We start from the raw sequence: 53,466 nt of genomic DNA on the forward strand, positions 1-53,466 counted from the left end.
TCCGCCCCGACCCACTCGGATTTTCATTCGGCAAGAAGGGAGCAGTACCTACTCGGCATCTCGCCGTTGAACGATATTGTGTGAACGGATGCTCAACACTGGGTCATCGCCATCATCAACGTATACACGTCTGTCGAGCGTTACATATCCACGGTCGTCGCGGCTCTCCGACTGGCTCGTCTCAACCACCTCAATCTCCAGTGAAAGGGTGTCGCCAGGTGTGACCGGCGCGTGCCAGCGGAGGTTGTCCATTCCTAAACCGCCCATGTTCGCGAGGCCATCATCTGGGTTCACGAATTGCGTGACGAACAGCCGGACCGACAGACACAGCGTATGGAGCCCACTGGCGACGAGCTCGCCGAACATTGAGTCCCGGGCGGCTACCTCGTCGGTGTGGAACGGTTGCGGGTCGAACTGCTCAGCAAATTCTATTATTTCGTCTTTCGTGACGGTGTAGCTACCCGCCTCGAACGTATCTCCGACCGCGAGGTCTTCGAAGTAAAGTGGCATGTGTCCAGCTACGGCGGCTGACACATCTGCGTATCGGTGCCAAGCGCGCGTTCAGTTTCTGAAGCAGGGGGAACAACTTATCACTCCGGCAACGGCCATAAGATACAAGATGGGTCCCTTGGGGGAGGCACAGGAGACGACCGGCGACATCGACCCGCTGGCAGCCGGTGACACCGCTCTGCTGCTGTCGGCGGCAATGCAGCGTCCCCCGATACCCGCGTGTACCCCACTTCCCGACACTCTTGAAGCGGCAAACGTGCTCGCAGTGAGTCTTGACGGCGCCCCACAGGAGACCGTGCGAGCGTGGCGATAACACCCGTCCAGGGTGCCGTCGCGGCTGGCGGTAGTCGGTGTCGACGAGCAACAGCGGGGTAAGGCTGGCGTAGGTGGCGTAGGGGCCAAGGAAGGGAACGCCGATATCTCGATAGCGCCGGTGTCCTCGCCCGGTGACCTGACCGGGCTCGGCATCAAGTTGAGCCAGTGTCTCTCCGCATGGGAGTCGGCCACCCAACCCACTATTGTGGCGGTGGACTCGCTAACGACGCTGCTTCAGTTTGCCGACCTTGAACGAGTGTTCCGGTTCGTCCACGTGCTGGCCGGTCGAGTCGCCAACGCGGACGCGGTAGGCTACTTTCATCTCGACCCCGCCGCCCACGACGAGCGGGCCGCGGCGACGCTCCAAGGGCCTCTCGATGTCGTTTACGAACACGGTAACGGTGGTTGGCAGCAGCGCTGACCGCCGGCGGGCAAACATACATACTCGCGCCGCCCCAATGAAATGCATGGTGCAGGCCATTCCAGAACCGCCCGAAGCGGGCGTGGTGAACGCGCTTCGGTTCGGCTCTGACACGTTCCGTTTCCTCGAGGCGATTCAGGCCCGGTACTCCGATGCGGCGCAACTCTCCGTCCCCGGTCGTCCACCCATCGTCCTCCTGACGAACCCCCAACTGATGCGCGAGATGCTCGACCGTCCAGAGACGTTCGGCCGGGTTCCGGCCCAAGACTCAGCGGCGCTTATCGCCGAGCAGGGGCTAGTCCAAAGCGACGGGGAACTGTGGCGGCAACAGCGATCGGTGATGCAACCAGCGTTCGCCGGCCGACAGGTAGCCGCCTATGCGGATACCACCGGCCGGCGCGTCGAGCAGCTGGCGACCGACTGGGGTGCCCGCGGTGAGCGCGGGGTGAATCTCCACCGCGAGATGACATCGCTTACTGTTCGTGTCGCCTCCGAAATCCTGCTGGGAGAGGACATCGGCCGCGAGCGAGCCGCCGAGTTCCACGAGTGGATGGCGACAGCGGGCCGCGAGTTCGAGTTCGGGCTGGATGTGGCGACGCCAGACTGGCTACCCGACCGCATCTCGCCGGAGTTCGAGACCGCCGCGGCGAACATCCGCGGACTGGCTGAAGAGCTCATCGAAGGGCGACGCGCGGCGCTCGCGGCCGGTGACCACGACGGCCCGCCAGACATGCTGACCATGCTCATCCGCGCGGAGGAAGATCCTGAGGTGAACTACCCAGAGAACCAGATACGTGACGAGGTAGCGACCTTCCTCATCGCCGGCCATGAGACGACAGCACTGTCGCTGTCGTATACGTTGAGCCTCCTGTCACAGTATCCCGACGAGCGCGAGCGGGTACGGGCGGAGGCGCGCAGCGTCGTCGGCGACGGCCCACTCACCCACGAGGATGTCGAGTCGCTGCCGGCCACCAAGCGGGCCTATCGCGAGGCGCTCCGACTCTACCCGCCTGCATGGGCCGTCTTCCGGCGAGCCAACACAGACGCACAGCTCGGGGACTACCGTCTCGAAGAGGGTGCCGCAGTCATTGCACCGCTATGGTCGCTCCACCGGGATAGCCGACATTTCGAAGCCCCCGAGCAGTTCGATCCATCGCGATGGGAGCGGCGCAATCCCGGCGCAGTGGACGCGTATATGCCGTTTTCCGTCGGGCCACACGCCTGTATCGGGCAGGCGTTCGCGCTCCAAGGAGCGACGCTCACGCTAGCGCGGCTGGTGAGTGAGTTCGATGTGGATGTGGCACCGGGTGAACTCGACGACCTGCGAGTAACGCCGACCTTACGCCCGCAAAACGGCGTGCGGGCGACGGTCCGTCCGGCTGACCGTTAGAGGAACTCCTCGATGTGGTCAGCGACCTGTCCGGGTGTGTCGCCGACAGGGACGCCCGCGTCGTTGAGCGCCTGAATCTTCGACTCGGCAGTACCGGTGCCGCTACCGGAGACGATGGCGCCTGCGTGGCCCATCCGTTTACCCGGCGGGGCCGTCCGGCCGGCGACGAAGCCCGCAACCGGGGTGTCCATGTGTTCGGCGATGAAACGGGCTGCCTCCTCTTCGTCTTCGCCGCCAATCTCGCCGCACATCGCAACGGCCTCCGTGTCGGGGTCGTTCTCGAAGTGCTCGAGTGCGTCGACGAAGTCCGTGCCGATGATGGGGTCGCCCCCGATGCCGATGGCCGTCGTCTGCCCAATGCCTCGCTGCGTGAGGTTATCGACTACCTGGTAGGTGAGTGTCCCGGAGCGGGAGACAAGACCGACGTCACCCTCCGCGAAGATGTTGCCAGGAAGGATGCCCAACTTTGCCTCGCCGGGCGTAATGATACCCGGACAGTTCGGCCCGATGAGCGTCGTGTCCGACTCTGAAAGCTGACCGTACACCGTCGCCATATCCTGCTGTGGGATACCTTCAGTAATAGCGACCGCGAGGTCGACTGGCGAGTCCAAGGCCTCGAGGATGGCGTCGGCAGCGAACGCCGGAGGGACGAAGATGACCGATGCGTTCGCGTCCTCCTCGCGAGCGGCACGCTCGACCGTGTCGTAGACGGGGACGCCGTCGACGTCTTGACCGCCGCGACCGGGGACGGCCCCGGCGACGACGTTCGTGCCGTACTCTATCATCTGGCCGGTGTGGAACCGTCCCTCACCGCCCGTGATGCCCTGTACCACGACTCGGGTGTTGTCGTCGACTAGTACGCTCATTCGTTGTCCTCCGCGTAGCTGACCGCGCGCTCAACCGCGTCCTCAAGCGTCTTTTCCACGGTCACGAGGTCGGTGTTCAGAATCTCCATCCCCTCCGCGGCGTTCGTACCCGCCAACCGGACGACGACCGGCTTGGGTATCTCGTCGAACGCCTCAAGCGCCTCATTTATTCCCTTTGCCACCTCGTCGCCGCGGGTAATACCGCCGAAGATATTGAACACAACGCTGTCGACGTTCTCGTCGGAAAAGACCATGTCCAGCGCGTTCGTGACGCGTTCTGCCTTCGCACCGCCGCCGATATCGAGGAAGTTCGCCGGCTGGCCGCCGAAGTAGTCGACCAGGTCAAGCGTCGCCATCACCAACCCCGCACCGTTGCCGATAATGCCGACGTTACCCGACAGCCGGACGTAGTCAAAGCCGTACTCGTTGGCCTTCGCTTCGAGTTCGTCGCCGGCCGCCTCCTCCTCCATCTCAGCGAGGTCTGGGTGACGGAACAGCGCGTCGTCGTCGATATTCATCACCGCGTCGGCACACACCACCTCGCCGTCGCCGGTCACCATCACCGGGTTCACCTCAATCTCGGTGGCGTCTTTCTCTGCCCATAGGTCGTACAGCGTCGTGAGTACCCGAGAGACATCTGTCGCCACTTCGCGGTCAACGCCCGCATCGAACACGACACGGCGAGCTTCGTACGGCTGGAGCCCCAATGCCGGGTCGACGTGCTCGCGGGCGATGGCCTCGGGCGTCTCCGCGGCTACCTCCTCGATGTTGACGCCACCCTGCGTAGAGACCATTGCCACCGGCTCACCCTCCGTGCGGTCCATCGTCACGCCGACGTACAGCTCGTTGACGAAGTCGACAGCTTCCTCAACGAGGACACGGTCCACGTGGAGCCCCTTGAGGTCCATCCCAAGAATAGACTCAGCGGCTGCTCGTGCCTCTTCAGCGTTGTCGACCAGCTCAATGCCGCCGGCCTTGCCACGGCCACCGACCTGCACCTGCGCCTTTACCGCGACCGGGTAACCGACGGCGTCGGCCGCCTCAACCGTCTCCTCAACGGTCGAGGCCAGCCGCGAGTCTGGGACCGGCAGCCCGGCGTCGGCAAAGATACCCTTCGCTTGGTACTCATGTAGCTTCATCAGTCGACCCGAACTTTCGGCGACCGCGAGTTAGTAGTGTCGAATCGGCCGTCGCTCAGGGCTCGGCGCCAGCCCGCGGGGTGAGCACTCGGTCTGCCACCAGCCCGTCGGCGCCGTAGTTGGCAATCCGGGCTGCCGTCTCGGCAGAGTCGACTCCCCAAGCGTTCACACAAAAGCCAGCCTCGTGGGCTGCGCGCACGAGTGACTCATCACAGATCCCGACACAGGGATGAAGGTATGAGCAATCCGTCTCGCGGGCGAAGCCCAGTCCAGTTTCGGAATCACCGTCGAATCGATAGGCGCGGGGCACCGACGGATCAACCCCACGACACCCCTCCAGCTCGTTGGCGATACCGGACGAAACAGTCACCTGTGTGTCGGCACGGTCGGCGAGTCGGAGCGCGTCCGCGGCGAGTCCGACCTCGCGCAATTCGAGAGTGACGCCTACCGCAGGCGGGACGGCCGCCAGCACCTCTCGAAGCGTCGGCACCCGTTCGTCGGTGCCCAGCACCGATAGCGACCGGAGTTCTGCAAGCGTGTGACGACACACTGCTCCCGATCCATCTGTCACCCGGTCCAGTGTCGGGTCGCGGACTGTCACCAGTTCCCCTGAGTCACACCGGCGCACATCGACGGCTACCTCGTCGGCCCGCCGGACAGCCGCCTCAACCGCCGCGAGCGTGTTCTCTGGGTAGAGACCCGCGAACCCACGGTCGGCGATGAGCCGCATCCTATCGGAACTCCCACACCCGGGCATACAAAGGGGTGTCGCCTGGCTGCCGCGACCGCACGGATTGATACCCCTCGGTGCTGAGACATCGGTATGCGCGCAGTCCGCTACCACGACCATGGAGGACCAGAGGTACTGACATTAGAAGAAGCCGACCGACCAGACCCGGACGGGGACGAATTACTCGTCCGGGTGACGGCCGCAGGCATCAATCCCGTCGATACTTACTTCCGTGAGGGGGGGTATCCGGTGCCGGCACTGCCCTGGATACCCGGCTGTGACGCCGCCGGCGAGGTGGCAGCCGTCGGTGAGGACGTGACTGACTTTGCAGTCGGAGACCGTGTATACGCGACCGGGCTCGGTCGCGACCAGCCAGGCACCTGCGCGGAGTACGCAGCGGTCCCGACGTCCGTCGCCGCCCCACTACCGGACGCGGTCGACGACGCCGAGGCGGCCGCGCTCGCGCTTGTCGGCACCACAGCCTGGCAGGCGTTCGTCGCCCACGGGAATATCTCGCCAGGCGACGAGGTGCTCGTCCACGGCGGCAACGGCGGCGTGGGCCATATTGCTGTCCAACTGGCTCGGGCAGCCGGCGCGACCGTGACCGCCACTGCGGCCCCGGAGTACCACGACCGGCTCCACGAGCTCGGCGCCGACCATGTCGTCGACTACGCGAGCGATGACTTGACGGCCGCCCTTGAGACCGTGACGACGCCTGATATCGTGCTCGGGACTGTCGCGAACCAGACCATCGAGGTCGATGCCGAAGTGGCCGCCCACGGCGCCCGCATCGTTGCCATCGGCAACACAGAGCCGACGGTGGCCGTCCCGATGGGGCCAGCGAAATTCAAAGATCTCCGCCTCCAAGGGATGTCAATGTTCAACACACCCGACACGAGCGCCGTTCTCGGGAAGCTTGCAGGGCTGGTAGCCCGCGGGGATATCGACCCTGTTATCGCCCGCCGGTTCGACCTCTCAGAAGTCCAGGAAGCTCACCAGACCGTCTCCGAGGAGTCGTTCCTTGGAAAGCTGGTTGTCGACGTTCAGTCGACGTAGGAGCCGTCTTCGCGTCGCTTCGCGTCGCCTGGTGTCGGTGCATCCTCAGCCACCGTCGCAGGGTCGTCGGGTTCGAAAGCCGCCAGCGCGTAGTACTCGGCCCCCTCAGGGACGTACACAGTCAAGTCGAGTTCGCGCGTCTCGCCAGCCATGACGGCAAACTCGCGTGACTCAACCTTCCAGACCGCACGATCGGTTTCGTCATAAAAGGCGAGCGACACCATCGCGTCCGTCGCCTCGCCGTTGTTGATGAGTGTCCCGCGGAGCTGTGCCTCGCCGGCCAACGCGAGTGGATTATCATCCTCTCGCTCAAGCCGCCCATTGGAGACATGAAGTGTCCGCGAGGAGCCGCGGCGGGCGTGCCGATAGTTCGCGAAGCGATTCTGTATCGTCTTCGCCCACAGTGCCGCGTCGTCGTCGACGTGAGTCAACAGGGAGTCGACGAGATGCTCGAGCGTCTGCACCTGTGACTCGCGAGCCTCTGGTGGACGCGCCGCCAGTTCCTCCAACCCATCGCGTATCTCCTGAATGTAACCGGTCGCCTCTGGGTCGTCCGTGGCGGCCGCGACGCGGTCAAGGGCGTCACCGATGTCGATGATTGGGGGGAGCCGTCGCTGACTGCTCACGTCTCACGCACGGCCGCCATCGGCAAAAAGCCGGGTGGCAGGTGGCCGCGTCCCGGAAACCCTTTCTCACCGGCCTCCCCAGCCTCCTCCACTATGACCATGGACGACAAACGGGAGGAACTCCGCGAGCGGAAGGCGGAGGCCCGCAAGGGTGGCGGCGAGGAGCGCATCGAGAAACAACACGAGAAAGGGAAGATGACCGCCCGCGAACGCATCGACTACTTTCTTGACGACGGCACATTCCAGGAGTTCGACATGCTCCGCGAGCACCGATCAACGAACTTCGACATGGAGGAGAAGACGTTCCCTGGCGATGGTGTCGTGACCGGGTACGGCGAAGTGGACGGTCGGACGGTGTTCGTTTTTGCGCACGACTTCACGGTGCTGGGTGGGTCGCTCGGCGAGACGTTCGCCGAGAAGATGACGAAGATGATGGACCGGGCAATCGAGACAGGCGCGCCAATCATCGGTCTGAATGACTCGGCTGGGGCTCGTATCCAAGAAGGGATCGATTCGCTGGCCGGCTTCGCTGAGGTGTTCCACCGCAACCAGCAAGCGTCGGGCGTCGTTCCACAGATCTCCGCCATCATGGGCCCGTGTGCGGGCGGGGCTGTCTACTCACCAGCCATCACGGACTTCATCCTGATGGTGGAGGAGACGAGCCACATGATGATAACGGGGCCGGATGTCATCGAGACAGTCACCGGAGAGGAGGTCACATTCGAGGAACTCGGCGGGGCAAACGTCCATACCACGGAATCAGGCGTCGCCGACTTCGCGGCCGTCGACGAGGAAGCTGGCCTCGACACGGTTCGGCAGTTGCTATCGTATCTCCCACAGAACAATATGGAGGATCCCCCCCGCGTTGAGCCGTGGGACGATCCTGACCGGGACGCGGATGTGACCGGCGTTGTTCCCGCAGAGCCACAGAAACCGTACGACGTAGTAGATGTCATCGAGGGGACTGTCGATGAGGGGAGCTACTTCGAGGTTGCCGAGGGATTTGCCCGCAACCTCACCACAGGGTTCGCTCGGCTCGACGGTCGATCTGTCGGGGTCGTCGCCAACCAGCCGCGATTCAACGCCGGCACGCTCGATATCGATGCCTCTCAGAAGGGCGCGCGGTTCGTCCGCTTCTGTGACGCATTCAATATTCCCATCCTGACGTTCGTCGATGTCCCGGGCTTCATGCCTGGCAAAGATCAAGAACACGGGGGCATCATCCGCCACGGTGCGAAGTTGCTGTACGCTTACTCTGAGGCAACAGTGCCGTTAATGACTGTTATTACGCGGAAGGCATACGGCGGCGCCTACGACGTGATGGCTTCAAAACATCTTGAGGCGGACGTCAACTACGCGTGGCCGACGGCCGAAATCGCTGTAATGGGGCCACAAGGCGCGGTGAATGTGCTCTATCGCGACGAACTCGCAGACGCCGACGACGTCGAGGCGCGCCGTCAGGAACTCATCGACGAGTACCGCGACGCCTTCGCCAACCCATACACGGCGGCCAAACGCGGCTATGTCGACGACGTACTTGAGCCGGAGGAGACGCGGCGGCGGCTCATCTCCGATTTAGAGATGCTGGCGTCCAAGCGCAAGTCTAACCCCGATCGCAAGCACGGCAACATCCCCCTATGATGGACCGCAATATCGCTCCCCCTGACGCGGATGAGGAGGAGACGGCCGCAATCATTGCCGCCGTGTCGGCGTATCTCGCCGAGGAGCGCGCAGAGACAGACACGGAGCAGACTGAGACGTGGACCGGCAAGCGGTGGGCCTTTGCTGGTCGGAGCGAGGCCGTCCTCGGACGGTCCGTCCGGGTCCGCGACGGCACGCCCACAGATGCTTGGACCGCCGCCGGCCGTGCAGACCGGCTTTAGAGCAGGTCGGCAGCCGTCTCCGCGATTGCGTATGTCGGCGCGTTCGTGTTACCGCCCGTCAGCGTCGGCATCACCGAGGCGTCAACTACGCGGAGGTTCCTGACGCCGCGCACCCGGAGCTGACCGTCGACGACCGACGATTCGTCGGTCCCCATCCGGCATGTGCCAACCGGATGGTACACCGTCTCGGCACCTTCTCGGATTGCCGTCTCCAAGGCTGCATCACTCTGCGCGTCCGGACCAGGGCGTATCTCGCCGGCCGACAGCGACGCCAGCGGCTCCTCCGCGACGATGTCTCGTGCCATCCGGAGTCCCTCAATGAGCGCCTCGATGTCGGCATCCGCGTCGAGGTAATTCGGGTCAATCTCCGGCGGGGCGAACGGGTCCCGCGAGGCGAGTCGCACCTCGCCACGGCTCTCAGGCCGCAGTTGCGTGATACCGATGGTGAACGCATTGTCGACGGGCGACTCCTCGAACCCGTGAGTGAAGAAGTAACTCGGCGTGAAGTGGAACTGTAGGTCTGGCGCGGGGAGATCCGGGTCTGTACGAACAAAGCCGCCGGCTTCGGCAACGTTCGAGGTGAGTGGTCCAGTGTCGAACAGGTACCACCGCGCGAGATTCAGGAGCGAGTCAGCATCATCAAGCGTGTTGTCTGTTGTCGTCTCGTGGACAAGGAAGGCGAAGAGGTGGTCTTGGAGGTTCTGGCCGACGGCAGGTAACGGATGGACGACGTCGATACCATTGGCCGCGAGATGATCAGGGTCGCCAATTCCAGATAGCATCAGGAGTTTCGGCGAGTCGACAGCCCCCGCGGACAGCACCACCTCGCCGCTTGCGTCCGCGTGCAGGCGGCGGCCGTCCTGCTCGTACTCGACACCAATGGCCCGGTCGTCGTCGAACCGGACCCGAGTAACATGCGCGCCCGTCTCGGCGGTGAGGTTCGGCCGGTCGAGGACTGGCTTCAGGTAGGCGTCGGCAGCACTGTGGCGTTCCCCGTCTCGCTGGGTGACATGGTAGGCGCCAACCCCCGCCTGTCGCGGTCCGTTGAAGTCCTCAGTTCGCCGGTGACCGGCGGCGACGCCACTCTCGACAAATGCCGACGACAGCGGTCGTGGGGAGGCGACATCGGTTACGTGCAACTCGCCGTCCGTACTATGATATTCCGAGGCGAGGCGGTCGCTGTCGGCCTGTTCGCCTCGCTCGAAGCGCGGACGCATTGCATCGTAGCGCCAGTGGTCGCCTGCCTGCTCGGCCCACGTGTCGTAGTCGTGGGGGTGTCCGCGGATGTATATCATCGCATTAAGCGAACTCGAGCCGCCGAGCGTCCTGCCGCGGGGCCAGTAGAGTTCCCTGTCCGCCAGCCCTGGTTGTGGCGTCGTCGAGTACGCCCAGTCGTGCTCACTGTGGAATAGCTCTGAGAACGCCGCAGGGACGTGCATCTCACGAGCGTCGTCGGGACCGCCGGCTTCCAGCAAGAGGACGGTCGTTTCCCGATCTGCGGACAGTCTGTTGGCGAGCAGACAGCCAGCCGAGCCGGCGCCGACGATGACGTAATCAAACGTTGCCGTGCGGGTTGCCATCACGCCGCGTGCGTCGGGCGGGCACGTATGTGTTGTCCCTCGCCGCAAGCCTGGCGTTGATTACGGTGCGGCCGGCGACCCCGGGTATGCGCGCCGACGAACCACACCCGGATGTACAGGATATTCTCGCTCGCGTCGAAGCTGCCGATGTGATGCCGCTAGCGCGGTACGAGGACGCAGACACCGCCCGCGAGGTAGCCGCCCGCATGCGGGCAGACGCCGATGGCCCCTCGCTGGAGGCCGTCGAAGACCGCACAGTCCCTGGGCCGGCTGACGATGTGCCTGTGCGGGTATACCGGCCGACCGAGGGGTTGACCCCGACCGTCTGTTACTTTCACGGTGGGGGCTGGGTTATCGGCAATCTCGAGAGTCACGACCTCGCATGTAAGCACCTCGCGGCCAAGAGTGGTTGTACGGTCGTCGCGGTCGACTACCGACGCGCGCCAGAGCACCCGTACCCTGCGGCGCTGGAGGACTGTTACGCCGTGACTGAGTGGGTCGCAGCTAATCCTGAACTGGTAGGTGGGGACGGCCAGCTGGCAGTGGCAGGCGACAGCGCAGGTGGCAACCTCGCGGCATCGGTCTGTCTCCGTGCCCGTGACGAGGACGGTCCCATGGTCAATTATCAGGCGCTCGTCTACCCGTCGGTATCGCCAAGCGACGACTGGGACTCTCGTCGAGAAAACGGCGAGGGATACTATTTGACAGAGCCGGATATGGAGTGGTTCGGCAGCTGTTACTTTGGCGACCACGCTGACGAGACAGACGCGTATGCGTTCCCGCTGGTTGCCGACTCCCACGCTAATCTCCCACCGGCGACGGTGGTGACGGCCGGGTTTGACCCGATTCGCGATGAGGGCATTGCGTACGCCGATGCGCTCCGCGAGGCGGGCGTCTCCGTCACCCATCACCACTACCCTGCGATGATACACGCCTTCTTTACGATGCTTGCCGAACCGGCCGATCTTGAGGCCGGCCACGATGCCGTTGCACAGGTGGCGGCGGACCTGCGGGCGGCCCTGCGGGCCGACTGACTACTCCAGCTTATACTTCTGTATCTTCCCGCTCGCGGTGCGTGGGAGCTCATCGATGAACTCCACCTCACGTGGATGCTTGTAGGCCGCAAGGTTGTCGAGAGCGAATTCACGGATCTCGTCAGCGGTCACGCCCGGGTCCGCGGGGTCGCCGCTCGCCGGCACGACGTACGCTTTCACAGTCTCGTTGCGCCGCTCGTCGGGGACGCCCACGACGGCTGCTTCCCGAACCGCCTCGTGTTCCGCCAGCAGATCTTCCACCTCACTGGGGTAGACGTTGTAGCCCGCCGTGACGATGACGTGTTTCTTCCGGTCGACGATTTCGTAGTAGCTTGCCTCGTCGCGCCGGGCGATGTCGCCGGTACGGAAGAAGCCCGCCTCCGTGAACGCTGCCTCGGTCGCCTCTGGCCGGTCGTGGTAGCCGGCCATCACGACGGGTCCGCGCACGAGCAGTTCCCCCGTCTCGCCGGGCGCCACCTCCGCGCCGTCGTCGTCGACGATTCGACAGTCCGTGTGCCGAAGCGGCTGGCCGACCGTCCCGTGGCGTGTCCCATGGCTCGAACCCACCTGCGAGTGGGTCGCGCCCGTCGTCTCCGTCAGCCCGTACCCCTCGTAGACATCCACCTCCGCCGTTGCTTCGAACGCCTCCTGGACCGCGGGGGTGAGCTTCGCACCCCCCTCGGCGGCCTGCACGAGACTCGTCAGGTCGTAGTCGCCGAAGGCGTCGCTATCGACCATGTCGGCGTACATCGCGGTGACGCCGACGAACTCCGTTATCTCTTCAGTCTCGATGAGTTGCATTGCCGCCTCGGCGTCCCAGTCGGCGGCCGACCGGACATGGAGCCGGCCGCCCCGCACGAGCGGCTGGAGCGCCGTGTGGACAAAGCCGGTAATGTGGTACAGTGGAAGCCAGACGAGACTCGCCACGTCGTCGGGTGTCAGGTCGTCGCTGCGGGTGGCAACAGTTGTGAGCAGCTGCGCGCGGAGATTGTCGTGGGTGAGCCGCACTCCCTTCGGCTTCCCGGTCGTCCCGGAGGTGTAGGGCAGCGACGCGACGGCCCCGCCGTCGAGTTCGACAGTCTTCTCCTCGTTGGCCACCTCAGCGAAGGGTACGTCACTCTGGGGAACGGTCTCGCGGGGGCCGACCGTCACCACCAGTGGATCGGCCTCAACATCGGCAAGCGCCTCTGACAGGTGCTCACGGAGTGCGGCGTGGGTGACTACGGCCTGCGCGCCGGTGTCGGACAGCTGGTGGACCAACTCGCGGGCGCGGTATTGGGGGTTCACAGGCGAGACGGGCGTGCCCGCACGCAGGCCACCGATAGCCGTCGTGAGGAACTGCAGACAGTTCGGCAGGTACAGCAGGACGGGGTCACCGGGCTCGAGACCCCGCTCGTGGAGCCCACCCGCGAATGCCCGAGTGCGCTGGCGGAACTCACGGTGCGAGAGGCTTGTCTCTGGCGTCTCGATGGCTGGGGCATCGCCCCGGGCGTCAGCCGTCGTGTCGAACAGCCGCGCGACGTTGCCGCCGTCGACGGCGTCGCCAAAGTCGTCGATCTCGAGTCGCATACCGCGTCACGTGCGTGGCGTCGTGGTAAACCTTGGCGCTGGCAGGCCGGCGATGGGTCGGGGAACCGATAGAGTAAGGTGTAACGCGGGGACACACCCGCGCATGTTCGAGAAGGTGCTCGTCGCCAACCGGGGCGAGATCGCAGTGCGCGTGATGCGCGCCTGCGAGGAACTCGGCGTTGCGACGGTCGCAGTTTACAGCGAGGCGGACAAGCAGGGTGGCCACGTCCGCTTCGCAGACGAGGCGTACAATATCGGCCCGGCGCGTGCGGCCGACTCATATCTCGACCATGAGGCGGTCATCGAGGCCGCACAGAAAGCCGGCGCCGACGCCATCCACCCGGGCTACGGCTTCCTCGCGGAGAACGCTGAATTCGCCCGTAAAGTCGAGGCGACCGACGGTATCACGTGGGTGGGACCGACGGGCAACTCGATGGAGCAGCTGGGCGAGAAGACACAGGCCCGCTCGCTGATGGCCGCGGCGGATGTCCCAATCGTCCCTGGGACGACGGATCCCGTGACTAATCCCGAAGAGGTGACCGAGTTCGGCGACGAGTACGGCTACCCAGTTGCCATCAAGGCCGAGGGGGGCGGTGGCGGCCGCGGTATGAAGGTAGTCCACGAAGAGAGCGAGGCGGCCGACCAGCTTGAGTCGGCAAAGCGAGAGGGAGAAGCGTACTTCGACAACGACTCTGTCTACCTCGAGCGCTATCTCGAGAACCCACGGCACATTGAGGTACAGGTGCTTGCCGACGAACACGGCAACGTCCGTCACCTCGGCGAGCGGGACTGCTCGCTCCAGCGGCGCCACCAGAAGGTCATCGAGGAAGGCCCCTCGCCGGCGCTCACGGACGAACTCCGCGAGCAAATCGGCGAGGCCGCCCGTCGCGGTGTCGCCGAGTCAGACTACGTCAACGCCGGCACCGTCGAGTTCCTCGTTGAGGAGGATCCCGAACGTGACCCCGACGAACTGCTGGGCCCGGAGGCGAACTTCTACTTCCTCGAGGTGAACACGCGTATCCAGGTCGAACACACTGTCACGGAGGAGCTAACCGACATCGATATCGTAAAGTGGCAGTTGCGGGTCGCGGCCGGCGAGGAGATAACCTTCTCGCAGGCGGATGTCGAGCTCGAAGGCCACGCGATGGAGTTCCGCATCAACGCGGAGGACGCCACCGACGACTTCGCACCCGCGCAGGGTGGACAACTCGAGACGTATGACACGCCCGGCGGCATCGGTGTCAGGCTCGATGACGCGCTCCGACAGGGGGACGACCTCGTGACGGAGTACGACTCGATGATAGCGAAACTCATCGTCCACGGTGGGGACCGCGCGGAGTGTATTGCCCGTTCGAAGCGGGCGCTCCGCGAGTACGAACTCGAAGGAATCGTCACCATCCGTCCATTTCACCTCGCGATGCTCGAAGATGAGGAGTTCGTCGGGGGCACCCATACGACGAAGTACCTCGATGAACAGGTCGATCGGTCGGTGTTCGCGGAGTTCCAAGAGCGGTATGGAACCGGTACCGGGACAGGTGGCGGCGACGAGGAGACGGTCACCCGCGAATTCACGGTTGAGGTGAACGGCAAGCGGTTCGAGGTCGACCTCGAAGAGACGAGCGTCCCTCAACAGACGAGCCGTCCGGGACCCACCGGCGGCCCGAGCAGCGGGGGCGGCGACAGTGGCGATGGCGGCGAGACGCGCGAGGCCCCAAGCGTCTCCGCCGAGGGTGAGGTGGTCACTGCCGAGATGCAGGGGACCGTCATCGACATCAACGTGACAGAGGGAGACGAGGTGGCTGCCGGGGATGTCCTGCTCGTGCTCGAGGCAATGAAGATGGAGAACGACATCGTCGCAGAGTTCGGGGGCACGGTTACCGAGGTGGCCGTCGAGGAGGACCAGTCGGTCAATCAGGGCGACGCGCTTGTCGTACTCGACTGAGTGTCCACGTTCGTGTACACTTTTGGGCGAGCTCGCGCCGGCGACTGGGCACAACCACGAACTTTTTGCCCCGCCGGCGACCACCGGTAGGTATGACCGGGGAGCCTGCGGGGCCACGGGAGAAGTGCGGGGTCGTCGGGGTGTCGCTCGACGACCGGGCGGCGGCACGACCGCTCTACTACGCGCTGTACGCGCTTCAGCATCGCGGCCAAGAGTCAGCAGGCATCGTCACCCATGACGGGTTCCAGCAACATGACCACGTCGAGATGGGGCTCGTCGGCGATGCTTTTGAGGCGCGTGACCTCGACGGCCTCGCGGGTCAGGTGGGCATCGGCCATGTCCGCTACCCGACAGCGGGCAGTGTTGACGCCTCCTGTGCCCAGCCGTTCTCTGTCTCATTCAAGTCCGGATCGCTTGGCCTGTCGCACAACGGTAATCTCGTCAACGCCGACGAGATTCGCGCAGAACTGGCCAGCGAGGGCCACGCGTTCACAAGCGACGGCGACACTGAGGTCATCGCCCATGATCTCGCGCGCAACCTGCTGCAGTCCGACCTCGTGCGGGCCGTCCGCCAGACGATGGAGCGAATCCATGGCTCGTACGCGCTCACCATCGTTCACGACGACACCGTGCTCGGCGTCCGCGATCCGGAGGGGAACCGCCCGTTATGTATTGGTCGTATCGACGACGGCTATATCCTCGCCTCGGAGTCGGCCGCCATCGACGTGCTCGATGGCGAACTTGTCCGAGATGTCCGCCCCGGCGAACTGGTCGTGCTTGACGACGACGGTGCCGGCTTTGAGTCATACCAATTGGTTGAGCGGGACCGCACCGGCCACTGCTTCTTTGAACACGTCTATTTCGCGCGGCCGGATTCCCGCATCGACGGGAGCCTCGTCTACGACGTCCGTCGCGAGTTAGGCCGGAAGCTGTGGAGCGAGTCTGGTGTCGACTCTGATGTTGTGATGCCGGTCCCCGACTCCGGACGGGCGTTCGCCTCCGGCTACGCCGAGGCCGCACAGGAGGATGGCGCTGGTGTCGAGTTCGCTGAGGGCCTGATGAAGAACCGCTATGTCGGTCGGACGTTTATCATGCCGACGCAGGACGCCCGGGAGCGGGCCGTCCGACTGAAGCTCAACCCCATCCGCGACGTCGTCGAAGGAAAGACGGTGACCGTCATAGACGACTCTATCGTCCGCGGAACTACCTCCCGACAGCTCGTCGGGCTGCTCCGAGATGTGGGGGCCGAAGCAGTTCACTTCAGAGTTGGCGCACCGGCTATCATCGCGCCATGTTACATGGGTATCGACATGGCGACCCGCGAGGAGCTCATCGCAGCCGACGCGTCCGTTGAGGAGATTCGCGGAGAGATCGGTGCCGACTCGCTCTCATATCTGTCCGTCGAGGCGGTGGCAGCGGCACTCGACGCGAGCGAAGCGGACCTCTGTCTCGGCTGTGTCACCGGTGAATACCCGTACGACATTGATGGCGAGGCGGCCGACCGCCCTGTCGACCGCCCCGAGGTCGGCGCGCCGCCGGCTGATGATTAGTAGACGAGATACAGTAGCACGTAGACGGCGTTGCCAAGAATGAACGAGACGAGCCAGAGCGACGCTGCTACCCGACCCACTAGCCGGTGGTGCGTCGCGAAGACCTCTCGAATCGGTCGGGTCGCTGCGAGTAGGAGGACATAGTAGAGCAGCGGGATACAAACGATGGCGAGCAGGATGTGGACCGCCAAGAGTGGCAGATACAGGTACGTCTCAACGAACGCGGGGCCAGTGAACTCTGCAGGCCCCTGCACAGACACCTTGTAGAGATACAGTGCGAGAAACAGAGCAAACAGTGTGAGCGAGGCGAGCATCAGCGCGCGGTGGCGGCGGTACTCGCCGCGGCGGGCGAACGTCACACCTGCGAGAATAGTCCCAACCGCTAGCGTCGACACGACGGCGTTGACGTGTGGGATAGCGGTGACCACCTCGGCAGGAGCCGACGGTAGCAGCGACGGTGGAATCACCTGCAAGGCAGCTCCGAACACCAGTCCCAGCGAGAGGACGGTCAACAGAACCGTCAGTTCCGGTACCCGTTCGCGCGTAACCCCCTGCATACCAGTGGCTACGTGGGGGTGGCTAAAAACTCATGGCACGCGCTCGTCGTGTGTTCTGTAAGGATGATGCGTGGGTGCTGTCCCGAGGACAGGCACCTGCACTCAGGTGAGTGCGTGGGACCGGATTTGAACCGGCGGACCTCTACAGGACAGCGCCCTCAACGCTGCGCCGTTGGCCTAGCTTGGCTACCCACGCACGTTGTGCGTTCTACGGTACCGCGGTGGGGTACAAAAGCCGAACGGTTCACCACCGCGGACATGTAGCATCCGCCGCGATGGACCAGGGCTTGAAGTGGGCGCGCCGCCCAGTTTAGCCATGGCGAAGTACTCCACCGGCGGGGTGGGCTCCGAGGACGCCGACAGCTGTGAGCTGTGTGGCGCCGACGACCGTTCCCTGCGGGAGACGACCGTGGCGGGCGCGACGCTTCAGGTGTGTGGGGAGTGCGTCCAGCACGGCGACGATGACAGCAGCGGCGACGACGGCGATCGCAGCGACGAGCAGGAGCGACGGCGCGAGGCTGCACGCAACACCGCGCGGCTCGCCGATGCGACCAGCCCGGACGCGACCCGCTGGGAGGAAGGAACCGACTACGAGGACGATCCACTCCCGTACCTCGTCTCGGGATACGGCGACCGAATGGCTGAAGCCAGACAGGAGGCGGGCCTCCAAGCTGCGGAATTGGCTGGCGAACTCGGCGTCACCGAGGCGGACATTGTCGCGATAGAGCAGGGGCGCGCAAACCGCGCGAATATTCCTGGCTCGCTCATCGAGGCCATCGAGGAGCGGCTTAACGTCCAACTATCTGAGGATTAACCAACCGAGAGCGGTCGGTTTTTTGGCCGCGCCGGTTGTGTGAGACACATGACCGCGAGCCGAGCACCGGCAGAGCCGGAGACGCTGACATTCGAGACTACAGTCGAGGAGGGTGGGCGCGAGGTGACGCTTGCGGAGACGTATTTTTACCCCGAAGGCGGGGGACAGCCGGCCGACCGCGGCCGCGTCGGCGGTCATGAGGTGCTTGATGTGCAAGAGCGCGACGGTGCGGTAGTCCATTTCCTCGACGGAAATCTTTCCGCCGGTGAGACAGTGACTGCCCGCGTCGACCCGGAGTTCCGCCGGTACTGCCGCCGGGCCCACACCGCAAGCCACGCGCTATACGGGGCAGGGCGCCGTCTGCTCGACGACCTCGGCTACGGCGGTTTCGGTATCACCGATGAGCGGGTACGCGTCGACCTGACAACGAGCACCGACATCGACGACGCAACACTCGTCGAATTAGAGCGACTGGTCAACCGTGTCGTCTGGGAATCCCGCGAAGTGACGTGGGCAGAGCGGTCCCGCGAGGAGGCGCTCTCGGACGAATCGGTTGCCTTCAATACGAAGACCGAGGAGGGTATCGAGGGGAAGACGGTCCGGGTGGTCACTATCGACGGCTGGGACGAAGCAGCCTGCGGCGGCACTCACGTTCGAAACACACGACAAATAGGCCCCGTGACGGTGCTTTCGCGGTCGAATCCCGGGGAGGGACTCACCCGCGTGGAGTTTGCCGTGGGGGCGACGGGCATCGAACGGCGAGCGACCGAAAAACGAGCGGCCCTCGATGCAGCTGCGCGGCTGGGAACGAACGTTGAGGGGGTGGTCGAGGCGGTGGAACGGCTTGAGCGCGAGCGGTCGGAGCTGGCCGCTGAGCGAGACAACCTGCGCGCACAGTTGACGGAGCGGCGACTTGCGGACCTTCCGACCGTCGAGCGGGCTGGGTCGACATGGTTGGTCGGGGAACTTGACCGGGACGCGAACGCGCTCGCAGAGGCCGCACAAGAGGCTGTGGGCGAGCGAGCGAGTGTCGTCGCGTTAGTCGCTCCGGACGGCTCGTTGGCTGTTGCGACGGATGGCAGTGTGGATGCCAATGAGGTGACAGCAGACGTGACCGAGGCGTTCGGTGGCGGTGGTGGCGGCTCACCGACGGTTGCACAGGCCGGCGGGCTGGCGGCCGACGCGGACGCGATAGTCGCCTTCTTGCGAGGGGAGTGACCACCCAGAGCGGGCAACTTTTGCGCGCGCGTGCCGACGGGCGCATATGGAGTTCACCGCGGAGCAGGAGGCGATACGCGAGACAGTTCGCGAATTCGCTGCCGAGGAGGTACGCCCGACCGCCCGCGAGGCTGACGAGTCACAGTCGTTTCCGGAAACCGTGTGGGACGGCCTCGCGACACTCAATCTCACCGCGCTGACCACCCCTGAGGAGTACGGTGGTTTGGATGTCGATGGGGTGACGTACGCGCTGGTGAACGAGGAACTCGCACACGGTCAACTTGCGGTGGCGACGGCGCTGTCGGTACACCTGCTCGCTACGTCCTGTATCGCGGAGTTCGGCGATGAGGCCCAACGCGAGGAGTTTCTGCCGGAGATGGTAGACGGCCGGCCAGTGGGCTGTTTCGCGCTTTCCGAACCGGATGCCGGCTCGAACCCTGCCGAGATGTCGACGACTGCCCGCCGCGAGGGCGATGAGTACGTGCTTGAAGGCACGAAACAGTGGATAACCAATGGTGAACGGGGGGGCGTAGTCGTCGTCTTCGCCAAAACAGATCCCGACGATGCCGACTCGATTACGCAGTTTGTCCTCCCGAAGTCGACTGACGGCGTGGAAGTCGGCAAGAAGGAGGAAAAGCTCGGACTCCGCGCATCGGATACGACGACGCTCACCTTCGAGAGCGCCCGAATTCCAGCCGAGTACCGGCTCACCGAGGAGGGTCGCGGACTTTCGGCGGCGCTGTCGGTACTGACTGGCGGGCGGGTCGGCATCGCGGCACAGGCTGTTGGCCTCGCGCAGTCGGCACTCGATGAGGCCATGCGGTACGCGACAGAACGCGAGCAGTTCGACCGCCCGATTGCCGACATCCAGACCGTCCGTCACAAGCTGGCGCAGATGGCGACGGACACACAGGCAGCCCGGATGCTCACATACGACGCCGCTGCCGAACTCGACGACGGGACACCGCCCGCGAAGGCCGCCTCGATGGCGAAGTTGCACGCCTCCGAAACCGCAATGGACGTGACCAACGAGGCCGTCCAAATACACGGCGGTTATGGTTACACGACGGACTTCCCCGTCGAGCGGATGTATCGCGACGCTAAAATAACCACTATCTACGAAGGTACCTCCCAGATTCAGCGAACCATCATCGCCCGCGAACTGCTGGACCGATGACAGTCGTCTATGACCTCGATGGCACCGTCGTTCGGTTGACGGTCGACTGGGATATCGTTCGGCGGGATGTGGCGGCAATGCTCGACGGCCAAGACGTCACTGTCGACCCCGAGGCAGACCTATGGGGACTGTTCCGACGGGCCCGTGAGGCAGGTCTGCTTGCCGACGCTGAGCGAATCATTTCTGCCCACGAGCGGGCGGGCGCCCGTGAGAGCGAGCGGCTCGCATGTGCGGACCTGCTTGCGCGAGACGCCCCCACCGCGGTCTGTTCGCTTAACAGCACGGGCGCGTGCCATATTGCGCTTGGCAGCCACCGGCTCCGCGAGCACGTGCCAGTCGTCGTGGGCCGAGATGCCGGCCCGTGGGAGAAGCCGGAGCCAGAGCCGCTGCTTGCGGCCATCGATGGGCTAGGGGCCGACCCGGCGGAGACGACGTTCGTCGGTGACGGGGAGCGGGACGAACGCACCGCTGAACGGGCGGGCGTCGAGTTCGTCTACGTTTCGGAGTGGGTACGCCGGGCGTAGATGTAGACCGCGACGGCGGTGCAGAACCACACTGCCGCACCGACCCGGACCGCAAATGTCGCCTTCGCCTGCCACGAGGGGAGCACAACCGTGAGCGACGCGAGCGCGACCAGTGGCGCGCCGACGAGGATAGTGACGACAAAGGTCACCTGCATCACCCAGCCGAAATCCACCCCCTCGGCGTCATGGCTCTCGACGCGCTCTGGCATCGTCTACACCCGACAGGCCCTGCGGCTAAGCGGTTGTGGTCTGTCGGCCACGCTTATATCCCGTGCCATCGATCCGCAAGCATGGACACAACCGGACGCGTCGAGGCCATCTGGACGACGTCGGCGGAGGGCGAGCCGATGGCCTCCCGCGAGCGGGTCGAGGCGGTTCCGGGCGGTCTAGCAGGCGACCGCTACCAGCGGGGGACCGGCTATTATACGCCGTTCGACGTCTGCGAGGTGACATTCATCGCTGGCGAGGCAATCGACGCAATCCACCGAGAGGCGGGAATCGACCTCTCGGGGGGTGAACACCGTCGTAACGTCTGTACCCGTGGCGTGGACCTCGCGACGCTTCTGGACGCCCGCTTCCAGGTCGGTGAGGCTATCTTCGAGGGAACACGTCCCCGGCCGCCGTGTCGACATGTCGAACAAGTCGCGGGGATTGGGGGGCTGATGGACGCGTTGCGGGAACGGGGCGGCATCTGCGCTGACGTTGTTGATCCGGGGGAGTTCGGCGTCGGCGACCGGGTGCAGTTTCTTGAGAAAACAGAATTCGATGGAGAGGCGCTGGCGACAGCAATCGAAGACCGGCGAGGATAACGTCAGGTTCTTGCCGCCCACTCACCGACTCAGACTCGCGCGCGGGTAGCCAAGCCAGGCCAACGGCGCAGGCCTTAGGAGCCTGTCCCGTAGGGGTCCGCCGGTTCGAATCCGGTCCCGCGCATCCTATTTTCGTCGTCGGACAGGCGCCGCGGAAATGCCTGGTCAGCGCCCGACTTATTTGACGACGGCTCCCGTGCAAACCATATGAATGCTCCGCGCCGGCGCTACTCGACGGGACTCCAGTTCCTCGACCGCCGCGTGGATGGAGGGCTTGCCGCAGGGACGATGCTTGCGCTGGTCGCGCCGGCACACTCACAGAGCGCACTCATCCTGCGGCAGTTGTTGTGCAGCCGTCAGACCCTGCACGTCTCCACGCTTCGGCCCGAGAAGGAGGTGCGGGCGTGGGCAACGGACGGGGCTGCGACGCCGCCCGAGTTAGCCGTATTCCATGCATCTCCCGAGGAATTGTGCTCGGAGTTCGAGCGAGTCGAGTCAGCGATTCCGCCTGAGTCGTTCGTCATGTTCGACCGGGTGAACGGGCTCGAGGCAGCGGACAGGGAGGCGTATCTTGAGGTGCTCGACCGGCTGAAGACGAAACTCGAGGAGATGGACAGCGTGGGGATACTCCACTGTACGGACACGTACCCATCACCGGAGAAGCGGGGCGTGACGCTGAGCCGCGCCGATCAAGTATGGCAGCTGGAGCTGCTACCGCTCTCACGAGACATCAAGAACAGACTATTAGTGACGAAATCCCGGTACGGCCGCGCGCTCCGAGAACCGATAGATGTGCTGCTCACGGACCGCGTCGAAGTCGACACCAGCCGGCGTATCAGCTGAGCTCGGTCAGCATCTCCCGAACATTTGCGACCGCACGCGCCTTTTCAGCGGGGTACGCCTCCACCTTTGCACGCAGTGTGATGCCATCACCACGGCGCACCTCGCCGCGGAAGGCCGCCTGCTTGTCTAGCGTCAGGAAGAAGGTGCAGTCGTCGTCGACGCGGTCGTCGAGTTCGGTAATGACATCGTCGATATCGTCCAGTTCCGTCAGCCGGGAGAGAACGTATCGCATCTCGTCGGCCCGCTCCAGCCGCGCCGACAGCACGAGGATGCGGTCGCCGTGAAACCCCTCGCTTTCGGTCCGCTCCAATTCGATATCATCGCCGGGAAGGAAGGTCCCGAGCGCGTCTGCGACGCGCTTGTCCGACTCCGTCGCGTAGCAGAACGCCCGAAGGTCGACGTAGTGGAACGGGACCGACGACACGCTACGCCTCGTCGTCAGCCGCAGTAAGCGCGTCCGCAGCGATGCCTGCCTCCTGTCCATCCTCAAACGAGACAACGTAATTCTCGTCGCCGAACATTGTCTCCGAAACCGTCTCGATGGTGCCCGTCTCACCGTCGAACTCGCTGTGCTCGTCGTGCAGGACAACCCTATCGCCTTCCTCGAAGCTCATGTGCTTCCGTTCTCGGGAACGAAGCAAAAGACCGTCGTTTCCGGGGCTCGGGCTGCCGAACGCTTTTGCGCGCGTCGCCCCTCGTGAGCATATGGAACGGCACCGCTCGCGACCAACAGACCCGCTCGGCCGCTGATGGACCGGTTGTGGTATCTCGCCGAGGAGGCGTGCCAGCAGGCAGAGCAGGCGGCCCATCGGCTCGCCAGTCACTATGACGATTACCTTGAGGTCGACCACGAACGACGCGTCTCCAGACGCCGGTTTCGGACCCTCGCCGACCGGATACGCGAGACGGGCGCGCCCTACGGCGCCCACACCATCGCCTACCGGCCGGACGGCTCGCTGCTACTCGTCCGTCACGAGGAGGTCGACATGTGGGTGCTACCCGGCGGTCAGCAGGAGGGTGAGGAGACATTCCGCGAGGCCGCTGAGCGGGAACTCGCTGAGGAGGCCGGCGTGGCCGGCGAGTATCAAGGGCTGGCGCTCCTGACGCGGGTACAGGTCCGCCACGGTGACCACGAATTGCTGGGGGTAATGCCCGTATTCGCTGCGGCAGCGACCGGCGAGCCGTCAGTCGCGGACCCCGACGGCGAAATAAGCGAAGCACGGTGGTTCGAGGAGCTACCAGCAGACACCCGCGACCGCGCCGACCTCCTTCGGTGGCGCGACCGCTACCTCTCGTAGCCGATCACCACTCGACTCCCTCGCGTGACTCGGCATCCATCCGACGTAGGGCCGCCCGAGCGTTGGCCGCGTCATAGCCGAACAGGACGCTCTCACCGTACTCGGCGGCCACCTCTGTCGCATGGACAAGGGCGTCCACGTCTACATCAACGGCATACAGTTCAACCGAAAGCGGCGTCGACAGCCGGTCGGCGAACCCCGATGCGATAGCCTCCAGCCAGTAGGTTGTCCCGTATGCCGTATCGTACAGCGGGACGACGAACTCGTCGACAAGCGGTTCCAGCGCCGGGAGGTCCAGCCCCGCCCGCTCATAGAGGTGGTCACCGTACGGATCCGGGTAGAGCGTGAAGTACGTCCGACCGGGAATTCGCTCAACAGCCGACTTGACAAAGTCCGTGATAAGTTCGCTCCGCCATGCGTACCGATCCGCGGGGCCCGTTTCCGCTGGCGGAGGGCCTTCACTGTCGGCATGGCGCTGCTCGGCCCACGCCTCAAAACGGGCGTTACACCGGTCGCAGTAGCAGTACTCCGGGCGTGGGAACCCCACGTCGTCAAGTCGGATGTCCGGGGTAGTCTCAGCGCAGTCCTCGATAATCTCGAGCAGCCCCTGCCGGTACTCCTCGTGGGATGGACAGATGTACGCCCAATCGAAGTGTGGTCGGTCACGGGTGGCGGGCTGGCCCTCTGGCGTGATGGGCACGAGGTCATCGTTCTCTGCGGCTGCAGCATTATCGCCGAAGCAAGAGACCATGCTGACCGTATCCTCGAGTGGTTCGTTCGACCGCCCGGAGACGGCTTTCACCTCATAGAAAGCCCGGTCAAATTCGGGGTACTCGACATCCTCCGTATTGCGCGTGACGACCCCGTACATACACGCCGTAGCCGGCCTGGCCCAGTAAGTCGTTCGACCTACCGGCGCGCGATTAGGACGGCAACGAGCGCGAGCAGTACGACGACAGCGATGGTTTTCTTGGACATATGACCATACAGGTGCGCCCTGGCCAAAGACGTTCGGGTTCAGGAGACCTCGATGAGCGCCGCGATATCCTCGCGGACGATGGTGTCACAATAACTGCACCGCACCCCATCGGACAGCACCTCGAAGGCCGACTCCACAGGCTCGCCGGCAGTTGTGATGCAGTTGGCGTTAGGACACGAGAGGACGCCGACAACCCGTTCCGGCCGAGAGACGCGGAGTTTCTCTGTCACGTCGTACTCCCGGACGATATTGATTGTCGCGCGCGGCGCGATTAGCGAAAGGACATCTACCTCCTCGGCGCTCAACTCGCGATCCTCTACTTTGACGATGTCCTTGCGGCCGAGCCGGTCAGAAGGGACATTCATACCGACGCTTACTTCCTCGCCGCCGGAGCCGTCAATACCGACGATGGCGAGCACATTCAGCGCTTGGCCACCTGGGATGTGGTCGATGACAGTGCCGTTCTGAATTTTAGAGACGCGGAGCTGTTTGTCTGTCATAGCATGGAATCGAGCAGCGCCATCCGGACGGGGACACCGTTGTGGGCTTGCTCGAAGTAGTGGGCATGGTCAGTTTCGTCGACGTCGGGCGCGATTTCGTCGACCCGTGGCAGCGGATGCATCACCGTCAGGTCGTCAGGCGCCCGCGCGAGCGTGTCGGCGTCGATGCGGTACTCGCCGGCGACTGCACGGTACTCATTCTCGTCGGGGAATCGCTCGCGCTGGATCCGAGTGACGTACAACACGTCGAGCTGGTCAAGAACGGCGCCGAGATCGGTATGCTCTTTCACTACCGCGCCCGACTCATGGAGATCGAACCGGACGTTTCGTGGGAGCCGGAGCGACTCCGGGCTGACGAAGTGCATTCGGGCGTTGAAGTTCGTGAGTGCGGCCGCGAGCGAGTGAACCGTCCGGCCGTACTTCAGGTCGCCCATGATGCCAACCGTAAGATCGTCAAGCCCGGCATTCTCGCGGATGGTGTACAAGTCAAGAAGTGTCTGTGTCGGATGTTGTCCAGCGCCGTCGCCGGCATTAATGACCGGCACATCAACGAATTCGGCGGCCAGCTTTGCGGCCCCTTCGCTCGGGTGTCTGAGGACGATGCCATCGGTGTACCCTGCGATAACGCGCATTGTATCCGCCAGCGACTCGCCCTTCTTTACCGAGGACGACTCGACGGTTCCCATGTCCACGCTGTCGCCGCCAAGCCGCTTGACGGCTGCGTCGAAGCTCATCTTCGTGCGCGTGCTCGGCTCGAAGAAACAGAGCCCAAGCAGCGTCCCTGGGAGCGCGTCTCCGTACTCGTCGGGGTCGGCGTCCATCTCTGCGGCGCGGTCCAGTACCGTCTCGATGTCCGCCCGCGAGAGTTGCTTCGCACCGATGAGGTGGTCGTGACGCATTGTAGGGTGGCGGTCGCCTCGCGTCTTCAATCCCCCGACCGCCGACCGAGAATTCTCCACGCCACGGCCACCGCCCGCGTGGTCGCCGTCACCGAGTGGAAGCGGTGAAACGGAGAAGAAAACGATCTGGCTCGTGCTGACGGGAGCTGCGGCCCGGGGGGGCCGTGCCCCTTCCGTCGGCGGCGCCAATCGCGACAATCGTGACGTTGGGACAGTGTGAGTGACAAACGTGTACTTGCTCGGTATATGAACGGAGAGTTACTGAGCTTCATCGATGCCCGCGTCACCGACGCGAGTGTCGTCGTCTGCGTGCGGGTCGACCCCCCGCATAGTATCTCTCTGGGGAGCCGGCCGGTCGGCGGGATGAAGACCGCGGCGATTGCTCGACGGCTCAGTACCCGCAACCAGAGATGGGCGTGCCGAGGCCAGCAGCAGCCGACGCGGTCGGGGCGTCGTCAAGCGGGGATGCGGTCACGTGTGCCACGCGTCAGACGAAAACCAGCCTAACATGGGGTGAGTAGGCCGTTGATGCGGCGTACGCCTCGCTGATTCGACAGAACCCTTAATACATTCCACGGCGAATATATCCGCGATGGAGGACCGGCTCCGGACGGGAATCGACGTCCTCGATCGTAAGCTTGAGGGTGGGATTCCCGCCGGGAGCATCGTGGCCCTACAGGCAGCGCCGGCAAGTCAGGCGGAACTGTTCCTGTACGAGCTGACGGCAACCCGAGGGACACTATATCTCACGCTCGATCGCACTGACACCGCCGTCGCTGAAAGCATCGATGAGGCCCGCACCCGGACCGGGGACCCGACTGTTCGGGATGTTGGCGGTGACGCCCCACTGGACAACGCCTCGAAACTGGTGTCGGCGCTTCCGGAGGCATCGAACCTGATTATTGACCCGACGAACGTGCTCGAACAACAAGAGGGGCCTCGCTACCGGAAGTTCATGAATGAGTTGCAGAATCACATCTACAATACGGGCTCTCTGGCGGTGCTCCACTGTTTGGAGGGGTACGACGTCCCGAGCCAGCGGGACACCACCCTCCACATGGCCGACGTTGTGTTCGACTTAGAGACGTCGGTGAAAGGTGATCGGGTCGAAAACCATCTTACTGTCCCGAAATTCCGCGGCGGCGTCGCGCTGGCGGATGTCGTGAAGCTGGAACTGCGCGAGCAGGTCGACATCGACACCTCCCGGGACATCGCCTAAGCGTCGTACGAGAGCACGACCCCGTCGTCGAGCCGTTCAACCTCGCGAAGATCCAGCTGCGGGAACTCCTCAATGAAGCCCTCGCCGTCCACCAGCGTTGGCGCCTCTCGACCACCGACGACGAGGCTCCCAATGAACAGCGTGAGTTCGTCGACGATGCCCGCCTCGAATGCCGAAAAAATAACCTCTCCACCGCCCTCAATCATTAGCCGCTCGTGTCCGTCGTGAGCGAGCATCTCAACTGCAGCTGCGAGATTGACACGGTCGTCACCAACGGTTCGTATCTCGGCGCCTGCCGTGCGGAGTGTGTCGACACGGTCGTCGGGAGCACGGTCGGTCACAAGCAGGTATGTCACAGCCGGTCCCTCAAGGATGGCGGCATCTGGTGGCGTACGCGCCCGCGAGTCGGCGATAACTCGTGCCGGCAGCCCCTCCTTGCCGAGATTGCGGCGGTGACGCTCATCATGGCGCAGCAGCGATGGGTCGTCTGCGAGCACGGTGCCGACGCCGACGAGCACGGCGTCGGAGGCGGCCCGGACCCGTTCCATCCGCGCAAAATCTTCCGGGCCAGAGATGGCGAGCTGCTCACGTCGCCGTGTCGAGAGCTTTCCATCGACGGAGACGGCCGCGTTCACGTGGACGTGCACACCACATTTGGCTGCGCGGCGAGGTTAGCCGTTTCGTCGCGGCGGCGATACATCCTTGGGGAGCGGGAGCGAACCCACCGCCGATGGACATCGAACGTGAGGCCGAGGAGCTCGCCTCCGACCTCGGTACGGACAAAGAGGAGGTCCTTGAAGACCTGGAGAAGCTCGTCAGCTACTCCGTCCCGCTGGATGAGGCCAAGGGATCGCTCAGACGCAAGTACGGCGACGGCTCGACAAGCGATGAGCCGGCAACGAAGAACATCGCTGACGTCTCACCCGACGAGGGCAACGTTACCGTCACGGCCCGGGTGCTGACAGTTGGCAAGCGGTCCATCCGCTACCAGGGCGACGACCAGGTTATCTACGAAGGGGAGCTGGCCGACGAGACGGGCCGTATCTCCTACACTGCTTGGCAGGACTTCGATCTCTCAGTGGGGGACACCATCACTGCGGGCAACGCGGACGTTCGCGAGTGGGACGGCGAGCCGGAGTTGAACCTCGGCTCTGCCACAACACTCGTCTTTGAGGACGAGCCACTCGAGGTGACCTATGAGTTGGGCGGTGACCGCGAACTGGCGGCACTGTCGCCTGGTGATCGCGGCCGCAACGTTGTGGTGCGTGTTCTCGAATGTGAACAGAAGGTTATTGACGGGCGGGACGGCGAAACGGAGATTCTGAGCGGTGTACTCGGCGACGAAAGCGGCCGGCTTCCCTTCACCGACTGGGATCCTCACGAGGCTATCGAGGAGGGTGCGAGTGTCCGCATCGAGAACGTCTCCATCCGAGAGTTCAGGGGTGTGCCGTCGGTGAATGTGTCTGAGTTCTCTTCGGTCATCTCGCTCGGCGAGACAGTGCCGGTCAGTGAGGAGGCGCCCGAGATGGATATCGGTGAGGCCGTTGCGTCCGGCGGCGTCTACGATGTTACCGTCGTGGGGAACATCATCGAGGTACGCGACGGCTCAGGGCTCATTGAGCGGTGTCCCGAGTGTGGCCGGGTGGTCCAGAACGGGCAGTGTCGCTCACATGGCCAGGTTGACGCCGAGGACGATCTCCGGGTGAAAGCTATCCTCGACGATGGGACAGGAGCCGTAACGACCATCCTCGGACACGATCTTACGGCGGAGGTATATGGCGGCGGAATCGAGGCGGCCAAGGAGCATGCCCGCGAGGAGATGGACAAGGAGGTGGTCGCCGACGACATTCGCGACACGCTCGTCGGTCGCGAGTTCCGGGTGCGCGGCCAGTTGTCCGTGGACGAATACGGTGCAAATCTCGACGCGACGGAGTTTGCTGAGAGTGACGAGAACCCAGCCGCGCGGGCCCGCGCAACGCTTGCAGAGGTACGCGGATGAGCGTAAACGACGACGGCGACGACGGGCCGGGTACACGGGAGGTAGCCCACCGGCTGTTCGCGGCCGAGTTCGACGACGCCGACTTCTCGTACTCCGAAAGCGACGAAGAACGGGCACCTAATTATGTTATCACGCCGTCGGGCGCGCGAGTGAACCGGTTATTTCTCGTCGGTGTGCTCACCGAGAAGGAGTGGGTCAACGAGGATATGGTCCGCGCACGCGTCGTCGACCCGACGGGGCCATTTGTTGTCTACGCTGGCCAGTACCAGCCAGACGAGCTCGCTTTCCTTGAGCGAACTGAGCCGCCGGCGTTCCTCGCCGTGACCGGCAAGGCGCGCACCTTCCAACCGGACGACAGCGACCGCGTGTTCACGAGTGTCCGACCTGAGTCAGTGAGCAAGGTGGACGCCGATACCCGAGATCGGTGGGCCGTTGAGGCTGCGAAACAAACCATTGACCGCGTTGAGACGGCCGCTGCCGCCATCGAGACGAACCAGTCGGGCGACGCGCTTGTCGACCACTTACTGGCAGACGGGGTAGACCCGGCACTCGCGTCGGGTATTGCGCTTGCGCTCGATCATTACGGGACGACGCCGACATACCTGTCGGCACTCCGTGATTTAGCAGAGGCCACGCTGGAGATGGTAGCCGGTGAACGGGACGAGGTAGGCGGATTTGATGTCGCCCCCGACGAGGGCGACGGTCCAGCGGCGGCTGCACTCGCAGGCGAGCCCGCGATGACAGAGACAGAAACTGAGACAGATTCCGAGGTACCGAGCGGCGCCGAGTTCGACCCTGTCTCCGAAGAGACGAGCACCGACCGGACAACGGGGAGCGCCGGGACCAGAACGGCGGAGTCGTCAGATGACGGGCCGACGAGAGAGGGATCGGTGACAGAGGAGCCGGCAGAAGAGCCATCGACCGAAGCGCCGATAGCAGGAGAGTCGACGGCCGATGAACCGCCGGCGGACTCAGACATAGACGAGCCGGAGACGGCCGACGAATCCGTCGGAGAGTTCGAGGCTGACGAACTCGGTGACTTTGAGACAGATGCCGAGCCAACGGAGCCCGAATTCGATCCGGAAGAAGAGGTACTCTCCGAAAATGAGCGCGAGCAGATAGAGTCAGAATTCGGCACGGAGTTCACCACCGGCGATGAGGTAGAGCCGGAGCCGGAACTCGAGCCAGAAGCGACGGAACGGGAGTCGTCTGCGGATTCGAATCCGCCGTCCGAGGAGTCTTCGGCCGCGGAGTCAGCAAGTGAGCAGCCGATAAGAGAGGAGCCGGAAGGCAACGTGGAACCAGAGCCGGAGTCCGAGCCCTCGTCCGACGAGCCGCTCGATGAGACGGTGATGGCAGTGATGGAAGAGCTCGACGAGGGCGACGGCGCGGACCGCGAGGCACTGACCGCGGCAGTCGTTGACCGAACGGGAGCCGATGCTGACGCCGTTGCAGAGGCTATCGAGGACGCGCTGATGAGCGGACGGTGTTATGAGCCCGATGAGGGGGTCTTGAAGCCTATATAGCGTGGTCCAGCCGGTCGTCGATTCCCCCGTTGCGACGGCTGAAACGGATGACGAGCGGCTGCTAATCGCCGCAGACTATCACGCTGGTCTCGAGGTGCGGCTGCGCACCGAAGGCGTTGAGCTCGCGTCCGCCGCCGGCGAGCGCCGCGAGCGGCTGGTGAGGCTGGTGGATCGTGAGCGGCCTGACCGGGTCGTTCTACTGGGCGATGTGGGCGACGCCATCGGGACGCCTGGCGATGAAGAACGGGCAGAACTGCGGGCGCTGTTCGACGCGCTCACTGACCGGGCGCCGGTCGTGGTGGCGAAGGGGAATCACGACGGTGGATTGGCGGCGGTAGCCGACGCATACGACGCGGTGACCCTTTCTGAAGGGGCCGGCATCTGCGTCGGCGACATTGGGTTCGCACACGGCCATACCTGGCCCAACCCGGCCGTACTGTCCTCGGAGACAGTCTGTGTCGCCCATGAACACCCGCAGGTGCGGCTCACCGACGAGGTTGGTGGCGCGCGTACGGAGCGGGTGTGGCTCCGGGGCCGGTTGGCGCCCGGGCCGTTCCGCGAGCACAATGGGATGGAGCCAGAGGCCGATTGCGTCGTGTTTCCGGCATTCAACGACCGAGTCGGCGGGACGTGGGTCAACGAGGCAGATGACTTCCTCGCGCCGTTCCTCCCAGAAGGGCTTGCCAACGGGGAGGCATACCTGCTGGACGGGACGCGACTAGGCGCTTACGAGCGGGTCTGACCGTGGTGCTTAATCGCTCGTCGCCCCTACAACTGCTGTGACCGACGCCCATGGGCTTGACGCGTTTGCCCACCTCGCGGAGCCGGTCCGGGCAGCCCTCTCCGAACGGGGGTTCGACCGACCGACCGAGCCACAGCGACGGGCGATTCCGCCGCTAGCGGCGGGCCGCAACGGGCTCGTCGTCGCTCCGACGGGCACAGGAAAGACCGAAACCGCGATGTTGCCGGTGTTGTCTGCGGTAGCGGAGCGTGACCAGATTCACGGAGTGCAGGCGCTGTACGTGACACCGCTCCGCGCTCTCAACCGTGATATGCGCGAGCGCCTCGACTGGTGGGGCGATCAACTCGACGTGACTGTTGACGTGCGTCACGGCGACACTACCGATTATCAGCGGAGCAAACAGGCCGACAACCCCCCAGACGTGCTCGTCACGACGCCGGAGACGCTCCAAGCGATGTTCACTGGCGAGAAGCTCAGACGGGCACTCGAAGATGTCGGACACGTCATCGTCGACGAAGTGCACGAACTCGCCGCCTCGAAGCGAGGCACACAGCTGGCGGTCGGGCTTGAGCATCTCCGAGAGTACGCGGGCGCCTTCCAGCGAATCGGGCTCTCCGCGACCGTCGGTGATCCCGCGGAGGTGGGTCGCTTTCTCACCGGCGGACGCGACTGTGAAGTAATCGAGGTAGATGCTGCTGATGACTTCGATGTCGAGGTCGTTCAGCCGGAGATAACGTCCGACGATGAGATACTCGCGTCGGAACTTGTCACTGACGCCGCGGTTGCGAGCCACGTCCGGTTCATCGACGAACTCATCACCACTCATGACTCGACACTCGTGTTCGTCAATACCCGAACGACGGCGGAGGGACTCGGCTCGCGGTTAAAAGAGTACGGCACCGACATCGCGGTCCACCATGGTTCGCTCTCGAAGGAGGCCCGCGTCGACGTAGAGGAGCGGCTCAAGAACGGCGACATCGATGCTCTCGTCTGCACCTCATCGATGGAACTTGGTATCGATGTGGGCGTCATTGATCACGTCGTCCAATATCACAGTCCACGCGAGGTGGCGCGGCTCCTCCAACGGGTTGGCCGCGCCGGCCATCGGTCTGGCCGAACATCGACGGGGACGGTGGTAACGACACGACCGGACGATACCTTCGAGGCACTTGCGATAGCCAGCATGGCTAAGGAGGGCGTCGTTGAGAGCGCAGACATCCATCACGGGAGTCTCGACACGATTGCCAACCAGATTGCAGGGATTCTGATGGGATTCGGTGAGGTGTCGGCCCGCGGATGCTACGAGATACTCTCACGAGCGTACCCGTACCGGGACCTGGAGGAGGAGACGTTCAAAGAGGTAGTCCGAGAACTGTCTGACAACCATGTCCTGTGGCTAAACGAAGAGGCCGACCGGCTCGAGAAGTCACGCGGCACCTGGGAGTACTTCTACCGCAACCTTTCGATGATACCTGACGAGCAGAACTTCCGGGTCGTTGACATGGCCTCTGGACGGACGGTTGGGACACTCGCCGAGCGGTTCGTTGTCAACTTCGCTGCGCCAGGGGAAGTATTCGTACAGGGCGGCGAGATGTGGCGAATCACGACGGTCGATGAGGACGACGAGGAAGTGCAGGTGACACCTGTGGAGGATCCCGGCGGCGAGGTTCCGTCCTGGACTGGCCAAGAGATACCTGTCCCCTACGAGGTTGCCCAGCGGGTCGGCCGGATGCGCGCCAGGGCCCGCAAGGCGTTCGAGGACGGCCGCGATCGGCAAGCCGTCGCACGCGAGTTCGCCGCCGAGTACCCCACCGACGAATCCACCGCCAGTGAAGCGCTCTCGCAGATCAAGGCACATGAGGCGCCGATGCCCAGCGATGACACACTGCTTGTGGAGGGCTACGGCCGGGAGGTAGTAATCAATGCAGCCTTCGGCCACACCACCAATGAGACATTAGGACGGTTACTATCAGCACTGATCGGCCAACAGACCGGCTCGTCAGTCGGATTGGAGACGGACCCGTACCGGGTCGAACTCGAAGTGCCGTCCGGCATCTACATCGGCGACGTCGTCGATCTGTTGTATGACACCGACCCTGAACACGTCGCGCCACTTATCGAACTGTCTCTGAAGAATTCCGACTCACTGAAATATACCCTCGCGCAGGTAGCCGCCAAGTTCGGCGCACTCAAGGGGTGGAAAGGCGGCCGTGGCTTCGGTCGTGATCGCCTGCTGGAAGCACTCCGGGACACCCCCGTCTATGAAGAAGCACTCCGCGAGACGCTACAGACAGAGCTTAACGTCGAGCGGACGGCTGAAGTGCTCAAGCGAGTGCGGCGCCGCGAGATAACCATCGAGACGGTCGGCGAGCGGACGTCCGTCGGCCTCGGTGGACGCTCATCGGGGCAGGAACTGCTGTCCCCAGAGAACGCCGACGCCTCCGTCGTCGAGACAGTAAAGGAGCGCATCGAGACAGATCGGATGCTGCTGTTTTGCCTCCACTGTCAAGACTGGGAGCGGCGCCGACAGGTGAGACGCATCGACGACCAGCCCTCCTGTCCCACGTGCGGGTCAACCCGGATTGCGGCGCTCAATCCGTGGGCTGACGAGGCCGTACGCGCCGTTAAAAGCGACGACAGAGACGATGAGCAGGAGCGGATGACCGAGCGGGCTTACCGGGCCGCATCGCTCGTGCAAGGCCACGGCAAGAAAGCGGTGAAAGCGCTCGCAGCACGCGGTGTGGGCCCGCACAACGCTGCCCGCGTCATCAACAAGTTGCGGGAGGATGAGGAAGATTTCTACAGAGACATCCTCGCACGCGAGCGGGAGTACGCGCGCACGAACGCCTTCTGGGACTAAAGTGCCCGCATCGCGCCGTAGAACCGCTGGAGTGCCGTCAGGTGACCGACGACGGCAAAGAAAACGAGCAGCAGTCCCGCAAGTGACAGCCCCGCGACCGTTGGCGTCCAGAACGCGGCGATGGCGGTGACGACCCCAACGATGGCGAGTCGGTCAGCCCGGCCGACGGCACCGCCGTAGACACGGTCGAGCCCAACTGCCTGCGCCTGTGTGCCGAGATACGATGTCATCAGGACGCCGGTGACGGCGGCGAGTCCGAGTCCGAACCGGCCGGTACCGCCTGCCAAGCCCACCAGCACGGCAATATCGGCGTAGCGGTCGAGGACATGATCGAGCAAGTCGCCTGCGTCAGAGTCTGTCCCGGTCCGACGTGCTACCATTCCGTCAAGCACGTCAAGGACGCCGTTTGCGAACACGAGTACGGCGCCCCCCAACAGCAGCAGCGACCCTGGCGTCGCGAGCCAGTAGACGCTGCCCGCCAGCAGCGCTGTCGCGAACGCGAGGACGGAAATGCCGTTAGGTGTCAGCCCGACTGCGACAGCAGCATCAACGGCCGGCCGGAGGGCGCGGTCGGCCGTCTCGCGGTAGCGGTCCAGCGTCATAGGTATTCCATAAAGTCGACCGTACCGACGGCTGGATCACGCTCGCCGGCGATCACCGACTCGATTGCGGCAGCTACATCGCCGGGGTCGCGGTCGGTGGTGTCTACTTCGTAGACGCTATCGGCGCCGTGCTCCGCAACAGCCTCGGAAAGCACCACGTCCAGCGCCTCTGCCTCGGCGTTCTCGCGGGCCTTCTGTTCTGAGTCTCCACGGTCAGTCAGCCGCCGCTCTATATCCGCGGGGTGACACCGGAGTACAATCACACGGTCAGCTGGGAAGTGGTGCGCGAGATGTGACTCGACGAGTAAATCCTCGCGGCCGTTGAGCCACGCCGCGACGGCATCAGTGTCGGCAATAACGGAGCCCCGCTTCTCGTCGGTGCCGGCCGCGTACCCCTCCCGCTCGATGACATCATTGAGATGAACCACCGTCAGGTCTGTCTCGACCTGCTTGGTTGCCGTCGTCTTGCCCGTGCCTGGGGTGCCGGTGACGGCGACCCTCATAGGGCGTCGTTGACTGCCTCGACGGCGCGTTCAGTCATGGCCGGCGTTCCGCAGGTAATGCGGACACACTCCGGCAGCCCGAACGAAGTGGTGTCCCGGACGATGACGCCAGCCTGCTTCGCAGCCTCAAACACGCGTGTACCATCACCAACCTCCGCCAACACGAAGTTCCCTTGTGACTCGAAGGTGCGACACTCGAGGTTGTCGTACATGTACTCACGAGCCCGGCGCGCTCCTTTCACTGTCTTTTCGACGTGTTCGTCGTCCTCAAGAGCGGCGAGACCAGCCCGACAGGCCAGCTCCGACGCGGCAAACGGCGTGTTGATGCGGGCATAGGCGTCGCCCCACGCCGGGGGAACAAGCGCGTAGCCGAGTCGACAGCCAGCCAGCCCGTACACCTTTGAGAATGTGCGAAGCACGGCCACATCGTCGCGTTCGCGAACCAGTTTGACAGCAGAGGGAGACTCGGAGAACTCGGCGTATGCCTCGTCGACAACAACGAGTGTTCGATCGGCAGTCTGGTCAGCGAGCCGCTCAACCTCTTCGAGAGGCATCTCCGTGCCCGCAGGATTATGTGGCGAGGTGACGTAGACAATACGTTCGCCGTCGTAGCTGTCGAGCACACGGTCGGCTGTCTGTGCGAAGCCGTCGGCCTTCTCCAGCGGATAGTGGTTCACTCGGCCGTGGTGGAAGCGAGCCGACATGGCGTAGTAGGCGAACCCCGGCTCAGAGACGAGTACTCGATCACCGGGCTCGATAAGCGCGCGCGCCAGGTAGTCGAGAGCCCCGTCACCGCCATTGGCAACCCACACCTGCTCGTCGGTCACGTTGAATCGGTTGGCCAGTTGTTCGGTGAGATTCGCGTGGGATGCCTTCGGGTAGGCGTGGACTGTCGCGGCCGCCTCACGCAAGGCGACAACGGCCTTCGGAGACGGTCCCCACGCATTCTCGTTGGAAGAGAGTTTCGTCAGCTCTTCAGGGGTGACGCCAAGTTCGCGAGCGGTCTCCTCGATGCCACGTCCAGCCTCGTAGGGGACGTGCGCGGAGAGGTCCCGTGGTTCCATACCGGGAGAAGCGGCGGCCGACTCTTAAGACTGCTCACACCGGGCGCAGAGCGGTAGATTCACGGACGCACCGAGAGACGCGGAAGCATGGGACCTCTCTTCGTATCCCTGCAAATGGGCGTCGGATTGGCAGTGTCGTACGTGCTTCACATGCTGTTTGCCGCGGCGCTGACCGGCGGCGTGCTATATGTCGCGCTGTTCGTCAATCCAGCGGCGGTCGCCGGTGATATCGGCAACGAGGCGTTCTCGCGGGTGACAGGTGGGCTGTCGACGCTGACGCGGGCCTCGGCGGTCGTCCTGCTGCTCACTGGCGGCCACCAAGCGGGTACGCTCTATACTCTTGAAACGCTCACCGGAACCGGGCGAGGGCACCTCGTGCTTGGGATGCTCGTGATGTGGGTAGCGATGACCGGGCTTATCGAGGTAGCCGGCTCGAAGCTCAGGGACGGCCTCGAAGCAGGGAAGCTTCGCGAACCTGCCCGGGAGGCACGCCCATTTTTCCGTGCCGCCGCAGTGCTGGCAATTCTCCTGTTAGTCGACGCGGGGCTGCTCGCAGCGCCGGCGCTGCCCTTCTAAAGGCTTCCGGCGACGCTTTCGGCACACAGCAGCGCGAGCGCGCCGATGGTGAGCGTCGGGTTGAGCGCGCCACCGTTCGGGAACACTGACGATGAGGCAATCCACAAGTTCTCTACGTCGTGGGTTCGACAATCCGGGCGGACAACGCCCGCCGCTGGGTCGCGGCTCACTCGTGTCGTCCCCATGTGGTGGTAGGCCGGTCCAGTATTGTCAGGGCCAACGGTCCACTCGATGTCGACACCCATCGCCTCCAGCACGGCCCGTTGTACCTCGTTAGCCCGCGCGAGCGTTCGTTTCGTTCGTTCGTCAATCTCCCAGATGATGTCTGGCACTGGGTTGCCGTGGTCGTCGGTGCGCGACTCGTCGAGTGAGATTCGGTTGCGCGCGAGCGGCGGCTGACCAACCAGCCCGCCCATCGCGACGTGGCTACCGTAGGCATCCTGCAGTTGCCGGAGCAGGTCATCGCCCCATGCGTCGCCCGTCATTGCCATCTCGACCGGGGAGGGGCCGGCATAGTTGAGGAATTCCAGTTTAAACGGCGCGAACTCGCCGTTGCGACTAGGGATTGCGTCAGTGCCCACACCAGGGTCGTCGTAAAACTGGTGACTCTCGGTTGTGATGAAGCCGATGTGGTTCTGTCGAGTCGGCTCTCCAAGCGTACCCCCCATCCCCGCAAACAGATGTTCGTGGAAGTATCGGCCGACCAGCCCAGACGAGTTTGCCAGCCCATCCGGGTGGCTGTCGTCGGTCGACAATAGGAGGAGCCGTGGGGTTTCAACTCCGCCGGCTGCGAGCACAAACCGATCGGCCGTGAGCGTTCGTTCTTCTCCCTCGTGGGCGTAGACAGCGCGAGCCACGCGTCCCCCGTTTGCGTCTGTCTCCAATCGTTGGACAGGTGCCTCTGTGTGAACAGTGAGTCCCTTCGCCTCGGCCTGCCGGACCGTGTGGTCGGCACTATACTTCGCGCCCGACGGACAGACAGGCTTGCAGGTGCCGTACCCGACACACGCCGAGCGGTCGTCGTACGGCTCGGAGTTGCGCGCGTTTGGCGCCGAATGGGTCGCCACGCCCACCTGTTTGCAGGCCTCTGCGAATAGCGAGTCCGAGTAGGATGGTGGGAACGCAGGCAGGGGGTGGGGCGACTCGCGTGGCGGCGCAAACGGGTTGTCAGCGGCGCCTGCAACGCCGAACACCGCCTCTGCTCGGCGGTAGTACGGCTGCAGGTCGGTGTACTCCAGCGGCCACGCGGGGGCGTTGTTTTCGCCCGCGAAGTCCGCCTCATGGAGCCGATACACCATCCCCTGCCAGTGATTGGTGGAGCCGCCGACGCCCTTCACGCGGGCCACGTTCAGCGGATAAAAGTCTGGCCCGGACGCAGAAAAAGCGTCCCGCGGACCACCCATTTCCCACACCTCCGGGTCGGCGTGGGCCGGCCGGATAGACCGCTCCATCCGCTCGTGGTCGCGTTCCTCAAATCGGGGACCGGCCTCTAAGACGGTTACTTCGTAGCCCGCCTCAATAAGCTGGTCCGCGACCAGCGCGCCCGCGGGACCGGCGCCGATGACGCAGACATCCGTCTCTGTCATCGTGGCCCCCGCTGGTAGCTGTTCGTCCCGCCAGGGTACCCCTGCGGGTTCTCAATGCCGACGAGTTCACCACCCGTCGGCGATGCATACAGCGCGTACAGCAGTTCATTAACCACATAGTAGCGAACCCGCTCGGCGAGCGTCCCATCAGGCGCCTCTTCGGCGGTGTGGACGCCCAGTTGGCGCAGTAGTTCGTCGCGCGTCTCTGCGGAAAGTTGGGCAAACCGACCGTCCTCCCAAGCCTGTGCCGTCGCGTCGAGTTCTTCTGTCGCCGACCGCACGCCCTCAAGATACCCCTCGCGGCCCTCAATGCGACCCAATGAGTACGTCTCGACGAACGTCTCGACGCCTGTCACCTCGCTTGGATACACCGTCTCGGCGGCCGCCGTCAGGGTCTCGAGGGGTAGATCGACGCGCTGCTCCTCGGCCACGACATCCGATCGCGAGAGCGCCGCCGCCCCGCCCCCGACGATGACACCGGCCCCTGTCAGCGCCGCCAGCGCATCGCGTCGCGTCAACTTCACAGCGGCGGATTAGGGGAACCTAAACTTAGTCGTTGTTACTCCGAGTCAGGGAATAGAGACAGTGTTCCGGAGCGTGCCGACCCCTTCTACTTCTATCTCTACCTCGTCGCCATCCCCCAGCGGGCCGACCCCCTCAGGCGTGCCCGTAGAGATGATGTCGCCCGGCTGGAGGGTCAGGTACGACGTTATCTCGGCGACGAGTTCCGGCACGTCGAAGATGAACTGGTCGCGCGTCGAGTCTTGACGGGTCTCACCGTTGACGCGGCAGCGAACGCTCGCGTCGGCAGGCACCTCATCCGGCGTCGCCAGCGCCGGGCCGATGGGGGCAGCATCATCGAACGCCTTCCCGCGAATCCAGTTTTGCTCCTGACGCTGGTCATCACGGTTTGAGATATCATTGACGCAGGTGAAGCCAGCGACGTGAGCCATGGCCTCCTCAGCAGCGACGTCTCGCGCACGCTCGCCAATGACGACGCCGAGCTCCGCCTCATGGTCGATACGCTCCTTGCCGGCCGGTAGACGGAGGTCATCTCCATGGGCCGCCACGGCGTTAGGCGGTTTCAGGAACAGCAGTGGCCGGTCGGGTATCTCGCTGTCCTGTTCGGCAGCGTGGTCGGCGTAATTAAGCCCGATACAAACAATCTTCGAGGGATCACACGGCGGGAGCAGGTCAACGGTGTCAGCGTCGAACGACTCCGTGCTGGCCAGTCGACTCCCGTGATTGGGGAACGCGCGGATTTCGCCGTCAACTAATTCGCCGAGTCGGATATCCTCACCATCGTGGAATCGAACGTATCGCACACCGGCGCGTGGGTGCGGGCCACGTTAAGCGTTTAGCTGCCGCCCGACTGCTGAGAGCGACAGACCGAAGTCCCCTCGCGGAACCGTGTTCGGATATGGAGGCTCCCGACTTCTCCGTGACGGACGAGCGCGTCCTTGTCACGGGGGCATCACGAGGCATCGGACGGTCGATTGCTGAGCGGTTCGCTGCGGCTGGCGCGGACGTCGCGGTCTGCTCACGGTCCATGGATCGAATCGGTCCCGTGGCAAACAGCATTAATGAGGCAGACGTTCCCGGCGAAGCGCTCGCCGCCGAGTGTGATGTTCGGGAGCGCGAGGACGTTGAGGCGTTCTTCACGGCCGCTGTCGACGAGTTTGGTGGGCTAGATGTCGTTGTGAACAACGCTGGCGGCGAGTTCGTCGCCGACTTCGAGGAAATCTCTGAGGGCGGCTGGGAAGCCGTCACTGATCTCAACCTTGGGGGCACATACCGCTGCTCGCAGGTGGCCGGCGAGTATCTCCGCCAGCCGGCCGGTGACGGCGGCACGATACTCAATATGGCGTCGGTCAACGGTCAGCACGCAGCCCCCGGCGAGAGTCATTACGGGGCGGCCAAGGCGGGCATCATCCGGTTAACAGAGACGCTTGCGACCGAGTGGGCCGATGACGGCGTCCGGGTAAATTGCATCGCGCCTGGTCTCATCCAGACACCGGGGGTCGCGGAGACGCTCGGTATCGACGAGTCGGATATCCCGGCTCGTTCAGAGACGTTCCGGCGTATCGGCTATCCGACCGAGATTGCCGACCTCGCAGTGTTCCTTGCGTCCCCGGGCGCGTCGTTCATCACCGGCGAGACGTACACCGCGAAGGGAGTACCGCGGCCGGGCAACTCGATGAGCAACGACCTCGGCCTGAAGGAGTAGTCAATACGGGTCAAAGTCGGGGCGCGAGTCGGCTCCCCGCGGCAAGTCCCAGCGCTCTCGGTATCGATCCGCTAGCCCGCGGCCAGCCTTGGTAAAGAAGAGGAAGACGCCATACGGCTCCCGGACGGGCTCATCTGGGTCTGAGGCCTCAATAGCCAACAGTTCCTCGGCCGGCGCGTCGGCGTAAGGGAGCCGCTCAAGCCACGGCTCCAGCGGAAGGCGACCAGCCGCCACTGCCGGGGTGAATCCCCCGTCTGGGAGCGAGTCACGCGGCTGGACCCACACTTCACCGGCGGCCTCGTCACCCTCTTGGGTACCGAGTGCCCGACCGGTCGGGACGACTCCCTCCTCGCTGGCCTCTGCGAGTGCGCGCTCCCACGTCTGGCGGGCGACATCAGGATACTCGACGCCGACGGCGAAGTCGATGTCGACACTAGCCGTGTCCTCGCGCTCAGCGGCCTCAAGACGCCACGGCTCCTGTGGCGCCTCGGGATCGCCGGTGACGGTCGCCTCTATCATATCACCCGTCGCGAGCGAGTCGACGGTCGACTGGAGCGGCGCGGGATAGTCGGTCTGGTAGACAGAGTATAACCGGCGGTCGGCAACGTCGAAGAGGTTGATATGAAGCACGGCCCCAAGAACGCGGTAGACGCGAAACCGGCCGCTCGTCGTCGCCATATCGGAGGGAGGCGGCGCCCACGGATACCGCTTTGCTTTGGTCAGACAGGCTTCGCCATCCGCCGGTGCGGGATGCCAGCATCCTCGAACGGTTCGTCGTCCTGTAGGGCGTAGCCCCGGCGCTTGTAAAAATCAACGACCGGTACCTGCGCGTCGAGCACGACCCGGTCGTAGCCCGCCTCGCTCGCATGCGTCTCAACGACATCCATCAGTTCGTCACCGTACCCCTCGCCACGCTTGGCGGCGACGACGGCAACCCGCTCGACTTTCACCGCCGTCTCCTCGTACTCACGGAGTCGGGCGACTGCAGTTGGTTCGCCATCGACGCGCCCGAGAAAGTGGGTTGCTTCCGGGTCACGCCCGTCCACTTCGCGGTCGTATGGCACTTCTTGTTCGTCCACGAACACCCGTTCGCGTATGTCAAGGGCGGCCTCAAATGCCGGGTTCTCGTGTTCGAACACGACCACGTCCATATCATCGCCTGTGGCTCCGTCGGGAAGTTGTTACCCTTCCTCGATACCGGCGTCTGTGGCATTCTGTTTTACCGACTCGATGCCCTGCTTCGCCTTTTGCTTGGAGGCGTACCCCTCGCCGGAGTCCGCGATAATGTTGCCGTTCTCATGGCGGAGCCGCCAGCGGTAGTCGCCGGAAGCATCCTCGTATAGTTCGAACGTTGCGCCCATACGCGCGTGTTCGGCCGAGCCGGCAATAAATCTCGCCGCCAGACGGTCACAACCGGTCACCCCACAGGTCCCCCTCAGGGTAGGTGTCGCCGCGGTCACACAGGGGGACAACGACAGTATCCTCCCGATCGAATACCCCCTCACTCGCCAGCCGTCGGATGCAAGCGATGGCCGCACCCGACGAGGGACCAACGAGGAAGTCGCCGTCAACCCGGAGGTGACGCCGGATCGTCTCGGGGTCGTGGCGACCAGTAGCAATCAATGCCGGATTCGTCTGTGCGTGTGCGGCCGCGAGATCGCGGGCTGCGGTACGGGCACGCTCGGTGTCGACGTACCGCTTGCGGTCGAGCACTGACTCCACGTACGTGTCGGGATGGAACCCGCCGCCGCGGAGGTACTTTAGCCCGCAGATGCTATGGGTCGCGTCGGCCGGCTCGAAACCGACCACCTCGATGGTTGGGTCGCGCTGACGAAGCGTGCGGCCGACGCCCGTCACCGTGCCGCCGGTACCCGCGCCGGCGACGAATCCCGTCACTTGGCCGCCGGTGTCACGCCATATCTCTCGGCCTGTCCGCTCGTGGGCCCGCGGATTCGCAGGGTTGCGATACTGGTCAGCGCGCCAGTAGCCGCCAGCAGCAGCCAATTCGTCTGCCCGAGCTAGAAGAGCATCGTAGCCCGCCTCCGCTGGCACCTCATGAATTGTCGCGCCGGCCGCCTCGAGGGCACCGCGTTTGCCTGCCGCGATGTTGTCCGGGACAACCACGGTGGCGTCATAGCCGCGGGCACCGGCGACCCGCGCCAGGGCGCGGGCCGTGTTGCCTGAGGAGGCTTCAAGAACGGTGGCACCAGGAAGGTGGCCCGTGGTCTCCGCGGCGTCAAGCATCGCAACGGCAATGCGGGCTTTCAGTGAACTACCGCCGTGGCCGATGCCTGGGAAGTGGAGCCACTCCACCTTGCCAAGCACCGTCGGCGCGCAGTCGACGTTGAGCGCGACGAGTGGGGTATCACCGACCGTCGACTCGTCAACGACCATGTCGACGGTAGCCGCGCGAGGAGCAAAACCGCCGTGGCCCGTCCCCTGAACGGTTATACGGGTGCCGCGAGTACGACCGCGCGTATGGAACTGACATACTACGGTCATTCGACGTTCGGTGTTGAAGTGGGTGAGACGTCGCTGTTGGTGGACCCATTCTTTGCCAACCCCATGACCGACACCGCCCCTGCGGACGTTCCGACGCCGGACTACGTCCTGCTCACGCACGGTCACGAGGACCACATCGCCCACGCAGCGGAGTTCTCCGACGCGACCCTGGTGGCCGTCCCCGAACTGGCGGCGTACGCGGAGGAAGAACTCGGCTTCGACAATGCAGTCGCAGGGATGGGGATGAACATGGGCGGTACGGTTGAGTGTGGCGACACGTTCGTCACGATGGTTCGTGCGGACCACACGAACGGGCTGATGACCGACTACGAGTACAGTGCCGGCCCGCCGGTGGGCTACGTTGTCTCAACGACGAAGCCGACGCAAGAGACAGACGCCGAGAGCGAGGCGTTCTACCATGCTGGCGACACGTCGCTGATGTCGGAGATGCGCGATGTCATTGGCCCGTTCCTGGAACCCGACATCGCGGCCGTTCCGGCCGGCGACCACTTCACGATGGGGCCAACGCAGGCGGCCATCGCCGTCGACTGGCTCAACGTCGACTACGCGGTGCCGATGCACTACGACACGTTCCCCCCTATCGAGATCGACACTGACGATTTTGTCCGCGAGGTGCGCGTGACCGGCAGCGACGCAGAAGTCGTCGTCCTAGACGGTGACGAGTCGTTCATCCTGTAGCGGTCCGGCTACCTTTTTACCGGCGGCCGCCATCCGTACGCACGTAATGGCAGACGTCGAATCCAACACGGTCAACGAGAGTGGCTTCCACGCGACCAGCCGCGTCGGCAACTACGAGCTGTCCATCGACGCGACCAAGGAGGAGGGCCCCTCGCCAAATGAGGTGTTGCTCGCCGACTACGCGTCCTGTTACACGTTCGCCTTCCGCGCAGGCGCCAAGCGGGAACACGATATCGACCTCGGGCGCATAGAGACGGAGGCGGAGGCGAACCTCAACGATGACGATGACATCGTCGATGGTTCCGTCCGCTTTCATCTTCAGGTTGAGGCCGATCTTGACGACGACGAAGTGGAGGAGCTCGTCGAACTGGGCGAGGAGATCTGTCATGTCCACGCCGCACTTCACGAGGGGATGTACGCGGAGATTGACGTGACGCCGAACGCCTGACCCCACGTCGTGAGAAACGCTGATACCCGGCGAACACCCACTGACGGGTATGAGTGACTGGCAGGATCGAATCGTCGGCGCCCGTATGACCGTCGACACCCGCTTCGAGGACCGCGTTGAGGCGAGTAGCTTCAGTCGCCAGGAATGGGGGCTGGTGATGACCGCCACTGAGTTCGACATCGACACGAGCGACGAACCGCGGTTGTACGCCGATACCTCCAAACTGGCCGACATCATGCCCGAGGTAGAGAAGGTAAGCGAGCGGACACCGACGCCTGGAGGCGGTGTTGACCGTGAGGACTCGCGGGGGATGCTCGGCTCAATACTATCGACGCTGGGGCTTTCGGGCAGCTCAAGCGGCCCAGACCGCGCCGAACGCGTCCGTGAGGCCGAGGAGTTGACACAGGGATACGCCCGCGAACTCCAGTCGTACCTCGAGGAGAACGGCTCCTGGGAGGACGTGCTCGCGGCCTACCGCCGCGAGTAGTTAGAGATGCGCGAGTACTGCGTCGGTTACCTCGTCGGTAGTCGCTGAGCCGCCGAGGTCCGGCGTCCGCGGCCCGTCCGCAAGCACAGCCTCAACGCCGGCCCGGACCGACGTCGCCGCTTCCGTCTTCCCGAGATACTCCAGCAGCATCGCCGCTGAAAGGATAGCTGCCGCAGGGTTGGCGATTCCCCGGCCAGCGATGTCGGGAGCGGTACCGTGGACCGGCTCGAACAGCCCGTTGTCGTCACCGACGTTCGCGGAGGGCAACAGCCCGAGCCCGCCGACCAGTCCCGCGGCGAGGTCAGAGAGCACGTCTCCCGCGAGGTTCGGTGTGACAACCACGTCGAACCGCTTCGGGTCGAGCGGGAGCTCCGTTGCGAACGCATCCATCAGCACCTCTTCCGTCTCCACACCACGCTGCTCTGCGATCTCGAGAACAGCCTCTCTAAACCGGCCGTCCGTCTCCCGCATCACGTTCGCCTTGTGGGCGACGTGGAATTTGTCAAGGCCGCGGTCGGTCACGTACTCGCAGGCGAACTCTGCCAGCCGCTCCGAAGCGGAGGTGGTGACGACGCGGGTAAGCGTCGATAGGTCCGCAGAAAGACGGTCCTCGTGGCCAGCGTAGACTCCCTCGGTGTTCTCACGGAGGAAGACGAGATCCGTCTCCGGGCGGAGCGCATCGACGCCAGGGTATGCCCGTGCGGGGCGCACATTGACAAACGAGCCGACGGCCTCCCGAAGCGGGAGGATGACGTCCGCGGCCGTCTCGCCGGCGGCGCCAAACAGCGTCGCGTCGGCGTCAGCGACCATGCGGTACGTCTCGTCGGGCAGCGGATCGCCGGTTCGCTCTGCGACGGCGTCGCCGGCCTCCGCGTGGCTGAACTCGAAGAGGCCATTGCCGACTGTCTTTAGCACGCGGACGGCAGCGGGCACCACCTCGCGGCCGATTCCGTCTCCCTCAATGACGACGACCTCAGTCATTCGCGACCCGTGGTTCGGGCTGGTCAACATACGGCAGAGACTCAGCGGTAGCGCGAATCGCCTCGGCGTTAGACTTCATCAGCGCCGTCGTGTCCCAGATGCCCTCAACGAGCGCCTTCCGCTGGGCCTCGTCGACATCTACCTCCACAGTCGTGTCGCCATACGTGACTGTTTCCCCCGCCACGTCGACATCGATATCTCCGTCGGGGTGCTCGTCGACCCAGTCTTGGATGGTTTCAACCGTCTCTTGATCGGCAGTGACAGTCGGAATGCCGAGTGCGAGGCAGTTGCCGGCGAAAATTTCAGCGAACGACTCCCCAACGATGGCGTCGATTCCCCACCGCATCAACGCCTGAGGCGCGTGCTCGCGAGAGGAGCCACAGCCGAAGTTAGCGTTTACCACCAGTACGTTTGCGTCGCGGAACTGCTCGTCGTTGAACGGATGGTCCTTCTCGTTGTCCTCGTCGTCGAACCGCTGGTCGAAGAAGGCGAATTCCCCGAGTCCGTCGAAGGTAACGACCTTCATGAACCGTGCTGGGATAATCTGGTCGGTGTCGATGTCGTTGCCGCGAACAGGAATCCCTGTCCCTGACACGGCCGTCACCTCAGGGATGTCCGTCTCCGTCTCGGTCATGCTTCCACCTCTTTCCGTGGCAGGTCACGTACATCCGTCACCTCACCAGAGACGGCGGCGGCCGCGACCATCTCCGGTGACATCAGCACAGTTCGGCCGTCCTTCGACCCCTGCCGGCCGATGAAGTTCCGATTGGAGGAGGAGGCGGACCGCTCGTCACCCTCAAGCTGGTCGTCGTTCATGCCAAGGCACATCGAACAGCCAGCCTCGCGCCACTCAAAGCCGGCCTCTCGGAACACCTCGTCCAAGCCCTCGGCCTCCGCTGCAGCCTTCACCCGCTGGCTCCCGGGGACAACCAGCGCGCGAACAGACTCGTCCACCTGCCGTCCCTTCACTATCTCTGCGGCTGCACGCAGGTCGGGGAGCCGCGCGTTCGTACAAGAGCCGAGGAACGCCACGTCGATACCGTACCCCTCCATCGTATCGCCGGGCTCGATCCCCATGTGCGCCTGGCTCATCCGCGCGGTCTCCTGTTTATCGGCGGGGAGTTCCTCTGGAGCCGGAATCGGCTCGGAGATGCCGACGCCCTGTCCGGGCGTCGTTCCCCATGTCACCGTCGGCTCGATATCCGACCCATCGATAGTAACCACGTCATCGTACTCGGCGTCCTCATCGGACCGAATCGACTCCCAGTAACTCTTCAGCTCCTCAAACCGCTCAGGGTCGTCGCGAAACTCATCGGTGTCGCGGAGCCACTCGTATGTGGTCTCATCAGGGTTGACGTAGCCCGCACGGGCGCCCCCCTCGATGGACATGTTGCAAATGCTCATCCGGCCCTCCATGTCCAGCGATTCGATAGCCTCGCCGGCGTATTCGTACACGTAGCCGACGCCGCCATCCGTACCGAGCTCTCGGATGATAGTGAGGATGACGTCCTTCGCGGTGACGCCGTCGCCGAGTTCACCGGTTACCTCTATCTTCCGCACCTTCTTTTTCTCCATCGCGACCGTCTGGGTCGCCAGTACGTCACGAATCTGGGAGGTGCCGATGCCGAACGCCAGCGCACCGAACGCGCCGTGGGTCGACGTGTGACTGTCGCCACAGACGATGGTCATCCCTGGCTGGGTGATGCCCTGCTCCGGCCCGATGACGTGGACGATACCCTGATTACCCGTCGTCGGGTCATCGAATTCGATGCCGGCCTCCCGGGCGTTTGCCTCGAGTTCAGCCATCATCTCTTCAGCCGCTTCATCTCCCAGCGGCCGGGACTGGTCGGCTGTCGGGACGATATGGTCGACCGTCGCGTGGGTAAGATCCGGCCGCGCCACCTCGATGTCACGCTCACGGAGCATTCCGAACGCTTGCGGGCTCGTCACCTCGTGGATGAGATGAAGACCGACGAACAGCTGGTCCTGTCCGTTCGGCAATTCGGTCACTTTGTGGCGGTCCCACACCTTGTCATAGAGTGTTCCCGAGCTCATCGGTTCGCTCCATCGGCAGCATCATAGGCAGCGTTCGCACTCGGTGCTCCCCGGCGAGGTGTGTGGTCGATGTCTGCAAGCGTATCGGGCTCGGCGTCACCGCCGTCTGTCGAAACGTCCGCCTCCGGTTCCGTCGCTGCGTCTGAATCTCCATCTCCGGTCGGCTCGTCGGGCTGCGCGCCACCGTCGGCGGCAACCGTCCGACCGCGGGCGTACGTCTGCGTCTCGCCAAACGGTGCATCCGTGTGTGGGTTCGTATGGTCGATGTCCGCGAGTTCGTCAGTCATCGGCGGGCACCTCCTCCTCTCCACCGTCGTCGCCCCACGCGAACAGGGCACGCAGATCCGCGCCTACGTCCTCAATGTCGTGGTCCTGCTCAGCCTGCCGGAGCTGGGTGTAGCTGGGGCGGTTCGCCTGGTTTTCGGAGATCCACTCGCGGGCGAATGTACCGTCTTGGACGCCTTCGAGCACTTCCTCCATGTTCTCGCGGACCGTCTCATCGACAACCTCGTCGCCCCGAGATAGTCCGCCGTACTCAGCCGTATCCGACACCGAGTCCCACATCTCGCCGAGCCCACCCTCGTACATCAGGTCAACGATGAGTTTGAGCTCATTGAGACACTCGAAATAGGCCATCTCACGGCTATACCCGGCGTCAACGAGCGTCTCGTACCCCTGCTTGACTAAGGAGGTAACACCCCCACAGAGTACAGCCTGCTCGCCGAAAATGTCCGTCTCTGTTTCTTCACGGAATGTCGTTTCGATGACGCCTGCCCGCGTACAGCCGATAGCCTTCGCATACGCCAGCCCCACGTCGTGGGCCTCGCCGGTGGCATCTTGGTACACCGCAAGCAGGCCTGGGGTCCCCTCGTCAGCCTCATAGTTGCGCCGCACTAAGTGGCCCGGCGACTTTGGCGCGACCATCGTCACATCGACATCCGCACGCGGCCGAATCTGGTTGTAGTGGACGTTGAAGCCGTGGGCAAATTGGAGCGTGTCGCCCGGCTCCAGCGCCGACTCGATGTCATCGTAGACGGCCGGCTGAACCGTGTCGGGGACGAGGATGCTCACAATATCTGCCTCCTCAGCGGCCTTGACCGGTGTGGTCACCCGGAGGCCGTCGTCGCGGGCCGCGTCCCGTGAACTGGAGCCTTCATGCAGCCCTACAACGACATCTACACCAGAGTCGTCAAGATTCTGTGCGTGGGCGTGTCCTTGGCTGCCATACCCGATGACAGCCACGGTACGGTTATCTAAGATCGATACGTCCGCATCCTCGTCGTAGTATACTGGGTTCTCGAAGTCACTCATCGGTGTCGTCTCGTTTCAATCGGTCGGGGGCGATAGACGTCTTCGTCTCGCCACGGGCCAAGGCTGTGTGGCCCGTGCGGGCTATCTCGCGCACATCAAACTGTCGGAACGCATCAAGCGCGTCGTCGATGACCTGCTCCGCGCCGGTCAACTCGACGGTAATGGTCCGGGGACCAGCATCAAGCGTTGTCCCGTCGTACATCTGAGTGATGGCGTGAATCTTGTCCGGCTCGTCGGCACTCACCTTCACCAACACGAGTTCACGCCGCACCGCATCGTCACCCAGTTCGCGAGTGTGGATGACTGGCACCAACTTGTCCAGTTGTTTCTCTATTTGATCGATATTGGGATCTGGCTCCTCAACGACCACGGTCACCCGTGACCAGTCAGGGTTCTGGGTTGGGCCGACCGTCAGCGACTCGATGTTGAACTGTCGGCGACTGAACAGCCCCGACACCTCCGACAACACGCCTGGCTGATTCTCCACCAGCGCAGTGATAGTCGTCCGGCGGGGCGCCCGTTCGGCCTCTGTCTCGGGGTCGATACGGATGCCTTGGCTGTTCCGTCGCCCCTCCGGCCGGGCTCGCTCCTCGGGATCTGGCCCCAACAGGCCGCGTTCCGGTGGCTCTTTCTCGGAGCTCATGCACACCACCTCTGGGAAGTGGCGAGCAGGTCGGAGTGTAACGCAACGCTACTCACAGGTGGTCACCTCGCAGCGCGAACAGGCCGTTGTCGCCGCCAGAGGGGACCATCGGGAACACGTCCGCCTCAGGGTCGATGTGAACGTCGACGACGCTCGGGCCGTCCTCGGCGAGCGCGGCCTCGATGGTATCCTCAACCTCGTCGTACTCGTCGATACGATAACCGCTGGCACCGAACGCCTCCGCTAATACGTCGAACTCCGGCATCCAATTGTAGTCAGAGGCCATATGCCGTCCCTCGAAGAAGCCGTCCTGCCACTGACGCACCATCCCAATGTACTCGTTGTTGAGCACGAAGACGGTGATATCCAACTCTTCGCGGACTGCAACGGTCAACTCCTGACACGTCATCAAGAACGACCCATCACCATCGAAACAAATGACCGACTGATCGTCGGCGGCGGCAAGGCGGGCGCCGATAGCCGCCGGCACGCCGTAGCCCATCGCGCCAAGGCCGTGGGAGGAAACCCACGTCCGCGGTTCGGTGAACGTCCAATACTGGCAGGCCCACATCTGGTGTTGACCGACGCCGGTCGTGACGATGGTGTCGTCGGCAGTAGCAGCGTCGACGGCCTCAACGACGAACTCCGGGCGGAGTGGTGCGTCCTCATCGATGTAGTAATCGAGTGGATACTCCGCCTCCCATTGCTCGCACTGGTTGAGCCACTCGTCGGTATCCGGCGAATCGGCGACAGCGGCGCCGAACTGCTCGATGACGACAGCCGCGTCACCGACTAATCCATAGTCGGCCTCAACATTCTTCGAGATCTCGGCGGGGTCGATATCCGCGTGGATAATCTCTGCATCGGGCGCGAACGTCTCGACACCGCCCGTCAGCCGGTCGTCGAAGCGAGTGCCGACCGCGAACATGCAGTCGGTCATCGTGAGCGCCATGTTCGCGTAACCGGTGCCATGCATCCCTGCCCACTCTAGACACAGTTCATGATCCTCTGGGAAGGCGCCGATGCCCGGCATTGTCGTCACGACGGGGACATCGTGGGTGGTGGCGAACTCGTACAACTCGTCGCTCGCGTCACCCTTGATAATGCCGCCACCCGCGAGAATCACCGGTCGTTCTGCTCGCTCGAACGCCTTGGCGGCCCGCTCAACGGCCCGTTCGTCAGCCCGCTCGGCAGGCTGGTAGGTAGCAGGGGTCTCCGCCGGCCCCGGCTGGGCATCCGTATCGGCGTTTGTGACGTCCTTCGGCAGGTCAACCAATGTGGGTCCCTGCCGGCCGCGTGCGGCCATCGCGAACGCCTCACCGACGGTGTCGCCTACGGCGTCTTCGTCGGCCGCGAAGTAGTTCTCTTTCGTAATCGGCCGGGTAACGCCCGTCGTATCTGTCTCTTGGAAGGCGTCGCTCCCCACGAAGTCGGTCGGTACCTGACCGGTGAGCGCCACCACCGGGTCCGAATCCATATCGGCGTCAGCGATGCCGGTGACGAGGTTCGTCGCTCCTGGCCCGGAGGTAGCCATGCAGATGCCCGGCTCACCAGTAACGATGCCGTAGGCATCGGCGGCGTGGACTACCCCCTGTTCATGGGCCATTGTCACATGCGTCATCTCGGAGTCGTACAACGCGTCGTAGACGGGCATGATGGCGCCGCCTTGAACGCCGAATAGGTATTCAACGCCGGCGTTCTCAAGCGCGCGCACAACCGACTCGGCACCGGATGTGACCGGCTCCTGTCGCTCTTCATCGTCTCGCTGGACGGCATGCTCGCTACTCATCGGTCGGTTCCCCCTCTCTGGTGTGGCTTCGTTCGTTCATCGGTCGGCGGTGGTCTATCTGATCGTCAACTGTACGAGCGCGGTCGCGAGGAGAATAGCTGGCCGGGGCATTCACGCCCCTACGCGACGAGTCGTGCGGCTCGTCAAATCGCCAGCACGGAGCGTCGCGCGTCGTCGCATCATCTGATGGTTTGCCCGCAGCCACGTAAGCCTCACTGGCAGCGCAACGCTTGCCGGTCGACACAGGCTGGACGCACGGCTGGGGGTCGGTCCCCCCGCGGGGTGCGCTCATCGCAGTGTGACCTCCTCGCCGGAGCGCTGGACACCGACTTCCTCGGCGAATCGCTCCAGCGTCTCCATCGTGACGCGCTTGTCGTCGGCACCACGGTCCTTCACCCGACGAGTGACCGCGCGTACCTGCTCGTCCGTGGGTTCATAACCTGCGTCGGCCAGCCGCTCGCGGACAGAGTGCTGGCCGGTGTGTTTGCCCAAGACGAGCTCTCGCTCGGCGCCGACCATCTCGGGGGTCATCACGCCGGGTTCGAACGTGTCGCTATTCTCGATGACTCCCGCCGCGTGGATGCCCGACTCGTGCGAGAACGCGTTGTCGCCGACGACCGGCTTGTTGCCTGGCGTGTCGATGCCGGATCGCTCCTCAACCAGTGCCGACAGCTCCGTGATGCGGGTGGTATCGATACCCGTGTCGACATTGTACAGCGATTCGGCGGCCATCACAACCTCCTCATAAGCGGCGTTGCCAGCCCGCTCGCCAATACCGTTCACCGATACCTGCGCCTGTGCGGCGCCGGCCTCGTAGCCGGCCAGTGCGTTTGCCGACGCCAGTCCAAAGTCATCGTGCGTATGTACGTCCACGCGGGCGTCAGTCGCCGCGTCGACTGTTCGCACGACGTTCGCGAAGCGGGTCGGCGTCGCTACCCCGCACGTATCGGGGATATTAATCCAGTCGACATCCGCCTCAGAGACGGCCTCGACAATTTCGACGAGGAACGACTCTTCTGTCCGGGTGGCGTCCATCGGCGAGAACATACATTCCACGCCGGCTTCTTTCACCCGCTCAACGGACGCGACCGCACGCTCGACCGCCTCTTCGCGGCTCGCGTGCATGCTGTCCTCCAGTTGGACATCGCTCGTTGAGACGAAGACGTGGACCATTTCCACGCCGCTGTCGATGGCAGCTTCGATGTCTTTGTCCACCACGCGCGCCAGTCCACACACCGTTGTGTCGGTATGTTCGGCGATGTCGCGAACGGCCTCAAACTCCGCGTCGGAGTTTACCGGGAACCCTGCCTCGATGACGTGGGTGCCCATCTCGTCGAGCACTGCCGCTATCTCTCGTTTGTCCTCGTACGAGAAGGAAGTTCGCGGCGACTGCTCACCGTCACGCAGCGTGGTATCGA

General features: G+C 64.0%; 58 protein-coding genes, 2 tRNA genes and 1 pseudogene (1 of these 61 only partly in view). 27 read left to right on the forward strand and 34 right to left on the reverse strand.

Annotated features, from left to right (window positions below; translation table 11 throughout):
- Nucleotides 1-48: 48 nt before the first annotated feature.
- Nucleotides 49-510 carry a MaoC family dehydratase gene (locus ABEJ63_RS10475; protein WP_375796321.1) on the reverse strand — a complete coding sequence of 154 codons (462 nt, stop codon included), beginning with the start codon at nt 508-510 and terminating at the stop codon, nt 49-51.
- Nucleotides 511-619: 109 nt separating this feature from the next.
- Here ABEJ63_RS10475 and ABEJ63_RS10480 point away from each other — a divergent pair, with 109 nt between their 5' ends.
- The 3 genes from ABEJ63_RS10480 to ABEJ63_RS10490 are packed head-to-tail and all read left to right on the forward strand — an operon-like array spanning nt 620 to nt 2,636.
- On the forward strand, nt 620-823 hold the full coding sequence (locus ABEJ63_RS10480) for a hypothetical protein (protein WP_375796322.1): 204 nt from the start codon (nt 620-622) through the stop codon (nt 821-823).
- Nucleotides 824-835: 12 nt separating this feature from the next.
- The gene (locus tag ABEJ63_RS10485) at nt 836-1,246 is read left to right on the forward strand and encodes a hypothetical protein (RefSeq protein WP_375796323.1); all 411 of its coding nucleotides are present in this window, start codon (nt 836-838) and stop codon (nt 1,244-1,246) included.
- Between the two features lie 46 nt (nt 1,247-1,292).
- On the forward strand, nt 1,293-2,636 hold the full coding sequence (locus ABEJ63_RS10490; protein ID WP_375796324.1) for a cytochrome P450: 1,344 nt from the start codon (nt 1,293-1,295) through the stop codon (nt 2,634-2,636).
- On the opposite strand, the gene sucD is transcribed toward ABEJ63_RS10490, so the two are convergent.
- From sucD to ABEJ63_RS10505, 3 genes are read right to left on the reverse strand one after another with little or no spacing between them, the layout of a single operon-like run.
- Nucleotides 2,633-3,502, reverse strand: coding sequence for a succinate--CoA ligase subunit alpha (sucD, locus tag ABEJ63_RS10495; RefSeq protein ID WP_375796325.1), 870 nt, complete (start codon nt 3,500-3,502; stop codon nt 2,633-2,635). The genes ABEJ63_RS10490 and sucD overlap by 4 nt on opposite strands.
- The gene (sucC, locus tag ABEJ63_RS10500; RefSeq protein WP_375796326.1) at nt 3,499-4,641 is read right to left on the reverse strand and encodes an ADP-forming succinate--CoA ligase subunit beta; all 1,143 of its coding nucleotides are present in this window, start codon (nt 4,639-4,641) and stop codon (nt 3,499-3,501) included. Before sucC ends, sucD begins: the two co-directional genes overlap by 4 nt.
- Before the next feature lie 55 nt (nt 4,642-4,696).
- Nucleotides 4,697-5,371 (reverse strand): glycerophosphodiester phosphodiesterase, encoded by a 675-nt coding sequence (locus ABEJ63_RS10505; protein WP_375796327.1) that lies wholly within the window; start codon nt 5,369-5,371, stop codon nt 4,697-4,699.
- 93 nt (nt 5,372-5,464) lie between these two features.
- Here ABEJ63_RS10505 and ABEJ63_RS10510 point away from each other — a divergent pair, with 93 nt between their 5' ends.
- On the forward strand, nt 5,465-6,427 hold the full coding sequence (locus ABEJ63_RS10510) for an NADPH:quinone reductase (RefSeq protein ID WP_375796328.1): 963 nt from the start codon (nt 5,465-5,467) through the stop codon (nt 6,425-6,427).
- Here the strand turns inward: ABEJ63_RS10510 and ABEJ63_RS10515 are convergent.
- Entirely contained in the window at nt 6,415-7,053 is a 639-nt protein-coding gene (locus ABEJ63_RS10515; protein ID WP_375796329.1) for a hypothetical protein, read from the reverse strand. The genes ABEJ63_RS10510 and ABEJ63_RS10515 overlap by 13 nt on opposite strands.
- Before the next feature lie 93 nt (nt 7,054-7,146).
- Between ABEJ63_RS10515 and ABEJ63_RS10520 the strand changes: the two genes are divergently transcribed.
- A complete protein-coding gene (locus ABEJ63_RS10520; RefSeq protein ID WP_375796330.1) occupies nt 7,147-8,694 on the forward strand; it encodes an acyl-CoA carboxylase subunit beta in 1,548 nt (515 codons plus the stop codon).
- Entirely contained in the window at nt 8,691-8,936 is a 246-nt protein-coding gene (locus ABEJ63_RS10525; protein WP_375796331.1) for an acc operon protein, read from the forward strand. Before ABEJ63_RS10520 ends, ABEJ63_RS10525 begins: the two co-directional genes overlap by 4 nt.
- Here ABEJ63_RS10525 and ABEJ63_RS10530 read toward each other — a convergent pair.
- The gene (locus tag ABEJ63_RS10530) at nt 8,933-10,516 is read right to left on the reverse strand and encodes a GMC family oxidoreductase (RefSeq protein ID WP_375796332.1); all 1,584 of its coding nucleotides are present in this window, start codon (nt 10,514-10,516) and stop codon (nt 8,933-8,935) included. The genes ABEJ63_RS10525 and ABEJ63_RS10530 overlap by 4 nt on opposite strands.
- Before the next feature lie 86 nt (nt 10,517-10,602).
- Between ABEJ63_RS10530 and ABEJ63_RS10535 the strand changes: the two genes are divergently transcribed.
- Nucleotides 10,603-11,550: an alpha/beta hydrolase gene (locus ABEJ63_RS10535; RefSeq protein ID WP_375796333.1), complete on the forward strand. Its 948-nt coding sequence runs from the start codon at nt 10,603-10,605 to the stop codon at nt 11,548-11,550.
- On the opposite strand, the gene ABEJ63_RS10540 is transcribed toward ABEJ63_RS10535, so the two are convergent.
- Nucleotides 11,551-13,119 (reverse strand): class I adenylate-forming enzyme family protein, encoded by a 1,569-nt coding sequence (locus ABEJ63_RS10540; protein WP_375796334.1) that lies wholly within the window; start codon nt 13,117-13,119, stop codon nt 11,551-11,553. It lies immediately after the preceding gene.
- 103 nt (nt 13,120-13,222) lie between these two features.
- Between ABEJ63_RS10540 and ABEJ63_RS10545 the strand changes: the two genes are divergently transcribed.
- A complete protein-coding gene (locus tag ABEJ63_RS10545) occupies nt 13,223-15,061 on the forward strand; it encodes an acetyl-CoA carboxylase biotin carboxylase subunit (RefSeq protein WP_375796335.1) in 1,839 nt (612 codons plus the stop codon).
- A gap of 92 nt (nt 15,062-15,153) precedes the next feature.
- Nucleotides 15,154-16,611, forward strand: a complete 1,458-nt coding sequence (gene purF / locus ABEJ63_RS10550) for an amidophosphoribosyltransferase (protein ID WP_375796336.1) — start codon at nt 15,154-15,156, stop codon at nt 16,609-16,611.
- Here the strand turns inward: purF and ABEJ63_RS10555 are convergent.
- Together ABEJ63_RS10555 and ABEJ63_RS10560 are read right to left on the reverse strand one after the other, a co-directional pair.
- Entirely contained in the window at nt 16,608-17,168 is a 561-nt protein-coding gene (locus tag ABEJ63_RS10555) for a DUF420 domain-containing protein (protein WP_375796337.1), read from the reverse strand. The genes purF and ABEJ63_RS10555 overlap by 4 nt on opposite strands.
- 111 nt (nt 17,169-17,279) lie before the next feature.
- Nucleotides 17,280-17,364: transfer RNA gene (locus ABEJ63_RS10560), tRNA-Leu, on the reverse strand.
- Between the two features lie 120 nt (nt 17,365-17,484).
- Here ABEJ63_RS10560 and ABEJ63_RS10565 point away from each other — a divergent pair.
- The 4 genes from ABEJ63_RS10565 to ABEJ63_RS10580 are packed head-to-tail and all read left to right on the forward strand — an operon-like array spanning nt 17,485 to nt 20,901.
- Nucleotides 17,485-17,982 carry a multiprotein-bridging factor 1 family protein gene (locus ABEJ63_RS10565; protein ID WP_375796338.1) on the forward strand — a complete coding sequence of 166 codons (498 nt, stop codon included), beginning with the start codon at nt 17,485-17,487 and terminating at the stop codon, nt 17,980-17,982.
- A gap of 48 nt (nt 17,983-18,030) precedes the next feature.
- Entirely contained in the window at nt 18,031-19,200 is a 1,170-nt protein-coding gene (locus ABEJ63_RS10570) for a DHHA1 domain-containing protein (protein ID WP_375796339.1), read from the forward strand.
- Nucleotides 19,201-19,246: 46 nt separating this feature from the next.
- Nucleotides 19,247-20,377: an acyl-CoA dehydrogenase family protein gene (locus ABEJ63_RS10575; protein WP_375796340.1), complete on the forward strand. Its 1,131-nt coding sequence runs from the start codon at nt 19,247-19,249 to the stop codon at nt 20,375-20,377.
- A complete protein-coding gene (locus ABEJ63_RS10580; RefSeq protein ID WP_375796341.1) occupies nt 20,374-20,901 on the forward strand; it encodes an HAD family hydrolase in 528 nt (175 codons plus the stop codon). The genes ABEJ63_RS10575 and ABEJ63_RS10580 overlap by 4 nt, the downstream gene beginning before the upstream one ends.
- Here ABEJ63_RS10580 and ABEJ63_RS10585 read toward each other — a convergent pair.
- Nucleotides 20,871-21,110: a DUF5822 domain-containing protein gene (locus ABEJ63_RS10585; protein WP_375796342.1), complete on the reverse strand. Its 240-nt coding sequence runs from the start codon at nt 21,108-21,110 to the stop codon at nt 20,871-20,873. The two genes, ABEJ63_RS10580 and ABEJ63_RS10585, sit on opposite strands and share 31 nt — an antisense overlap.
- Before the next feature lie 81 nt (nt 21,111-21,191).
- Between ABEJ63_RS10585 and ABEJ63_RS10590 the strand changes: the two genes are divergently transcribed.
- From ABEJ63_RS10590 to ABEJ63_RS10600, 3 genes are all read left to right on the forward strand, one after another.
- Entirely contained in the window at nt 21,192-21,710 is a 519-nt protein-coding gene (locus ABEJ63_RS10590; protein WP_375796343.1) for an MOSC domain-containing protein, read from the forward strand.
- 39 nt (nt 21,711-21,749) lie between these two features.
- Nucleotides 21,750-21,834, forward strand: a tRNA-Leu gene (locus ABEJ63_RS10595).
- An 83-nt stretch (nt 21,835-21,917) separates the two neighbouring features.
- Nucleotides 21,918-22,553, forward strand: coding sequence for a hypothetical protein (locus ABEJ63_RS10600; RefSeq protein WP_375796344.1), 636 nt, complete (start codon nt 21,918-21,920; stop codon nt 22,551-22,553).
- Here the strand turns inward: ABEJ63_RS10600 and ABEJ63_RS10605 are convergent.
- Nucleotides 22,546-22,977, reverse strand: a complete 432-nt coding sequence (locus ABEJ63_RS10605) for an RNA-binding protein (RefSeq protein WP_375796345.1) — start codon at nt 22,975-22,977, stop codon at nt 22,546-22,548. The two genes, ABEJ63_RS10600 and ABEJ63_RS10605, sit on opposite strands and share 8 nt — an antisense overlap.
- 1 nt (nt 22,978) lies before the next feature.
- Entirely contained in the window at nt 22,979-23,167 is a 189-nt protein-coding gene (locus ABEJ63_RS10610) for a DUF1918 domain-containing protein (protein WP_375796346.1), read from the reverse strand.
- 135 nt (nt 23,168-23,302) lie between these two features.
- On the opposite strand from ABEJ63_RS10610, the gene ABEJ63_RS10615 reads away from it, so the two are divergent.
- Nucleotides 23,303-23,851: an NUDIX domain-containing protein gene (locus tag ABEJ63_RS10615; protein ID WP_375796347.1), complete on the forward strand. Its 549-nt coding sequence runs from the start codon at nt 23,303-23,305 to the stop codon at nt 23,849-23,851.
- A gap of 4 nt (nt 23,852-23,855) precedes the next feature.
- Here the strand turns inward: ABEJ63_RS10615 and ABEJ63_RS10620 are convergent, their stop codons facing one another.
- The 3 genes from ABEJ63_RS10620 to pyrB form a co-directional block, all read right to left on the reverse strand.
- Nucleotides 23,856-24,722 (reverse strand): hypothetical protein, encoded by an 867-nt coding sequence (locus ABEJ63_RS10620; RefSeq protein ID WP_375796348.1) that lies wholly within the window; start codon nt 24,720-24,722, stop codon nt 23,856-23,858.
- A 146-nt stretch (nt 24,723-24,868) separates the two neighbouring features.
- Nucleotides 24,869-25,330, reverse strand: a complete 462-nt coding sequence (pyrI, locus tag ABEJ63_RS10625) for an aspartate carbamoyltransferase regulatory subunit (protein ID WP_375796349.1) — start codon at nt 25,328-25,330, stop codon at nt 24,869-24,871.
- On the reverse strand, nt 25,327-26,229 hold the full coding sequence (pyrB, locus tag ABEJ63_RS10630) for an aspartate carbamoyltransferase (RefSeq protein ID WP_375796350.1): 903 nt from the start codon (nt 26,227-26,229) through the stop codon (nt 25,327-25,329). The genes pyrI and pyrB overlap by 4 nt, the downstream gene beginning before the upstream one ends.
- A 592-nt stretch (nt 26,230-26,821) precedes the next feature.
- Between pyrB and ABEJ63_RS10635 the strand changes: the two genes are divergently transcribed.
- Nucleotides 26,822-27,448: an RAD55 family ATPase gene (locus ABEJ63_RS10635; protein ID WP_375796351.1), complete on the forward strand. Its 627-nt coding sequence runs from the start codon at nt 26,822-26,824 to the stop codon at nt 27,446-27,448.
- Here the strand turns inward: ABEJ63_RS10635 and ABEJ63_RS10640 are convergent.
- Complete coding sequence (locus tag ABEJ63_RS10640; RefSeq protein WP_375796352.1) at nt 27,445-28,095, reverse strand: 2,5-diamino-6-(ribosylamino)-4(3H)-pyrimidinone 5'-phosphate reductase; 651 nt, start codon at nt 28,093-28,095, stop codon at nt 27,445-27,447. The genes ABEJ63_RS10635 and ABEJ63_RS10640 overlap by 4 nt on opposite strands.
- 83 nt (nt 28,096-28,178) lie before the next feature.
- Here ABEJ63_RS10640 and ABEJ63_RS10645 point away from each other — a divergent pair, with 83 nt between their 5' ends.
- Genes ABEJ63_RS10645 through ABEJ63_RS10660 form a run of 4 tightly spaced genes read left to right on the forward strand, consistent with a single transcriptional unit; the run spans nt 28,179 to nt 34,575 of the window.
- Nucleotides 28,179-29,447, forward strand: a complete 1,269-nt coding sequence (locus ABEJ63_RS10645) for a Single-stranded DNA binding protein (RefSeq protein ID WP_375796353.1) — start codon at nt 28,179-28,181, stop codon at nt 29,445-29,447.
- On the forward strand, nt 29,444-30,973 hold the full coding sequence (locus ABEJ63_RS10650; RefSeq protein ID WP_375796354.1) for a hypothetical protein: 1,530 nt from the start codon (nt 29,444-29,446) through the stop codon (nt 30,971-30,973). Before ABEJ63_RS10645 ends, ABEJ63_RS10650 begins: the two co-directional genes overlap by 4 nt.
- Before the next feature lies 1 nt (nt 30,974).
- Complete coding sequence (locus ABEJ63_RS10655) at nt 30,975-31,715, forward strand: metallophosphoesterase (protein WP_375796355.1); 741 nt, start codon at nt 30,975-30,977, stop codon at nt 31,713-31,715.
- A gap of 37 nt (nt 31,716-31,752) precedes the next feature.
- Nucleotides 31,753-34,575: a DEAD/DEAH box helicase gene (locus ABEJ63_RS10660; protein WP_375796356.1), complete on the forward strand. Its 2,823-nt coding sequence runs from the start codon at nt 31,753-31,755 to the stop codon at nt 34,573-34,575.
- Here the strand turns inward: ABEJ63_RS10660 and ABEJ63_RS10665 are convergent.
- From ABEJ63_RS10665 to hisC, 3 genes are read right to left on the reverse strand one after another with little or no spacing between them, the layout of a single operon-like run.
- On the reverse strand, nt 34,572-35,177 hold the full coding sequence (locus ABEJ63_RS10665; protein ID WP_375796357.1) for a CDP-alcohol phosphatidyltransferase family protein: 606 nt from the start codon (nt 35,175-35,177) through the stop codon (nt 34,572-34,574). The two genes, ABEJ63_RS10660 and ABEJ63_RS10665, sit on opposite strands and share 4 nt — an antisense overlap.
- Nucleotides 35,174-35,680, reverse strand: a complete 507-nt coding sequence (locus tag ABEJ63_RS10670; RefSeq protein WP_375796358.1) for an adenylate kinase family protein — start codon at nt 35,678-35,680, stop codon at nt 35,174-35,176. Before ABEJ63_RS10670 ends, ABEJ63_RS10665 begins: the two co-directional genes overlap by 4 nt.
- On the reverse strand, nt 35,677-36,744 hold the full coding sequence (hisC, locus tag ABEJ63_RS10675) for a histidinol-phosphate transaminase (RefSeq protein ID WP_375796359.1): 1,068 nt from the start codon (nt 36,742-36,744) through the stop codon (nt 35,677-35,679). Before hisC ends, ABEJ63_RS10670 begins: the two co-directional genes overlap by 4 nt.
- Before the next feature lie 114 nt (nt 36,745-36,858).
- Between hisC and ABEJ63_RS10680 the strand changes: the two genes are divergently transcribed.
- Nucleotides 36,859-37,320 (forward strand): CopD family protein, encoded by a 462-nt coding sequence (locus ABEJ63_RS10680; RefSeq protein ID WP_375796417.1) that lies wholly within the window; start codon nt 36,859-36,861, stop codon nt 37,318-37,320.
- Here ABEJ63_RS10680 and ABEJ63_RS10685 read toward each other — a convergent pair.
- From ABEJ63_RS10685 to ABEJ63_RS10695, 3 genes are read right to left on the reverse strand one after another with little or no spacing between them, the layout of a single operon-like run.
- The gene (locus ABEJ63_RS10685; protein ID WP_375796360.1) at nt 37,317-38,906 is read right to left on the reverse strand and encodes a GMC family oxidoreductase; all 1,590 of its coding nucleotides are present in this window, start codon (nt 38,904-38,906) and stop codon (nt 37,317-37,319) included. The two genes, ABEJ63_RS10680 and ABEJ63_RS10685, sit on opposite strands and share 4 nt — an antisense overlap.
- The gene (locus ABEJ63_RS10690; RefSeq protein WP_375796361.1) at nt 38,903-39,430 is read right to left on the reverse strand and encodes a gluconate 2-dehydrogenase subunit 3 family protein; all 528 of its coding nucleotides are present in this window, start codon (nt 39,428-39,430) and stop codon (nt 38,903-38,905) included. Before ABEJ63_RS10690 ends, ABEJ63_RS10685 begins: the two co-directional genes overlap by 4 nt.
- Nucleotides 39,431-39,475: 45 nt before the next feature.
- Complete coding sequence (locus ABEJ63_RS10695) at nt 39,476-40,231, reverse strand: fumarylacetoacetate hydrolase family protein (protein WP_375796362.1); 756 nt, start codon at nt 40,229-40,231, stop codon at nt 39,476-39,478.
- Between the two features lie 95 nt (nt 40,232-40,326).
- Here ABEJ63_RS10695 and ABEJ63_RS10700 point away from each other — a divergent pair, with 95 nt between their 5' ends.
- Nucleotides 40,327-41,133, forward strand: coding sequence for an SDR family NAD(P)-dependent oxidoreductase (locus ABEJ63_RS10700; RefSeq protein ID WP_375796363.1), 807 nt, complete (start codon nt 40,327-40,329; stop codon nt 41,131-41,133).
- On the opposite strand, the gene ABEJ63_RS10705 is transcribed toward ABEJ63_RS10700, so the two are convergent.
- From ABEJ63_RS10705 to ABEJ63_RS10720, 4 genes and pseudogenes are all read right to left on the reverse strand, one after another.
- Nucleotides 41,134-41,811 (reverse strand): hypothetical protein, encoded by a 678-nt coding sequence (locus ABEJ63_RS10705; protein ID WP_375796364.1) that lies wholly within the window; start codon nt 41,809-41,811, stop codon nt 41,134-41,136. It abuts the gene before it with no gap.
- 41 nt (nt 41,812-41,852) lie between these two features.
- Nucleotides 41,853-42,284, reverse strand: coding sequence for a GNAT family N-acetyltransferase (locus ABEJ63_RS10710; protein WP_375796365.1), 432 nt, complete (start codon nt 42,282-42,284; stop codon nt 41,853-41,855).
- A gap of 30 nt (nt 42,285-42,314) precedes the next feature.
- Nucleotides 42,315-42,488, reverse strand: a pseudogene (locus tag ABEJ63_RS10715) (HVO_2922 family protein); the annotation flags it as partial.
- A 52-nt stretch (nt 42,489-42,540) separates the two neighbouring features.
- The gene (locus ABEJ63_RS10720; RefSeq protein WP_375796366.1) at nt 42,541-43,527 is read right to left on the reverse strand and encodes a PLP-dependent cysteine synthase family protein; all 987 of its coding nucleotides are present in this window, start codon (nt 43,525-43,527) and stop codon (nt 42,541-42,543) included.
- Between the two features lie 84 nt (nt 43,528-43,611).
- Between ABEJ63_RS10720 and ABEJ63_RS10725 the strand changes: the two genes are divergently transcribed.
- The 3 genes from ABEJ63_RS10725 to ABEJ63_RS10735 are packed head-to-tail and all read left to right on the forward strand — an operon-like array spanning nt 43,612 to nt 45,269.
- Nucleotides 43,612-44,334, forward strand: a complete 723-nt coding sequence (locus ABEJ63_RS10725; protein WP_375796367.1) for a metal-dependent hydrolase — start codon at nt 43,612-43,614, stop codon at nt 44,332-44,334.
- 46 nt (nt 44,335-44,380) lie between these two features.
- Nucleotides 44,381-44,782 (forward strand): OsmC family protein, encoded by a 402-nt coding sequence (locus ABEJ63_RS10730; RefSeq protein WP_375796368.1) that lies wholly within the window; start codon nt 44,381-44,383, stop codon nt 44,780-44,782.
- Between the two features lie 49 nt (nt 44,783-44,831).
- A complete protein-coding gene (locus ABEJ63_RS10735) occupies nt 44,832-45,269 on the forward strand; it encodes a DUF5799 family protein (protein ID WP_375796369.1) in 438 nt (145 codons plus the stop codon).
- On the opposite strand, the gene ABEJ63_RS10740 is transcribed toward ABEJ63_RS10735, so the two are convergent.
- The 8 genes from ABEJ63_RS10740 to ABEJ63_RS10775 all read right to left on the reverse strand — a co-directional run.
- On the reverse strand, nt 45,270-46,250 hold the full coding sequence (locus tag ABEJ63_RS10740; RefSeq protein WP_375796370.1) for an isocitrate/isopropylmalate dehydrogenase family protein: 981 nt from the start codon (nt 46,248-46,250) through the stop codon (nt 45,270-45,272). It lies immediately after the preceding gene.
- Complete coding sequence (leuD, locus tag ABEJ63_RS10745) at nt 46,243-46,884, reverse strand: 3-isopropylmalate dehydratase small subunit (RefSeq protein ID WP_375796371.1); 642 nt, start codon at nt 46,882-46,884, stop codon at nt 46,243-46,245. Before leuD ends, ABEJ63_RS10740 begins: the two co-directional genes overlap by 8 nt.
- Nucleotides 46,881-48,305: a 3-isopropylmalate dehydratase large subunit gene (leuC, locus tag ABEJ63_RS10750; RefSeq protein ID WP_375796372.1), complete on the reverse strand. Its 1,425-nt coding sequence runs from the start codon at nt 48,303-48,305 to the stop codon at nt 46,881-46,883. The genes leuD and leuC overlap by 4 nt, the downstream gene beginning before the upstream one ends.
- Nucleotides 48,302-48,592 carry a hypothetical protein gene (locus ABEJ63_RS10755; RefSeq protein WP_375796373.1) on the reverse strand — a complete coding sequence of 97 codons (291 nt, stop codon included), beginning with the start codon at nt 48,590-48,592 and terminating at the stop codon, nt 48,302-48,304. Before ABEJ63_RS10755 ends, leuC begins: the two co-directional genes overlap by 4 nt.
- Nucleotides 48,585-49,616 (reverse strand): ketol-acid reductoisomerase, encoded by a 1,032-nt coding sequence (gene ilvC, locus ABEJ63_RS10760; RefSeq protein WP_375796374.1) that lies wholly within the window; start codon nt 49,614-49,616, stop codon nt 48,585-48,587. Before ilvC ends, ABEJ63_RS10755 begins: the two co-directional genes overlap by 8 nt.
- Nucleotides 49,609-50,259 (reverse strand): acetolactate synthase small subunit, encoded by a 651-nt coding sequence (ilvN, locus tag ABEJ63_RS10765; RefSeq protein WP_375796375.1) that lies wholly within the window; start codon nt 50,257-50,259, stop codon nt 49,609-49,611. The genes ilvC and ilvN overlap by 8 nt, the downstream gene beginning before the upstream one ends.
- Nucleotides 50,260-50,311: 52 nt before the next feature.
- A complete protein-coding gene (gene ilvB / locus ABEJ63_RS10770; protein WP_375796376.1) occupies nt 50,312-52,048 on the reverse strand; it encodes a biosynthetic-type acetolactate synthase large subunit in 1,737 nt (578 codons plus the stop codon).
- A gap of 288 nt (nt 52,049-52,336) precedes the next feature.
- Nucleotides 52,337-53,466, reverse strand: the 3' portion of a protein-coding gene (locus ABEJ63_RS10775) for a LeuA family protein (RefSeq protein ID WP_375796418.1). It continues 79 nt past the right edge of the window; 1,130 of the gene's 1,209 nt are visible here — the last part of the coding sequence; its start codon lies off the right edge, out of view — the gene reads right to left on this strand; its stop codon occupies nt 52,337-52,339.

This window comes from Halosegnis sp. (genome assembly GCF_042216475.1).
Taxonomy (GTDB): Archaea; Halobacteriota; Halobacteria; order Halobacteriales; family Haloarculaceae; genus Halosegnis.

Excerpts from the sequence above, each read along its gene's own strand:
- ABEJ63_RS10475 (WP_375796321.1), bottom strand. The coding sequence starts at position 510 with ATGCCACTTTACTTCGAAGACCTCGCGGTCGGAGATACGTTCGAGGCG.
- ABEJ63_RS10480 (WP_375796322.1), top strand. The coding sequence starts at position 620 with ATGGGTCCCTTGGGGGAGGCACAGGAGACGACCGGCGACATCGACCCG.
- ABEJ63_RS10490 (WP_375796324.1), top strand. The coding sequence starts at position 1,293 with ATGGTGCAGGCCATTCCAGAACCGCCCGAAGCGGGCGTGGTGAACGCG.
- sucD (WP_375796325.1), bottom strand. The coding sequence starts at position 3,502 with ATGAGCGTACTAGTCGACGACAACACCCGAGTCGTGGTACAGGGCATC.
- sucC (WP_375796326.1), bottom strand. The coding sequence starts at position 4,641 with ATGAAGCTACATGAGTACCAAGCGAAGGGTATCTTTGCCGACGCCGGG.
- ABEJ63_RS10505 (WP_375796327.1), bottom strand. The coding sequence starts at position 5,371 with ATGCGGCTCATCGCCGACCGTGGGTTCGCGGGTCTCTACCCAGAGAAC.
- ABEJ63_RS10510 (WP_375796328.1), top strand. The coding sequence starts at position 5,465 with ATGCGCGCAGTCCGCTACCACGACCATGGAGGACCAGAGGTACTGACA.
- ABEJ63_RS10520 (WP_375796330.1), top strand. The coding sequence starts at position 7,147 with ATGACCATGGACGACAAACGGGAGGAACTCCGCGAGCGGAAGGCGGAG.
- ABEJ63_RS10525 (WP_375796331.1), top strand. The coding sequence starts at position 8,691 with ATGATGGACCGCAATATCGCTCCCCCTGACGCGGATGAGGAGGAGACG.
- ABEJ63_RS10530 (WP_375796332.1), bottom strand. The coding sequence starts at position 10,516 with ATGGCAACCCGCACGGCAACGTTTGATTACGTCATCGTCGGCGCCGGC.
- ABEJ63_RS10535 (WP_375796333.1), top strand. The coding sequence starts at position 10,603 with ATGCGCGCCGACGAACCACACCCGGATGTACAGGATATTCTCGCTCGC.
- ABEJ63_RS10540 (WP_375796334.1), bottom strand. The coding sequence starts at position 13,119 with ATGCGACTCGAGATCGACGACTTTGGCGACGCCGTCGACGGCGGCAAC.
- ABEJ63_RS10545 (WP_375796335.1), top strand. The coding sequence starts at position 13,223 with ATGTTCGAGAAGGTGCTCGTCGCCAACCGGGGCGAGATCGCAGTGCGC.
- purF (WP_375796336.1), top strand. The coding sequence starts at position 15,154 with ATGACCGGGGAGCCTGCGGGGCCACGGGAGAAGTGCGGGGTCGTCGGG.
- ABEJ63_RS10555 (WP_375796337.1), bottom strand. The coding sequence starts at position 17,168 with ATGCAGGGGGTTACGCGCGAACGGGTACCGGAACTGACGGTTCTGTTG.
- ABEJ63_RS10565 (WP_375796338.1), top strand. The coding sequence starts at position 17,485 with ATGGCGAAGTACTCCACCGGCGGGGTGGGCTCCGAGGACGCCGACAGC.
- ABEJ63_RS10570 (WP_375796339.1), top strand. The coding sequence starts at position 18,031 with ATGACCGCGAGCCGAGCACCGGCAGAGCCGGAGACGCTGACATTCGAG.
- ABEJ63_RS10575 (WP_375796340.1), top strand. The coding sequence starts at position 19,247 with ATGGAGTTCACCGCGGAGCAGGAGGCGATACGCGAGACAGTTCGCGAA.
- ABEJ63_RS10580 (WP_375796341.1), top strand. The coding sequence starts at position 20,374 with ATGACAGTCGTCTATGACCTCGATGGCACCGTCGTTCGGTTGACGGTC.
- ABEJ63_RS10585 (WP_375796342.1), bottom strand. The coding sequence starts at position 21,110 with ATGCCAGAGCGCGTCGAGAGCCATGACGCCGAGGGGGTGGATTTCGGC.
- ABEJ63_RS10590 (WP_375796343.1), top strand. The coding sequence starts at position 21,192 with ATGGACACAACCGGACGCGTCGAGGCCATCTGGACGACGTCGGCGGAG.
- ABEJ63_RS10600 (WP_375796344.1), top strand. The coding sequence starts at position 21,918 with ATGAATGCTCCGCGCCGGCGCTACTCGACGGGACTCCAGTTCCTCGAC.
- ABEJ63_RS10610 (WP_375796346.1), bottom strand. The coding sequence starts at position 23,167 with ATGAGCTTCGAGGAAGGCGATAGGGTTGTCCTGCACGACGAGCACAGC.
- ABEJ63_RS10615 (WP_375796347.1), top strand. The coding sequence starts at position 23,303 with ATGGACCGGTTGTGGTATCTCGCCGAGGAGGCGTGCCAGCAGGCAGAG.
- ABEJ63_RS10620 (WP_375796348.1), bottom strand. The coding sequence starts at position 24,722 with ATGTACGGGGTCGTCACGCGCAATACGGAGGATGTCGAGTACCCCGAA.
- pyrI (WP_375796349.1), bottom strand. The coding sequence starts at position 25,330 with ATGACAGACAAACAGCTCCGCGTCTCTAAAATTCAGAACGGCACTGTC.
- pyrB (WP_375796350.1), bottom strand. The coding sequence starts at position 26,229 with ATGCGTCACGACCACCTCATCGGTGCGAAGCAACTCTCGCGGGCGGAC.
- ABEJ63_RS10635 (WP_375796351.1), top strand. The coding sequence starts at position 26,822 with ATGGAGGACCGGCTCCGGACGGGAATCGACGTCCTCGATCGTAAGCTT.
- ABEJ63_RS10645 (WP_375796353.1), top strand. The coding sequence starts at position 28,179 with ATGGACATCGAACGTGAGGCCGAGGAGCTCGCCTCCGACCTCGGTACG.
- ABEJ63_RS10650 (WP_375796354.1), top strand. The coding sequence starts at position 29,444 with ATGAGCGTAAACGACGACGGCGACGACGGGCCGGGTACACGGGAGGTA.
- ABEJ63_RS10665 (WP_375796357.1), bottom strand. The coding sequence starts at position 35,177 with ATGACGCTGGACCGCTACCGCGAGACGGCCGACCGCGCCCTCCGGCCG.
- ABEJ63_RS10670 (WP_375796358.1), bottom strand. The coding sequence starts at position 35,680 with ATGAGGGTCGCCGTCACCGGCACCCCAGGCACGGGCAAGACGACGGCA.
- hisC (WP_375796359.1), bottom strand. The coding sequence starts at position 36,744 with ATGGAACCACGGGACCTCTCCGCGCACGTCCCCTACGAGGCTGGACGT.
- ABEJ63_RS10680 (WP_375796417.1), top strand. The coding sequence starts at position 36,859 with ATGGGCGTCGGATTGGCAGTGTCGTACGTGCTTCACATGCTGTTTGCC.
- ABEJ63_RS10685 (WP_375796360.1), bottom strand. The coding sequence starts at position 38,906 with ATGACAGAGACGGATGTCTGCGTCATCGGCGCCGGTCCCGCGGGCGCG.
- ABEJ63_RS10700 (WP_375796363.1), top strand. The coding sequence starts at position 40,327 with ATGGAGGCTCCCGACTTCTCCGTGACGGACGAGCGCGTCCTTGTCACG.
- ABEJ63_RS10705 (WP_375796364.1), bottom strand. The coding sequence starts at position 41,811 with ATGGCGACGACGAGCGGCCGGTTTCGCGTCTACCGCGTTCTTGGGGCC.
- ABEJ63_RS10710 (WP_375796365.1), bottom strand. The coding sequence starts at position 42,284 with ATGGACGTGGTCGTGTTCGAACACGAGAACCCGGCATTTGAGGCCGCC.
- ABEJ63_RS10720 (WP_375796366.1), bottom strand. The coding sequence starts at position 43,527 with ATGGTCGTTGACGAGTCGACGGTCGGTGATACCCCACTCGTCGCGCTC.
- ABEJ63_RS10725 (WP_375796367.1), top strand. The coding sequence starts at position 43,612 with ATGGAACTGACATACTACGGTCATTCGACGTTCGGTGTTGAAGTGGGT.
- ABEJ63_RS10730 (WP_375796368.1), top strand. The coding sequence starts at position 44,381 with ATGGCAGACGTCGAATCCAACACGGTCAACGAGAGTGGCTTCCACGCG.
- ABEJ63_RS10735 (WP_375796369.1), top strand. The coding sequence starts at position 44,832 with ATGAGTGACTGGCAGGATCGAATCGTCGGCGCCCGTATGACCGTCGAC.
- ABEJ63_RS10740 (WP_375796370.1), bottom strand. The coding sequence starts at position 46,250 with ATGACTGAGGTCGTCGTCATTGAGGGAGACGGAATCGGCCGCGAGGTG.
- leuD (WP_375796371.1), bottom strand. The coding sequence starts at position 46,884 with ATGACCGAGACGGAGACGGACATCCCTGAGGTGACGGCCGTGTCAGGG.
- leuC (WP_375796372.1), bottom strand. The coding sequence starts at position 48,305 with ATGAGCTCGGGAACACTCTATGACAAGGTGTGGGACCGCCACAAAGTG.
- ABEJ63_RS10755 (WP_375796373.1), bottom strand. The coding sequence starts at position 48,592 with ATGACTGACGAACTCGCGGACATCGACCATACGAACCCACACACGGAT.
- ilvC (WP_375796374.1), bottom strand. The coding sequence starts at position 49,616 with ATGAGTGACTTCGAGAACCCAGTATACTACGACGAGGATGCGGACGTA.
- ilvN (WP_375796375.1), bottom strand. The coding sequence starts at position 50,259 with ATGAGCTCCGAGAAAGAGCCACCGGAACGCGGCCTGTTGGGGCCAGAT.
- ilvB (WP_375796376.1), bottom strand. The coding sequence starts at position 52,048 with ATGAGTAGCGAGCATGCCGTCCAGCGAGACGATGAAGAGCGACAGGAG.